This is a genomic window from Micromonospora sp. NPDC051006 (assembly GCF_044456245.1).
Classification (GTDB): domain Bacteria; phylum Actinomycetota; class Actinomycetes; order Mycobacteriales; family Micromonosporaceae; genus Micromonospora.
On sequence record NZ_JBITFP010000002.1, the window covers coordinates 169056 to 224932 of the forward strand.

Below are 55877 nucleotides of genomic sequence, written 5' to 3' on the forward strand. Positions count from 1 at the left end.
TGGCGGGACCTGACCGACAACGTGAACTCGATGGCGTCGAACCTGACCAGCCAGGTGCGCAACATCGCCTCGGTGACCACCGCGGTGGCCAAGGGTGACCTCGGCCAGAAGATCACCGTCGACGCGCAGGGCGAGATCCTGGAGCTGAAGAACACCGTCAACACGATGGTCGACCAGCTCTCGTCGTTCGCCGACGAGGTGACCCGGGTCGGCCGGGAGGTCGGTATCGAGGGCAAGCTGGGCGGTCAGGCGCAGGTCAAGGGGGTCTCCGGCACCTGGCGGGACCTCACCGAGAACGTGAACCAGCTCGCCTCCACGCTGACCACCCAGCTCCGGGCGATCGCCCAGGTCTCCACCTCGGTCACCCGGGGCGACCTGACCCAGCGGATCAACGTCAAGGCGCAGGGCGAGATCGCCGAGCTGAAGGACAACATCAACCAGATGATCGTCACCCTCCGGGAGACGACCAAGAAGAACGCCGAGCAGGGCTGGCTCGACTCCAACCTGGCCCGGATCGGCGGGCTGTTGCAGGGCCAGCGCGACCTCGGCGAGGTCTGCCGCATGATCATGGTGGAGGTGACCCCGCTGGTCGACGCGCAGCTCGGCGCGTTCTTCCTGTCGGACACCTCCGACGGGAGCATGCGGCTGCGGCTGACCGCCTCCTACGGGTACGTGGCCCGCGGGCACGACGTCACCTTCGGGCCGGGTGAGGGGCTGGTCGGCCAGGCCGCCCTCTCCCGCCGCACCATCCGGGTGAGCGCCGCACCGGACCGCGCGCTGACCCTGCGCTCCGGCCTGGCCGACACGCCCCCGACCGACCTCGTCGTGCTCCCCATGCTCTTCGAGGGCGAGCTGCTCGGCGTGATCGAGTTCGCCAGCGTGGCCGCCTTCTCCGAGCTGCACCTGTCGTTCCTGGAGCGGCTGGTGGTCACCATCGGCATCGCGGTCAACACCATCCAGGCCAACCGGCGTACGGAGGAGCTGCTGGCCCAGTCGCAGCGGCTGGCGCACGAGTTGCAGGAGCAGTCGGCGGAGCTCCAGCGGACCAACGCCGAGCTGGAGGAGAAGGCCACCCTGCTGTCGGAGCAGAAGGGCAACATCGAGACCAAGAACCGGGAGATCGAGCTGGCCCGGATCGGTCTGGAGGAGAAGGCGCAGCAGCTCACCCGGGCCTCGGCGTACAAGTCGGAGTTCCTGGCCAACATGAGCCACGAGCTGCGGACCCCACTGAACTCGCTGCTCCTGCTGGCCCGGCTGCTCGCCGAGAACTCGGAGCAGAACCTCTCCCCGAAGCAGATCGAGTTCGCCCGGACGATCCACAGCGCCGGCTCCGACCTGCTGTCGCTGATCGACGACATCCTGGACCTGTCGAAGATCGAGGCGGGCCGGATGGACGTCGAGCCGACCGAGGTGCGGTTCAACGAGATCCGTGGCTACGTCGAGCAGGCGTTCGCGCCGCAGGCCGAGGAGAAGGGCCTGGACTTCCAGGTGCGGGTCAGCAAGGACCTGCCCTCGGCGCTGGTCACCGACGCGCTGCGGCTCCAGCAGATCCTGCGCAACCTGCTCTCCAACGCGGTGAAGTTCACCGACAACGGCGCGGTGACGCTGCGGATCGCGCCGGCGGCGGAGAACGCGGTCTTCGACGTGCCGGCGTTGACCAACGCCCGGCGGGTGATCGCGTTCACCGTGATCGACACCGGCATCGGCATCTCGGACGACAAGTTGTCGATCATCTTCGAGGCGTTCCAGCAGGCGGACGGGACCACCAGTCGCCGCTACGGCGGCACCGGCCTCGGCCTGTCGATCAGCCGGGACCTGGCCCGACTGCTGGGTGGCACCATCACCGTCACGTCGGCGCCGGGGCAGGGCTCCACCTTCACCCTCTTCGTTCCGGAGGTGCTGGCGCCGGACGCGGTGGTCGCGCCGCTGCCGCCGTCGCCGACCCGGGCCGGCCTGCCGTCGTCGCTGCTGATGCCGCCGCTGGAGCTGCCGCAGCCGGCGGCCGGGCCGACCAGCCGGCAACTCGACGGGGCGACCGTGTTGATCGTGGACGACGACGTCCGGAACGTCTTCGCCCTCACCAGCGCATTGGAACTGCACGGGATGACCGTGTTGTACTCGGACAACGGGGCGGACGGCGTCCGCCTGCTCGCCGAGCACCCGGAGGTGGACATTGTCCTGATGGACGCCATGATGCCGGACCAGGACGGGTACGAGACCACCCGCCAGATCCGTCGTAACCACCGCTTCGCGGACCTGCCCATCGTCTTCCTGACCGCGAAGGCGATGCCGGGGGACCGGGAGTCGGCGCTCGCGGCCGGGGGCAGCGACTACATCACCAAGCCGGTGGACCTGGACGAGCTGATCGAGCTCATGTCGTCCTGGATCAGTGGCAGCCGGACCGAGGAGAACTCGTGACCCAGATGGCCAAGGCGCTGCTCGTGGACGACCGTCGGGAGAACCTGATGGCCCTGGAGGCGATCCTCCAGGGCCTGCCGGTCCAGTCGGTGGCCGTGGAGAGCGGCGAGGCCGCGCTCAAGCAGCTGCTGGTGGACGACTTCGCGGTGATCCTGCTCGACGCCCAGATGCCGGACATGGACGGCTTCGAGACGGCGAGCCACATCAAGCGCCGGGAGCGGACCCGGCACGTGCCGATCATCTTCCTCACCGCCGCCGACCGGGACGCCCAGCTGGCCCTGCGGGGCTACGCGGTCGGCGCGGTCGACTACCTCACCAAGCCGTTCGACCCGTGGGTGCTCCGGGCCAAGGTGTCGGTCTTCGTGGAGCTCTGGGTGAAGACCCGGCAGTTGGCCGCGCAGTCGGACCTGGTCCGGGAGCGGGACGCGCAGTGGCGGGTGCTGACCGACGCGGTCGACGAGGCCACCACGCTGCTCCGTGGCGACGAGCCGGACGCCGGTGAGCGCGCCGCCGACCTGCTCGAGCAGGCCCGCTGGGGCAACCCGGGCTGATCCCCGCGTCGCGGGTCAGCCGGTGGTCTGGTCGTTGCGGATCATCAGGGCCGAGCGCAGGCCGGTGATGTCCAGCACCCGGATCAGGAAGTCGCCCACGTGGGTGAGGATCAGCAGGCTCTGCGCGTGGCTCGCCTTGCGGCTGAGCACGACCAGGGTGCCCAGCCCCTGCGAGTCGCAGAAGGTGACCCCGCCGAGGTCCAGCACGATCCGCGGAGGCGGGTCGGCGAGCACCTCGTTCACGACGGTCGAGAGCTGGGCGGCCGTGAGCATGTCGATCTCACCGGCAAGGCGCAGCACAGCTTCGTCGCCCGTCCGGTGTAGCGTGATGGACAGTTCGGCACGATCCACCCGGTCAGCCTAACCCGATCCGGTCGGCGTGGCCCGTCGAGGCGATGCAGCCCGCCGGCGCCCGGCCCGGGTGAGCCGGGTAACCCCAGCCCGGGGTGGCTGCCGCCGCATCCGCCGGCGCTGACACAATGGCGGAATCGTGACCGACACCTTTTCCGCCGGATCTGGCCGCTACCCGGCCGACGCGCCGGCCTCCGAGGCCCTGTTCGACCGCGCCCGCGCCATCGTGCCGGGCGGGGTCAACTCCCCCGTGCGCGCCTTCCAGGCGGTGGGCGGCACCCCGCGCTTCATGGTCCGGGGGGAGGGGCCCTGGCTCTACGACGCCGACGACCGGCGCTACGTCGACCTGGTCTGCTCGTGGGGCCCGCTGATCCTCGGTCACGCGCATCCGGAGGTGGTCGCCGCCGTGCAGGCCGCGGCCTCCCGGGGCACCAGCTTCGGCACCCCCACGCCGGCCGAGGTGGAGCTGGCCGCCGAGATCGTCGACCGCACCCCGGTCGAGCAGGTCCGGCTGGTCAACTCCGGCACCGAGGCCACCATGTCGGCGATCCGGCTGGCCCGGGGCTTCACCGGCCGATCCAAGATCATCAAGTTCGCCGGGTGCTACCACGGGCACGTGGACGCGCTGCTCGCCGCCGCCGGCTCCGGGGTGGCCACCCTCGGCCTGCCCGACTCGCCCGGGGTCACCGGCGCTGCCGCCAGCGAGACCATCGTGCTGCCCTACAACGACATCCGGGCGGTCGAGGAGGCCTTCGCGGCCGAGGGGCCGCACATCGCCGCCGTGATCACCGAGGCCGCGGCCGGCAACATGGGTGTGGTCGCCCCGCGCGACGGGTTCAACCAGGAGCTGGCCCGGATCGCGCACGCGCACGGCACCCTGCTCATCGTCGACGAGGTGATGACCGGGTTCCGGGTGTCCCGCTCCGGTTGGCACGGCCTCGACGCGTCCGACGCCGACCTGTGGACGTACGGCAAGGTCATGGGTGGTGGCCTGCCCGCCGCGGCGTTCGGCGGGCGCGCGGAGATCATGGCCCGACTCGCCCCCGCTGGCCCGGTCTACCAGGCCGGCACGCTCTCCGGTAACCCGCTCGCCTGCGCCGCCGGCCTGGCCACCCTGCGACTGGCCGACGAGGCGCTCTACCAACGCCTCGACCAGACGGCCGCCGTCGTGGGCAAGCTCGCCGCCGACGCGCTGGCCGCCGCCGGGGTCCCGCACCGGCTGTCGTACGCGGGCAGCATGTTCTCGATCTTCTTCACCGACGCCGACGTGGTCGACTACGACAGCGCCCGGACCCAGCAGGTCCCGGCGTTCAAGGCGTTCTTCCACGCGATGCTCGCCGCCGGCGTCTACCTGCCGCCGAGCGCGTTCGAGTCGTGGTTCGTCTCGGCGGCGCTGGACGACGCCGCCCTGGATCAGATCGCCGCGGCGTTGCCGTCGGCGGCGCGGGCAGCGGCAGCGGCGGGTCACGGGGGGTAGGCGCGGTGAGCAAGACGGTGGTCCACGTGCTCCGGCACGGCGAGGTGCACAACCCGGGCAGGATTCTCTACGGGCGACTGCCCGGTTTCCGCCTCTCCGAGCTGGGCGTGCAGATGGCCAAGGCCGCCGCGCAGGGGCTCGCCGAGCGCGAGGTGGTGCACGTGGTGGCCAGCCCGCTGGAACGCGCCCAGCAGACCGCCGAGCCGATCGCGGGGCAGTTCGGCCTCCCGGTCGGGGTGGACGAGCGGTTGATCGAGAGCGCGAACTGGTTCGAGGGCAAGAAGGTCTCGCCGGGTGACGGCTCCTTCCGCGACCCGCGCAACTGGTGGGTGCTGCGCGATCCGGTGACCCCGTCCTGGGGTGAGGCCTACCGGGCGATCGCCGAGCGGATGTTCGCTGCGCTGCACGCCGCCCGGGTCGCCGCCGAGGGGCGCGAGGCGGTGCTGGTCTCGCACCAGCTGCCGATCTGGACGCTGCGGCGGTACGTCGAGCGCAAGCGGCTCTGGCACGACCCGCGCCGGCGGCAGTGCGGCCTGGCCAGCCTCACCTCGTTCCACTTCGACGGTGCCAAGGTGGTCGGTATCGGCTACACCGAGCCGGCCGCCCACCTGATCGCGATGTCGCCGACCGCCCGGACGGCCAAGGGGGCCTGATGCGTGCCCGGAGGTGGACCGCGGGTCTGCTCGCCACCGTCGCCGCGGTGGCGCTGGTCGGCTGCACCTCGCAGAGCCAGGAGAAGGCCTGCGCCACCAACGCCGACGGCGTGATCGAGTGTGCGCCGGACCAGCGCTCCGCGCCGCCGAAGATCTCCGGTGAGCTGCTCACCGGCGGCAGCTACGACGTCTCCCAGGCCCGCGGCCAGGTCGTCGTGGTCAACTTCTGGGGTTCCTGGTGCGCGCCCTGCCGCGCCGAGGCCGACGACCTGGAAGCCACCTACCAGGCCACCAAGGCCTCCGGAGTGAGCTTCCTCGGCATCAACGTGCAGGACAGCAAGGACAAGGCCCTGGCGTTCGAGGAGGGCCGGGTGAGCTACCCGAGCCTCTTCGACCCGCCCAGCCGTTTGGCCCTCGCCATGGACATTCCGCCGAACACCATCCCGGCCACCGTCGTGCTCGACCGCGACGGCCGGATCGCCGCGGTGATCCGGGCCGCGGTCAAGCAGGAGGGCCTGCAACCCATCGTCGAGCGGGTCGCCGCCGAGCAGCCGGGCTCCGGTTCCCGCTGATGGGTGAGACGTTCCGGCAGGTCGCCCTCTCCGGGCCGCTGCTGCTCGCCATCGGCGCGGCCGCCCTCGCCGGCCTGGTCAGCTTCCTCTCCCCGTGCGTGCTGCCGTTGGTGCCCGGCTACCTGTCGTACGTCACCGGGTTGGCCGGCGCCGACCTGGAGGGGCGCCGCGTGCGCGCTGGCGACGCGCCGGCCGCGGACGCTCCGGGTGGCGGCGTCGCGGTGGCCACCCGGCCGGCCGCCGCGGTCAAGGGCCGGGTGCTCGCCGGGACGCTGCTCTTCATCGCCGGTTTCACCGTCGTCTTCACCGCCACCGCGGTCCTCTTCGCCAGCGTGGGGAAGGTCTTCTTCACCTACGAGCGGACGCTGGAGATCGTGATCGGCGCGCTCATCATCGTGCTGGGGCTGGCCTTCGTCGGCCTGGTCCCCGGCATGGAGCGGGAGTTCCGGATCCACCGGCTGCCGGCCGCCGGGCTGCTCGGCGCGCCGGTGTTCGGGGCGGTCTTCGCGCTCAGTTGGGTGCCGTGCGTCGGCCCCACGCTGGCCGCCGTGACCGGCATGGCCACCGTCAGCGGCCAGGTCGACCGGGCGGTGGTGCTCGCCGTGGCGTACTGCCTGGGGCTGGGGATCCCGTTCGTCGTCTTCGGGCTGGGCTTCCAGCGTCTGCTCGGGGTCTTCCGCGCCATCCGCCGCAACAGCCGCTGGGTCACCCGGATCGGTGGCGCCCTGCTGATCCTGATCGGCCTCGCGCTGGTCACCGGGGGATGGACGAACGTCGTGATCTGGCTGCAGACCACCTTCGGGGTGGGCGAGGTGAGCATCTGATGACCGCCGTGGACGAGCGACCGGCCACTCCCGCCTCGGCGCCCCGGCGTCGGCCGAACCGGGTGCTGGCCCTGCTGCGCAACTCCTGGCGGCAGCTGACCAGCATGCGTACCGCGCTGGTGCTGCTCTTCCTGCTCGCGATCGCGGCCATTCCCGGCTCGGTGCTGCCACAGCGCGGGATCAGCCCGGAGAAGGTCAACGAGTACTTCGTCGAGCACCCCGACCTCGCGCCCCGGCTCGACCAGATCGGCGCGTTCGAGGTCTTCAGTTCGATCTGGTTCTCGGCCATCTACCTGCTGCTCTTCACCTCGCTGATCGGTTGCATCACGCCGCGGCTGCGCGACCACGTCCGGGCGCTGCGGGCGAAGCCGCCGGCCGCGCCGAAGCGACTGGACCGGCTGCCCCAGCACACGGTGCTCGCCGCGCCGGCCGGCGGCACGGCCGCGATCGTCGAGGTGCTGCGCCGGCGTCGCTGGCGGGTGACGGTCCGCGGCGACGAGGTCTCCGCCGAGAAGGGCTACCTCAAGGAGAGCGGCAACCTGCTCTTCCACAGCTCGCTGATCGTCGTGCTCGTCGGCGTCGCGCTCGGCTCCTGGTACGGCTGGCACGGCAACCGGCTGCTGGTTGCCGGCGCGGAGAACGCCTTCTGCAACACCCGCCAGCAGTACGCCGAGGCGCAGCTCGGCCCGCAGGTGGAGAGTGGGGACCTGCCCGCCTTCTGCCTGACCCTGGACGCGTTCCAGGCCCGGTTCCTCGAGACCGGCCAGCCGGAGTTCTTCAACGCCACGGTGAGCGTGGAGGAGCCGGGCCAGGCCACCCGGACCGCGGACTTCTCGGTGAACTCGCCGCTGCGGCTGGACGGCGCCAACGTCTACCTGCTCGGGCACGGGTACGCCCCGATCATCCGCTACACCGACCGCTACGGCCGCAGCCAGACCAGCACCACGCCGTTCCTGACCACCGGCGACATGGGTCTGACCAGCGAGGGGCTTGCGGCGTTCCCGGACGCCAACCGCGACCCGAAGACCGGCAAGCGGGACCCGAACCTGCAGATGGCCTTCACCGGCCTCTACCTGCCCACCGCGCCGGACTCCGCGCCGTACGTGCGGTCGCAGTATCCGACCGAGCGCAACCCGGTGCTGAACCTGGTCGCCTACCGGGGCAACCTCGGTCTGGACGCCGGCATCCCCGGCTCGGTCTACCAGCTCGACCAGCGGCAGGTCCAGACCGGCCGGGTCAAGCAGGTCGGCGACAAGCTGCTCAAGCAGGGCGAGACCTGGAAGCTCGACGACGGCAGCACGCTCGAGTTCCTCGGTACGAAGCGGTACGTCACCCTCTCGGTGCGGCACGATCCCGGCTCGGGGCTGCTGCTGGTGGCCTGCGGGGTGCTGCTCGTCGGGCTGATGGGTTCGCTCTTCGGCCGGCGTCGCCGCGTCTTCTTCCGGGTGCGGCCGGCCGGATCCGCCGACCCCGCCAGCGCAACAACGACGGCCGGTAGTAGTTTGGTGGAGGCCGGTGGGTTGCCGCGCACCGACTATCCAGGGTTCGCCGACGAGTTCGCGCAGCTCGTCGCCGCGATCAGCGGTGACGAACGATCGGGCGAGCGGGCCGGCACGGAGCGCGAAGGCAGCGACCGGGCCGGGACGCGAGAAGGGACCGAGTGATGTCCGCACTCTCCGACCAGCTGGTGACGTTCGCGATCCTGGTGTACCTGGTCGCGATGATCAGCCACGCCGTCGAGTACGCGCTCGGCAACGCGCGGGCCCGGATCGTCAAGGCCGCACCCGCGCGGGAGCTGGTCGGCGCGGGCGCCGGTGGGCCGGGCGGGACGGTCGCGTCCCCGGTGGACCCGGCGTCGCCGGCCCGCACCGCGGCCGACCGTGGCGCGGGCCGGGCCCGGCTGGCCGGCCTGATCGCCGTCGGGGCCACCGCGGTCGCCGTCCTGCTGCACCTCGCGGCGCTGGTCACCCGCGGCATCGCCGCCGACCGGATGCCCTGGGGCAACATGTACGAGTTCGTGCTCACGGTCTCGTTCATCGGCGCCGCCGCCTGGCTGGCGGTGCTCGCCAAGCGGCCGTCACTGCGCCGGCTCGGGCTCTTCCTCACCCTGGTCATGGTGCTGCTGCTGGCCATCGCCGAACTGGTGCTCTACGTGCCGATCGTGCCGCTGGTGCCGGCGCTCAACTCGTACTGGTTCGTCATCCACGTCTCCACCATCGTCTTCTCCTCCGGCATCTTCCTGCTCGGCGTGGTGCCGGCGGTGGCGTTCCTGATGCGCAACGGCTACGAGCAGGGCAAGCGGAGCTTCCCGTACACCCTGGCCAAGCGGCTCCCGGCGGCCGCCGGCCTGGAGCGGCTGACCTTCACGCTGCACGCCTTCTCGTTCCCGATCTTCACCTTCGCGGTGATCGCCGGCGCGATCTGGGCCGAGGCGGCCTGGGGTCGGCCCTGGGGCTGGGACCCGAAGGAGACCTGGGCGTTCATCTCCTGGGTGGTCTACGCCGGCTACCTGCACTCCCGGGCCACCCCGAGCGTCAAGCGCAACGTGGCCACCTGGATCGCGGTGCTCGGCTTCCTCACCATGCTGATGAACCTGTTCGGCGTGAACATCTTCTTCACCGGCCTGCACTCCTACGGCGGCCTGTGAGCTGACCGGCGGCCGCTAGCCCCGCTGGCGGCGGCGGAGTGTCTCGTCGACCCGCAGGGTGACCTGGTAGGCGACCTCGGGCACATCGGCGAGTTCGATCCGTTCGGCGCGCAGCGCGAGCTGGGCGTGCAGTTCGCGGGCGACGGCGTCGCGCAGCTCGACCAGCAGCGGCGACAGGCCGTCCGGGTCACCGACCACGTAGGCGTCCGACATGTCACCAGGCTCCGCCCCGACCGGGCCGGCCGGCCAGTGCCGGTGAGATTTCTCGCCGGCGCGCTCGGCTTGATCGACCGGTCGGCGCGCTCGGCTTGATCGACTCCAGGTCGCCGATATCGCGGTGTCCGGCGCCCCGCGACACCGCCGTATCGGCGACATCGTGTCGATCAACCTGGCCCGCGACCCTGCCCGCGCCCGTGACCCTGCCCGCCCGTGACCCTGCCGGCCCGTGACCCTGTCGGTCGGTCAGCCGCCGAACCAGCCGGGGACGTCGAGGCGGAACCAGTTCGCCGGGGTGACGGTGCGCAGGTCGTCCTCCATCGCTGCGACCCGCTCCGGGCCGAGGGTGTCGGCCCACCGCTGCCGGAGCTGGTCGAAGACGATCGTGGAGCGGTGCAGCCCGTCCCGGCCCCGTGCGGTCGTCCGGACCAGCTTGCGCCGGGCGTCCCGGGGGTCGTCGACCCGCTCCAGGTAGCCGAGGGCGACCAGCCGGTCCACCGTCTTGCCGGCCGCCTGCTTGGAGATGCCCAGCCGCTGGCCCAGCTCGGTGGCGGTGGTGCCCTCGACGCCGACGGCCTGGAGCACGAAGCCGTGCAGCGGCCGTAGCTCCGTGTGTCCCTGCCGGGCCAGCTCGGCGTGCAGGTCGTCGATGAGGGTGCGGAAACCGGCCAGCAGCAGCAGGGGCAGCAGGAAACCGGGCCGCTCGGGATCAGCCGTTGCCACGTTCGACAACCACGTTTACTATTTGGTCAACCACGTTGACGATCGTACGCCACCCGAGAGCAGGTACCCGTGCACCGAACCGTCTTCCCCGTCCACACCGTCGACACCGCGCCCGATGCCGCCCGGCCGGTCATCGAGGGCGTACGCCGCGGCTTCGGCTGGCTGCCGGCGGCGGTCGCGCTGATGGCCGACTCGCCCGAGCTGCTCAACGGATTCCTCACCGCCAACCGGATCTTCGAACAGACCGATTTGACCCCGCTCGAACGCGAGGTGGTGGTCTTCACCGTCGCCACCGGCAACGAGTGCCACGTCTGCGTGGCGCTGCACACCGCCACGCTGGCCAAGCTGGCGGCCAGCGCCGAGCTGACCGCCGCGTTGCGGGCCGGCGGCACCCTGCCCGAGCCGAAGCTGGAGGCGCTGCGCCGGTTCACCCGTGCGGTGCTGGCGCACTCCGGCGCGGTACCCGACCCGGAGCTGGACGCTTTCCTGGCCGCCGGCTACCAGCCCCGGCACGCGCTGGACGTGGTGCTCGGCGTCGGCACGTACACCATCTCCACCTTCGCCAACCGGCTGACCGGCGCGCCCCTCGACCCACCGCTGGCCCGGTACGCCTGGCAGCCCGCCGCGACCGGCGCTGCCGGGCCGGGGCCGGCGCACCTTCCCGCCCAGGGCCGGTGACCGCGCTCGACCTCACCTCCGCCCACCCGGCTTGGGCACCGACCGGGCCGGTGCGGGAGACTGGCGGGCATGGCGGCTCGTGGCTTCCCGTACACCGACCTCAAGGACTTCCTCGCGGCGCTGGAGCGCGCGGGCGAGTTGCGGCGGGTGAGCGTCCCGGTCGACCCGACCCTGGAGATCAGCGAGGTGGTCACCCGGACGGTCCGCGCGGGCGGCCCGGCGCTGCTCTTCGAGCGGCCCACCCGGGGCGAGATGCCCGTCGCGATCAACCTCTTCGGCACCGAGAAGCGGATGGCGATGGCGCTCGGCGTCGAGTCGCTCGACGAGATCGGCGCGCGGATCGGCGCCCTGGTCAAGCCGGAGCTGCCGGTGGGCTGGTCCGGCATCCGCGAGGGCCTCGGCAAGGTCATGCAGCTCAAGTCGGTGCCGCCGCGCAAGGTCAAGACCGCCCCCTGCCAGCAGGTGGTCTACTCCGGTGACGACGTCGACCTGAACCGGCTGCCCGGCCTGCAGGTGTGGCCCGGTGACGGCGGCATCTTCCACAACTACGGGCTGACCCACACCAAGCACCCGGAGACCGGCAAGCGCAACCTCGGTCTCTACCGGCTCCAGCAGCACTCGCAGAACACGCTCGGCATGCACTGGCAGATCCACAAGGACTCCACCGCCCACCACGCGGTGGCCGAGCGCCTCGGCCAGCGACTCCCGGTCGCCATCGCCATCGGCTGCGACCCGGTGGTGTCGTACGCCGCGTCCGCGCCGCTGCCCGGCGACATCGACGAGTACCTGTTCGCCGGCTTCCTGCGCGGCGAGCGGGTGGAGATGGTCGACTGCCTCACCGTGCCGCTCCAGGTGCCCGCGCACGCGCAGGTCGTGCTGGAGGGCTACCTGGAGCCCGGTGAGCGGCTGCCCGAGGGCCCGTTCGGCGACCACACCGGCTACTACACCCCGGTCGAGCCGTTCCCGGTGCTGCACGTCGAGACGATGACCATGCAGCGCGACCCGGTCTACCACTCGATCGTCACCTCGCAGCCGCCGCAGGAGGACCACGGCCTCGGCAAGGCCACCGAGCGGATCTTCCAGCCGCTGCTCAAGCTGCTGATCCCGGACATCGTCGACTACGACCTGCCGGCCGCGGGCGTCTTCCACAACTGCGCGATCGTGTCGATCCGCAAGCGCTACCCGAAGCACGCGCAGAAGGTGATGAACGCGATCTGGGGCGCCCACCTGATGTCGTTGACCAAGCTGATCGTGATCGTCGACGAGGACTGCGACGTGCACGACTACAACGAGGTCGCCTTCCGCGCCTTCGGCAACGTCGACTACGCGCGCGACCTGCTGCTCACCGAGGGCCCGGTCGACCACCTCGACCACTCGTCGTACCAGCAGTTCTGGGGCGGCAAGGCGGGCGTCGACGCGACCCGCAAGCTGCCGGCCGAGGGCTACACCCGGGGCTGGCCGGAGGAGATGCGGATGTCGCCCGAGGTGGCGTCGCTGGTCGACAAGCGTTGGAAGGAGTACGGGATCTGATGACGGCCGTGCTGGAGCCCGTGGAACGCCCGGGTCGGGTCAAGTCCTTCCTCAAACTGGTCACCATCGAGCACTCGGTCTTCGCGCTGCCCTTCGCGTACCTGTCGGCGCTGACCGCGATGCAGGTCGACGGCGGGCACGTCCGCTGGCTCGACCTGCTGCTGATCACCGTGGCGATGGTCGGGGCGCGGACGTTCGCGATGGCCGCCAACCGGATCCTCGACCGGCGGATCGACGCCCGGAACCCGCGTACCGCCGGGCGGGAACTGGTCACCGGGGCGGTCAGCGTGCGGACGGCCTGGACCGGCGCGATCGTCGCGCTGGTCGTCTTCCTGATCGCCGCCGCGCTGCTCAACCCGCTCTGCCTGGCGCTCGCCCCGCTCGCCGTGGTGCCGCTGGTGGTCTACCCGTACGGCAAGCGGTTCACCAACTGGCCGCACGCCATCCTGGCGATCGCGCAGGCGGTCGGGCCGGTCGGCGCCTGGCTGGCGGTCACCGGCACCCTCAGCGGCTCCGGGCCGGCCTGGCTGCTGGGCGCGGCGGTCGGCCTCTGGATCGGCGGCTTCGACCTGATCTACGCCTGCCAGGACGACGAGGTCGACCGGAAGATCGGCGTGCACAGCGTCCCGGCCCGGTACGGTCGGCGCTTCGCGCTGCACGCCTCCACCGTCGCGCACGTGGTCACCTTCGCGCTCTTCGTCTGGTTCGGCGCGCTGGTCGGCTTCGGCTGGCTCTGGTGGATCGGGTTGGCGCTGACCGCGGTCGCCTTCGGTTACCAGCACCTGGTGGTCAGCCCGACCGACCTCAGCAAGGTCAACCGGGCGTTCTTCACCGCCAACGGCTTCGTCGGCATCGCGCTGTTCGCCTTCGCCCTGCTCGACCTGGTGATCCGGCTCGGCCTGCGGGCATGACCCCCGGCGGGTCGGCGGCCGGTCCGGCCCGGCGACTACGGCCGGGTCAGCCGGTGGCGGCCGGTTCGAGGTGGGCCTCCGGATAGCGGGCGCTCTCCATCGTCCAGTCGATGGTGCCCCGGACCGCGTTGGCCACCCCGTCGAGCAGGTCGGTGACCGGCTCGTCCAGCGCCGGACCGAACGACGGCACCGCCGCGCGCAACTCGACGAAGCGCCGCATCGAGGAACGCCACCGCTCGGCCACCAGCTCCACCGCCGTGTCGGTCGGCACGCCCCGCTCGCCGGCGAGCGCCAGCACCAGGTTGTGCCCGCCCGCGGTGGCCCGGTCCCGCTCCAGCGATGCCAGGTCGTTGTACCAGGAGAGCAGGTCGTTACCGGTGTCGGCGAACCGCCGCAACAGCGGGTGGTGGTAGACCGGGTCCGGCAGCGGACGCCCGGCGACGAACTCCGTCAGCGGGAACGACACGTACGCCGCCGAGGTGGCCCGGCGCAGCTCGACGTACTCGGCGACGGCGGGGCGGCGGCCGAGGGTCTTGTTGACCGCCTCCCGCACCGTGCCGTCCAGGTGGTGCCCGACCGCGTCGGCGAACCGGTGCCGCCAACGGGCCGGCATCCGGCGGTGAGGCTCCCGCCACGCCCGGACCAGCAGCCGCCGCAGCGGCCCGGTCAGCCCGGAGTGCTGGTGGCGGTGCCCGCTGCGGAGCACCGTCAGCGCGCCGTCGCGCAGTGCGCGGATCTGCGCCGGCGTCAGCCGACCCGGCCCGTCGCAGGCGTCGTCGACCAGGAAGAACCAGGTGAAGAGCGCGGTCAGCACCCGCAGATCGGCCTCGGTGGCATCCGGGTAGAGGCGTCCCGCGTACCGGGCGAAGCCGGCGCGGGCCAGCCGCCGGCCGGCGGCGTCGTCCAGCGGTACGCCGAGGTCGGGCAGGGACTCGACCAGCCACTCCTGCACCCCGTCGGCGTAGGGCGAGAGCCGGGGGGCGATCGGGCACTCGGACCGGAGCGACCGGAGGAGCGCGGCGGTCATCAGCCGACTCCTCCCCGGCAGCCCTGCCATCGTGCGGACGACTGCCGGCAGCATGCCAGGTCGCCGAGGTCGCCGCCTCCCCCGGACGGGCAGCCGGGCACGCGGGGCAACCGCCGCAGACCGCCGGAGGTCGGGGCGGTCCGGAAGCGGGGGCCGGCCGCCGGGCCACGGCGGTGACCAGGCAGGCTGGACGGCATGCGCGAACCATGGGTGGTCGGCGTCTCCGGTGCGTCCGGCACGCCGTACGCGGCGGCCGTCGTACGCGGGCTGCTCGACGCCGGGGAGTCGGTGGACCTGATCGTCTCCCGGGCGGCCCGGCTCACCCTGCTGGACGAGACCGGCCGTCCGTTCCGGGACGCGCACTGGGCCGACGACCTCGCCGCCTGGCTGGGGCGGGAACTGGGCGACGCCGACGTGCGGCACTGGCCGGCTGGCGACCTGGCGGCCGGGCCGAGCAGCGGTTCGTACCGGGTGCGCGGGATGGCGGTGGTGCCGGCGAGTACCGCGGCCTGTGCCGGCATCGCGATCGGGCTCTCCAAGGACCTGCTGCAACGGGCCGCCGAGGTCAACCTCAAGGAGCGGCGGCCGGTCGTGGTGGTGCCCCGGGAGACCCCGGTGACCCGCAGCCACCTCGAGCACCTGATCGCGTTGCACGATGCCGGCGCGGTGGTGCTGCCCGCCAGCCCCGGCTTCTACGGCGCCGGCGCGTCCGCGTCGGCCCAGCAGTTGGTCGACTTCGTCGCCGGCAAGGCGCTGGACGCCTTGGGCGTGCCGCACACGCTGTTCCGCCGGTGGTCAGGAGAGCTCGGCGCGGGTCGGGACTGACGCCGGCCCCCGTCACCCGGATGCCGGGACGCGGACCGGACCTCGCGCCCGGCCCGCGTGGCGGTGTCCGTAACGCTCAATACATGCCGGCGTTGGCTGGCCCGGGACCGGTCGAGGCGGCCGGACCGGTGTTGCGCGGCCTGCCCACCTCGTCGCTCTCGTCCAGCATGCCCTCCCCCTCAAGCAGGGCCCGCACCTCGGATTCCCGAAACCGGCGATGCCCGCCTGGAGTCCGGATGCTGCCGATCCGACCGGCCGCCGCCCATCTCGTCACAGTCTTCGGGTCAACCCGAAACAGCGCGGCGACCTCACCCGGTGTCAGCAGGCGATCTCCAGTGTCCACAGCCCCCTCCTCGCGTCGACGAAGCCCCCGGCTGAACACACTGCCCCCGGCCGGTGCGAGCCCAGAGCCGTCATGAGGGACGTATGGCAATTACAGCACCAGCGACCTGGCCTGTCCGCCAAACGCGAAAAACGCACTGAGTGGGGAGTTAGTCAATGATACCGGCGCTGCGCTCCTTATACCGTCCGTACGCGAGGCGTTACCTTCCGTATGGGGCAACGGATGCCGGAGTCAGGGCGTTACGCCCTACCGGCTAGGGTCTACCTTCCGTGGACACCATCGACCTGAGCCTCGTGGAGCTGCTACGCGGCAACGCCCGCCTCTCCTACGCCGAACTTGCCCGCCAGGTCGGGCTCTCCGCACCGGCGGTGCACGAGCGGGTCGGCAAGTTGGAGGCCAGCGGCGTGCTCCGGGGCTACCGGGCCGACGTGGCGCCGGAGGCGATCGGGCTCGGCGTCACCGCACTGATCGGCATCGTCGAGGATTCCGGCGCGGACACCGACGACGTGCTGGCGGCGTTCCGGGTGATGCCCGAGATCGAATCCTGCTATTTCATGGCCGGCGTCGAGTCGTTCCTGCTCAAGGCGCGGGTCGGCACGATCGCCGAGCTGGAACAGCTGATCGTGCGGCTGAACCGGACTCCCGGCGTGGCCTCCACCCGGACCAGCATCGCGCTCTCCACCAAGTGGGAGAACCGCCCGCAGCCGGTCACCCCGCCCCCCGCCTGACCGCCCGGGCGGCCCTGGCGTCGGCCGGCCGGCGGCGATAGGTTGCGCCGGTGACCTCGCCAGCCCGCGGTGCGGCCGTGGTGACCGGCGCCGCCGGTGGCCTCGGCCGCTCCATCGCCGCCGCGCTGCACGCCGACGGCTGGCCGGTGCTGCTCACCGACGTCGACCCGGGCGCGGTGGCCGCCGTGGCGGCACCGCTCGGCGGCTGGTCCCGCTCCCTGGACGTACGCGACGAGGCCGGCTGCGCCGAGGTGGCCGCCGAGGCGGCGGCGCGCGACGGCGGCCTGGGGCTCTGGGTCAACAACGCCGGCATCCTGGTCACCGGGCCGGCGTGGGAGCAGGACGCGTCGACCCGGCGCCGGGTGCTCGACGTCAACGCGCTCGGCGCGATGAACGGGACGCTCGCCGCGCTGGCCGTCATGCGTGCCCAGGGACGCGGCCACGTGCTCAACGTCGTCTCGCTGGCCGGGCTGGTCGCCGCGCCCGGTGAGACGGTCTACGCGGCCAGCAAACACGCCCTGCTCGCGTTCAGCCTCGGCACCCTCGCCGACCTGAGGATGGCCGGCCACCGTGGGGTGCACGTCTCCTGCCTGTGCCCCGACGGGATCTGGACCCCGATGCTGCACGACCGGCTGGACGACCCGGGAGCGTTGGCGTCCTTCACCGGCTCGATGCTCAGCCCCGAACGGGTCGCCGCCCGGGTGGTCCGGCTGGCCCGGCGACCCCGCCCGGTGGTGACCCTGCCGCGCTGGCGTGGCGCCCAGGTCCGGCTGCTGGACGCCGTACCCCGGCTCGCCCTCGGGCTGACCCCGGTGGTCCGCGCCGTCGGCCGGGCCGGGCAGCGGCGGCAACGCCGTCGGGCCGGCGTTCAGCCCGACTGAGCCGCGTCCCTGCTACGTTTCCGGCGTGACTCACCTGGATCGATGCGACGAGGTCAGCCGGAGGTGGGTGACCGAGGCGATCGCCGCGGTCGAGGCGGACGCCAACCGCTCGGCCGACACCCACCTGCTGCCCTTCCCGCTGCCCCGGGAGTGGGGGATCGACCTCTACCTGAAGGACGAGTCGGTGCACCCGACCGGGTCGCTGAAGCATCGGCTGGCCCGCTCGCTCTTCCTCTACGGGCTCTGCAACGGCTGGATCGGCCCGCGGACCACCATCGTGGAGGCGTCCTCCGGCTCGACGGCGGTCTCCGAGGCGTACTTCGCCCGGATGCTGGGGCTGCCGTTCATCGCGGTGATGCCCGCCGCCACCTCACCGGAGAAGATCGCCCAGATCGAGTTCCAGGGCGGTCGCTGTCACCTGGTCGACGACCCGGCCCGGGTGGTGGTCGAGGCCCGCGGGCTGGCCGAGGAGACCGGCGGGCACTTCATGGACCAGTTCACCTACGCCGAACGGGCCACCGACTGGCGCGGCAACAACAACATCGCCGAGTCGATCTACGCGCAGCTCGCCCTGGAGCGGCACCCGGTACCCGACTGGATCGTGGTGGGCGCCGGCACCGGCGGCACCAGCGCCACCATCGGCCGGTACATCCGCTACCGCCGGCTGCACACCAAGCTCTGCGTGGTCGACACGGAGTACTCGGCCTTCTACCCCGCCTGGCTCGCCGCCGACTGGACGCTGCGCATCGAGAAGGGGTCCAGGATCGAGGGGATCGGCCGGCCGAGCGTGGAGCCCTCCTTCGTACCCCCGGTGGTGGACCGGATGGCGCAGGTGCCGGACGCCGCTTCGCTCGCCGCGATGCGCACCGGCTCGGCCGTGCTCGGGCGGCGGGTGGGCGGCTCGACCGGCACCAACCTGTGGGGGGCGTTCGGGCTGATCGCCGGGATGCTCGCCGAGGGACGGAGCGGCTCCCTGGTCACCCTGATCTGCGACGCGGGCGAACGGTACGCCGACACCTACTACTCGGACGACTGGGTGGCCGGCCAGGGTCTCGACCTGGCCCCGCACCTGGCCACGGTCGAGCGCTTCCTGGCCGACGGCGTCTGGCCGGCCTGAGCCCGTCCACGCCCGACCGGCCGCGAGCTGGGACGACCGGGATCGTGGTCAGCGCGGGTCGATCCGCTCGGCCAGCCCCGGGTAGCGCAGCACGTAACCCGCCACGTCCAGGTCGATGTCGGCGGTGTAGGTGTCGCTGACGAAGCGGACCCGGCCCGGCCCCAACGACGTGTAGACCTGCTCGGCCGGGATCACCACGAGACTCGGCACCAGCACCCAGGCGACGCTGATCCGGTGCCCGGTGTCGGCCGGGGCGTTGGTCAGCCCGAGCCGGTGCACCGGCAACGCGTTCAACAGCGGAGAGCCGCCGAGGTCGACGTCGAGCGCGTCGGCCAGCCGGTCCGGATCGTCGGTGCCGGGCAGCCCGACCGGAGCATGCCCCGCGGCGCTCAGTGCCGCGTCCAGGTCACCCTGCTCGGCGGTGGTCACCCGCCACCGGTCGGCCGCCCGCTCCAGACGTACGCTGCGCAGCCAGCCGGTGCCCTCCACCTCGACCTCGAAGCGGGTGGTCGTCCAGTCGGGCGCGGTGCTCAGCTGGTAGCGGGCGGTCCACGGGATCGGATCGACAGCGATCATGGTGCCCCGGGCCGCCAGCCCCCGACTGTCGTCGAAGAGGGCGTGCTCGCTGCCGGCGGTGTCGGTCCGGGTCCAGAAGAGCGACTTCGGCATGGTCGGCATGAGCCGGACCTTACGCGACCGGACCGTCACCGGCAGCGATGCGGAGACGGTTCGGGTGGAAACACGGAAGATCTCGGTAGGAGACGGCCCGGGGAGGGGCCGAAACCTACCGAGATCTCCCGTCGACGTACCTAGTGGGTGCGGGCCGGGCCGCGGGCGGCGAAGCCGCGCTGGTCGTCGCGCGGGCGGTCGTCGCGACCGCGCCCCTCGGACCGGAAGCCGCCGCGCTGGTCGCCCCGGTCGCCGCCGGCACGCCCGTCACGGTCGGCGAACCGCCGCTCGCCCTGCGGCCGGTCGTCGTAGCGGCGCTCACCCTGCGGGCGGTCGCTGTAACGACGCTCGCCCTGGGGGCGGTCGCCGTACTGCCGTTCGCCCTGCGGGCGGTCGCCGTAGCGGCGCTCACCCTGCGGGCGGTCGCTGTAACGACGCTCGCCCTGGGGGCGGTCGCCGTACTGCCGTTCGCCCTGCGGACGGTCGCCGAAGCGGCGCTCACCCTGCGGGCGGTCGCCGAACCGGCGGTCGGAGAAGCTCCGGTCACCGAAACGCCGCTCGCCGTGGCCGGTCCGGTCGCCGTAGCGGCGCGGGCCGCCGGGGCGGTCGCCGTGCCGCCGGGGCTCCTCCGGCTCCTCGCGGACCGCGACACCGCTCGGCTCCCGGGCTCCGGTCAACTCGGTGAGCACCGGGTCGCCGGCCCGGACCCGGGCCTCCGCGGGTGCCACGCCGGCCTTCTCCAGCATGGCCAGCGTGGTCCGGCGCTGCTTCGGCAGCACCAGGGTGGCCACCGCCCCGGACTCGCCGGCGCGGGCGGTCCGGCCGGCCCGGTGCAGGTAGTCCTTCGGGTCCTTCGGCGGGTCGACGTGCAGGACCAGGGTGACCCCGTCCACGTGGATGCCGCGGGCGGCCACGTCGGTGGCGACCAGCACGTTCATCCGACCCTCGCGGAACTCGGCCAGGGTGCGGGTACGCATCCGCTGGGTCTTGCCGCCGTGCAGGCCGCCGGCCCGTACGCCGACCGCGGCGAGCTGTGTGACCAGCCGGTCCACGCCGAGCTGGGTCCGGGCGAACACCATGGTCCGGCCGTCCCGCGCCGCGATGGACGCCGTCACCGAGAACTTGTCGTGCGGCGGGATCAGCAGCATGTGGTGGTCCATCGTGGAGACGGCGGCGGTCGCCGGCGCGGTCGAGTGCGTGACCGGGTCGGTCATGAACCGCTTGACCAGCGCGTCGACGTCACCGTCCAGGGTGGCCGAGAAGAGCAGCCGCTGCGTGCCGGCCGGGGTCTTCGCCAGCAGCTCGGTGACCTCCGGCAGGAAGCCCATGTCGGCCATCTGGTCGGCCTCGTCGAGCACGGTCACCTCGACGTCGTCGAGGCGGCAGACACCCCGCGCGATGAGGTCGCCGAGCCGCCCGGGGGTGGCCACGATGATCTCCACGCCACGGCGCAGCGCGTCGATCTGCCGGTCGTACGGAACCCCGCCGACGGCCGTCTTGAGGAAGACGCCCACCGACTTGCCGAGCGGCAACAGGGCGTCGTTGACCTGCATGGCCAGTTCCCGGGTGGGGACCAGCACCAGCGCGCGCGGGTGCAGCGGCCGGGCCCGTTCGCCGGCGGCGACCCGGGCGAGCAGCGGCAGCCCGAAGGCGAGGGTCTTGCCGGAGCCGGTCTGGCCCCGGCCGAGCACATCGCGGCCGGCGAGCGCATCCGGGACGGTCGCCCGCTGGATCTCGAACGGACTGGTGATGCCCTCCCGGGCGAGAGCGCGGACCAGCTGCTGGGGCAGGCCGAGCGCGGCGAAGTCCCGGGTGTCGCTCACGGTCTGCTCGGCAGCCGGAGCGGTCTGCTCCGGGGTCGGGTTGGTCTGCTCGTCGGCCGGGCTGGTCTGCTCCTGGGCCGCGGCGGCGTCGAAGGCGGACGGAAACGTGCTGGGGTCAGCAAAGGTGGTCAAGAAGTGCCTTTCAAGCGGGGCGCATCTTCGCGATGGCCTGCCGCAGCTGAACGCCGCCGGATCGCCCGCAAGACCGCCCATGGGCGCACGGGACGCGCGCCAGGTCAGTGATCTACACAAGTGTACGGCGACCGTCGCCAGCCGCCACCTGGCCGTAACCGTAGTGGGCGGGCTCACCCGCCCGGAGGGGCCGGTGAGCGCGCCCCGGCGCGGCGCGGCGGGGCCGGATCAGCCGCTCAGCACGCTGCCGATCAGCCCGTCCACCGCGTCACCGGCCAGCAGCACGATGAGCACGCTGATCACCACCAGCAGCCCGAGGGAGGCGGCCAGCACGACCACCACCCGGGTGTTGCTCGACCGCTCGGCCGGCGTGTCCGACCAGCCCTGCGCCAGGATGTGCCCGGTCAACGAACCGGAGGTCTCCGCCGGGCTCGGCAGCGCGATCGTGGTGAAGCCGGGGCCGTCGGTGCTGGCGCTGTAGACCGTGCCGAGGTCCGGGCCGCCGTCGTAGCGGCCCGAATGGGCGCTGCCCGACCCGCTCACCTGGGTGCTGCCGCCGGCCGGGGTGCGGGCGGCCGGGACGCCACCCAGCGCGGACGCGGACGGCGCGCCGGACGGCTGGGCCCCGCTCGGCCAGGAACCGCCGCGCGCCCCCGCCGTCGAGGAGTTCCCGGCCGCACCCAGTTCGGCGGGGCTGGCTGCCGGCGGCCAGCCCGGCAGTGCCGGCTCGGGCACGACCGGCGGCGCCGGGACGGGTGCGCCGGCCCGTCCGCCGGGTGGTGCCGAGATCGGCGCGGCGGCGCGAGCAGCCGGGGCGGACACCGGGAACGCGGACGTCGCCGGGGGCGGGGGGAACGGCGGCGCCGGCATCGGGCCGGGCGGCGACGGTGGCGGTGGCACCGGTGGCCCGGGCGGTGGCGCCGGCGGGCCCGGCATGGGCGGCACCGGGCCGGGCGGCGGCGTGGGACGCGGCCCCGGAGGCGGCGTCGGGCGCGGCCCCGGCGGGGTCGGCCCGGGCATCGGCGGGGCCGGGGAGGGCGGGGTCGGCCCGGGCACCGGCGGGGTGGGCGCGGGGGCCGGCTCCGGTTCCGGGGTGGGCGGCTTCGGCGGCTGCGCCGGCTCCGGCGGCTGTGCGGGCTCCGGTGGTTCCGGGTTCACCGGGCCGGACCGGTAGACCCCGGGCGTCCCTGCCCGCGCCCCCGCTTCCGCCTCGTCGGCGGTGGCCCGGCTCGAACCGGGGACCGCGACGCTGGCCCGGGCGGCGCCCGCGTCGGCGGTGGCCTGGCTGGTGCTGGGCGCCGCGACGCTGGCCCGGCCTGCCGGCGTACCCGTCGTCCCGGCCGCGACCCGGTCCGTACCCGGAACGGACGCGCGGGCCCGGGCGGGCGCGGTCGAGCCGTGCCGCTGGCCCGGCAGGGCGGAGCCACCGGAACTGTCCGAGCCCGCGCCCCGGTAGGTGGTGCCGGCGTTCGCACCGACCGGCGGAGCCCCCTCGGCGGGTGCGGCGGCGGTGGTCACGCTGGCGCGTGCCCGTACCGGTTTCGCCGGCTCCGACTCGCTCCTGCCCACCGCCGACTCGGCAGGTGCCGGCTCGGCGTCGGCCCGGCTCGCGTCGGCCGAGCGCTCGGCGTCCCCGCCCGCGGGTGCGGCCGTCGGGCCGTCGGAGGTGGCGTCGGGCCCCATGCGGGGCGGGGTGTCGGCCCCGCCGTCGGGCGTGGGAGCCGGGCCGGACGTCTCCGCCGGGACCTTCTGATCGGCCATGCTCGCCCTCCGCGCAACGCTCGCACCCAGAACCCGGCCGGGACCGGGCGTGCCTGGGTGCCACGGTGCCACATTCCACCCCGGCGGGACAGCCGGAGTCCAGCCTTCCGGCCTAGTTGCCGGCGCTCTGGGTCTCGGAGGACGACGCCGACGGGCTGCCGGTCGAGGTGTCCTCGCTGGCACTGTTGGACGGCGCGACGCTTGACGGCGCCACACTCGGCGTCGGGCTGGTCGACGTGCTCGGCGTGGGTGTGGGCGTGGGGGTGGTCGGCTTCGGCGGGAGCGGAGGCTTGGTCGCGCCGGTCGTCTTCGTCGGCGTGGGCCGCGGCGTGCTCGAGCCGGTGGGCGTGGGTGTGGGCGTCGGGGTCGGGGTCGACGTGGGGGGCGGCGTGGGCGTCGGAGTGCCGGTGGGCGGCGCGGGCACCGCCCCGATCACCCGGGTGGCGGCGTAGAGCCGGGACCAGGTCACCGTGGAGATCTTGACGACGTCGCCGGTGGTCGGAGCGTGCACCATCTTGCCGTTCCCGATGTACATCCCGACGTGGTGGATCGTCGACCAGTTGCTGCCCGAGGCGAAGAAGAGCAGGTCGCCGGGGAGCAGCGCACTGCGGTCCACGGTGCGGCCGCGGGTGGCGTAGTACTGGTCGCGGGAGACCCGGGGCAGGTCGAAGTAGTCGGCCCCCTTGGAGCGGTAGGCCGCCCACATGAGGCCGGAGCAGTCGAACCGGTTCGGCCCCTCGGCGGCCCAGAGGTAAGGGTCGCCGAGCTGGGCGAGGGCGTAGCGCACCGCGGCCATGGCCCGGGGGTGGGCGGCCAGGCCGTTGACGTCCTGACCCTGGAGGTAACCGGCCCCGAGCTGCTGTTCGGCGGCCTCCTGCTGGCGCTCGAGCTGGATGAGCTGCGCGGAGTTGTCGCGGCGCAGCTTGAGCAGCTTCGCCTCTTCGGTGTGCAGCGCCTTCTCGCCGGCGGTGAACTCGGCCCGGGCGGCGTTGAGTGCCGCCTCCGCCGCCGAGTAGGCCTGGTAGGCGGTCTGCTCGGCGGCCCGGGCCCGGGCCAGCTCACCGGCCGCGGCCGTGGTCGACCCCTCGACCTTCTCGCCCCGGTTGATCCGCTGGAGCTCGCTGAGCCCCTGGATGTCGTTGGCGAACTCGCCAGGGGGCAGTGCCGCGGCGGCCTTGAGCGCCTCGGCGGCGACCGTGTCGGCCTGCTCCTGGGCCCGGGTCAGGCCGTCGCGGGCGAGCTTCATCTCCTGGTCGGCGGCGGCGAGCCGGGTTTCCGCGTCAGTGCGCTTCTGGCGTAGTTGAAGCAGCGTCTCGCCGAGCAGCCCGACCTGGGTCTGTGCGGTGTAGACCTGGGTGGCCAACGGCCCGCTACCGAGGGTGCCGCCGACCGGGGTGCCCGGGGTCACCGGGGTGCCGACCACGGGTGCGCCGCCGGGCAGCTGGAACGAGCCGGTGACCGAGGGCCGGACGCCGGAGTCGGGCACGGTGGTGGGTACGCCGGGGTCGGCGTAGGCCGGTGCGGCCAGCACCGCGGCGGCGATCGCGCCGAGCAGGGCGGACCAGAGCCTCGGACGCAGCACCGGCGAGACCACCGGGCTCCGCCGTCGTCGCCGTCGCCGCCCGAGCCCGCTGTCAACCATTCCGCTCCCCGTCCGACAGGCAGACGCCGCGCCGGTGGCGCGGCCGTGGGGACGCTACCAGTGTGTCGCTCCCCACCCGTTCTTACCTCAATCAGGGCAATGTTGTCGATGCGTGGCCGGGTAACGGGAGGCTGAGAATCTGCTGAACCGGGTCGCTTCCGCGGACCGTGCCGGCGGGGTGGTCGGTGCTCCGACGTACCCTCGACCGGGACCGCAGGTGGAAGGGACGTGCCATGGACGCCGGACTCAAGCGAGAGCTCGAAGCGAAGGTGTACGCCGGGGAGCGGCTGACCCGGGAGGACGGGATCGCCCTCTACGACAGCGACGACCTGGTCTGGCTGGGTCGGCTGGCCCACCACCGGCGTACCGAGCTCAACGGCGACCGGGTGATGTTCAACGTCAACCGGCACCTTAACCTCACCAACGTCTGCTCCGCGTCGTGCGCCTACTGCTCCTTCCAGCGCAAGCCCGGTGAGAAGGACGCCTACACGATGCGCATCGACGAGGCGGTCCGTAAGGCCAAGGAGATGGAGGACGAGCAGCTCACCGAGCTGCACATCGTCAACGGCCTGCACCCGACGCTGCCCTGGCGCTACTACCCGAAGGTGCTGCGCGAGCTGAAGGCGGCGCTGCCGAACGTCAAGCTCAAGTGCTTCACCGCCACCGAGGTGCAGTGGTTCGAGAAGATCAGCGGCCTCTCCGCCGACGAGATCCTCGACGAGCTGATGGACGCCGGCCTGGAGTCGCTCACCGGCGGCGGCGCGGAGATCTTCGACTGGGAGGTCCGCCAGCACATCGTCGACCACGCCTGCCACTGGGAGGACTGGTCGCGGATCCACGCCCTGGCGCACAGCAAGGGCATGAAGACCCCGGCCACGATGCTCTACGGGCACATCGAGGAGCCCCGGCACCGCGTCGACCACGTACTGCGGCTGCGCGAGCTGCAGGACGAGACCGGCGGCTTCGCGGTCTTCATCCCGCTGCGCTACCAGCACGACTTCGTCGACTCGGCGGACGGCAAGATCCGTAACCGGATCCAGGCCCAGACCACGATGGCCTCGCCGGCCGAGTCGCTGAAGACCTTCGCGGTCTCCCGGCTGCTCTTCGACAACGTCCCGCACGTGAAGTGCTTCTGGGTGATGCACGGCCTCTCGGTCGCCCAGCTCTCGCTGAACTTCGGCGTCGACGACCTGGACGGCTCGGTCGTCGAATACAAGATCACGCACGACGCCGACTCGTACGGCACGCCGAACACGATGCACCGCGACGACCTGCTCCACCTGATCTGGGACGCCGGCTTCCAGCCGGTCGAGCGGGACACCCGCTACAACGTGGTCCGGGAGTACGACAGGGCGCCGTCGCTGGCCGAGCGGCGCGCCGAACCGCAGCAGGTCTGGGCCTGAGCCGGCACGTACCCTCGTTGTCGATGACGGAACAGCAGAGCGGTTTTCCCCGGCGCGACGCCGAGGGGCGCATCCGTACCCTCGGTGACCTGCTCGGGGTGAGCCTGGCCGGCTGGGTGATCGGGGTGCTCGCCCTGGTCCTGTTCGACTGGGCCTTCGCCTCGTTCGGGGCGGGCGAGTTTGGGCGGGCGAACGGGTGGCTCGCGGTGATCCTCCCGGCCTGGCTCTTCTGGGAGGACTTTCGGGCCTGGGCGTTCGGCGCGGCCCGGGTGGTGGCGGGGTTGCTCGCCGCCGCGGTCGCGGTGGTCGCCGGGCTGCTGGTCGCCGGGGTGGCGGCCGGGTTGCCGTCGCTGCTGACCGGCGCGCTGGCGGCGGCCGCCTTCACGGTGGTCTACGCGGTGCTGTGGTTTCCCGGCGTCCGGTGGCTGGCCCGCCGAACGGGCTGAAACCGCTCGCCGGACGGGCCGGCGGCGGAGAACGGAGTGGTGCAGGTGAGCGCGTCGGTCAAGTACACGCTGGGCCGGATCGGGCTGTTCGTGCTCGTGCTGGCGGCCCTCTGGCTGGTCGACATGAACCTCTTCCTGAGGCTGATGCTGGCCCTGGTCTTCTCCGCCGCGCTCTCGTTCTTCCTGCTCAAGGGCTGGCGGGACGAGATGGCCGGGGAGATGGCCGGCGCGGCCGAGCGGCGCCGGAGCGAGAAGGAGCGCCTCCGCTCGGCGCTGGCCGGCGACGACCAGCCGAGCGACGGCCAGTCGGGCGAGGGTCAGCCGGGCGAGGGCCAGCGGCGGGTCGACTAGGGCCGGCAGCGGGGGGCGGGTCGGAAAACGGGGCGGTACGACCGGGTCCGGCTCGCTAAGGTCTGCCGCCGTGGGAACTCTCAGCAAGATCAGCGACTGGCGGGCCAAGGTGCTCGTCTGGGTCGGCCTTCCGGTCATCGCCGTCATCGGACTGGTCATGGGCGCCGGTGACCTCGGGCCGGCCTGGCAGGCCAAGGGCGGCGGCGGAACGGCGGGCACCTTCACCGCCGTGCAGGAGGAGTGCGGACGGCGTAGCTGCACCTGGCACGGGGACTTCGTGGCCGAGAGCGGTGAGAAGCGGGCGGACGTCATCCTCTACGACGCGCCCGACGGGCTCACGCAGGGCGCAACGGCACCGGCCCGGGACTCGGGCGCCCGCAAGGGGGTCTTCTCCACCACCGGCGGTTCCACCTGGCTGATCGTCACCGGGCTCTCCCTCGCCGGCGTGGTGGCCGCGGTGATCTGGGTGGTCGTCATCCTGCGGGCGGTTCGGCGGCGTCGCGAGCAGCGGGCGGCGGACGGGGCCTTCTCGACCGCTACCGGCCAGGACTGATTTCACCGGCGAGCCCGGCACGGTCGACCGCGACCGTGCCGGGCTCGTCCGTTCTCACCAGTTGGTGGAGCCGGGGACGTGCGGCCAGGGCTTGTGCGTCGGCTTGATCAGGTAGGCGATGCCACCGGAGCCGCCGGAGACCCCGCCACTGGCGTTGATCCGCTTGGTCCGCAGCCAGATCTGCTCGAACTGCTCCCGCTGGTAGACGTTGCGCACCACGTCGTTGCTGGACGACGCGGGGTCGTTGACGATCACGTCGCCCTCGGCGGTGAAGCCGACCACCACGAACAGGTGGCCCGAGGTGCCGTAGTTCGCCCCGTCCAGCTCGCTGGCGAGGAACGACTGGCTGGTCACCACCGGAATGCCGGCGGCGATGAAGCGCTCCAGCTCGTCCAGGGAGTGCAGCCGGGTCACCCGTCCCTCTAGGCCGGGGAAGCTGGCGGCGTACGCGGTGTTGAACGGCCAGTTGCCGGCGCCGTCGTAGGCGTAGTCGTAGGTCATCCGGGCGGCGTGGTTGACCGTCGGGTCCGGGTAGGTCGGGTCCACCCAGGCGGTGTCGGCCGCGGACGGCTTGCGTCCCCAGTACTCGACCACCATTTCGGTGGAGGTGGGGGAGCACCAGGCCTCGCCGCCGCCGTCGTACTCGGGGTAGTGGCCGGAGTGGACGTTCTGCGAGTAGCGCGGCACCGGCAGCTCGACGCCCCAGGCGATGTGCCCGGCGCTGGGAGTGACGGTGAACCGGTCCGGCACGTTCGAGCTCATCGCGCCGAGCATGTGCACCACCGGCGCCGCGGTCTGCCCGGGCGCCCGGTAGAGGGTCAGCCGCAGCTGGTAGGCCCGCAGCAGCACCCCGGCCGTGGCGTCGTCGATGCTGAAGGTGTCGGTCCAGATCGTCGACCAGGGGTCACCCTGCCGGTTGACGGTGGTCCGCTTGATGTCGGCGTCCCCGGCGGCCCAGCGACCCATCACGTACCACGGGGTCTGCTCACCGGTGTTGTAGCTGCCCTGGAGCTCGACCTGGACCCACGTTCCGGCGGGCGTCTTCGCGTTCCAGGAGGCCACCAGTTCGGTGGCGTCGAAGCCGACCTGGGTGACCGGCGAGGTCCAGGTCGCGTACTCCCAGCTGCGGGTGGTCCCGGTGTGCGGGTCGGTGTAGTCGGTGGTGCCGGCGGGACGAGCCAGGGTCAGGCCCGGGTTGGCGCCGGGCACCGCCCGGGTGCCGGCGTGGCTGCCCCGGCGCCAGTCCGGGTAGCGGGACCACTCCTGGAAGGTGATCTGCTCGTCGTGGCTGATCGACCGGGACGCGGCGGTCCGGTCGTCGGTGACCGGGGCGGCCGCGCCGGCGGGAACGGCGGTGCCGAGGAGGGTGAGCGCGGTGACGCCGGCGAGGGCGGCCACGCGTAGGCGTGATCTGGCCATGGGTGCTCCGCGGGTCTGGAGGTCGGGCATCGTCGCTGGTCAGTCTCCCGCCCGGAAGGAAGTTTCGCCAGATGTAGACAGATGGAAAATCATTGCCAGAGTGATGATCCGCTTGGCATGGATTAGGCAGCGATCAATATTGATATGACCATGTGACCGATGGTGAAGTGTGCAGCACCGAACGGGATCTCCCCGTACCCCGAGGAGGTTGTCCATGGCCCTCCGCACGCCCCTTCGTCTCCGCCGTGCCCTGGCGCTCGCCGTCGTCACCGGCCTGGCGCTCGCCACCGTCGTCACCGGACCGGTCTCCGCCCGGCCCGCCCCGGAAACCGACGCCGCCCCCGCCGCCGCCAGCTACCGGGTGCTCGGCCCCCGCACCCTCGCCGACCGCAACGCGGTGGCCCGCACCGGAGCGGCCATCGACTACAGCGAACACGGCGTGCTGCACATCTCGGCCACCTCGGCCGAGGCCGCCGCGATCGCCCGGCTCGGCTTCCGCCTGGAGCCGATCGCCGAGCCACCGACCCATGAGCACGCGGACGGCGACGTGGGCGTTCAGGCCTTCCCGCCGGCCGACTCGAACTACCACGACTACGCGGAGCTGACCGCGGTGGTGAACCAGGTCGTCGCCGACCACCCGGGGATCGCCCGCAAGCTCAGCATCGGCAGCTCGTACGAGGGCCGGGACCTGATGGCCGTGAAGATCTCCGACAACGTCGGCACCGACGAGAACGAGCCGGAGCTTCTCTTCAACGCCCAGCAGCACGCCCGCGAGCACCTCACCGTGGAGATGGCGATCTACCTGCTCAACCTCTTCACGGACAGCTACGGCAGCGACTCGCGGATCACCAACCTGGTCAACGGGCGGGAGATCTGGATCGTGCCGACGGTCAACCCGGACGGCAGCGAGTACGACATCGCCACCGGTTCGTACCGCTCCTGGCGGAAGAACCGCCAGCCGAACAGCGGTTCGTCGTACGTCGGCACCGACCTCAACCGCAACTGGAGCTACAACTGGGGCTGCTGCGGGGGCTCGTCCGGCTCCACCTCGTCGGAGACGTACCGGGGGCCCTCGGCGTTCTCCGCGCCGGAGACCCAGGCGCTGCGCAACTTCGTCAACAGCCGGGTGGTCGGCGGCGTCCAGCAGATCAAGGCCAACATCGACTTCCACACCTACTCGCAGCTGGTGCTCTGGCCCTACGGCTACACCACCGCGAACACCGCGCCCGGGATGAACGCCGACCAGTACAACACCTTCGCCACCATCGGCCAGCAGATGGCGGCCACCAACGGCTACACCCCGGAGCAGTCCAGCGACCTCTACATCACCGACGGGGACAGCATCGACTGGATGTGGGCCACCCACGGCATCTGGGCCTACACCTTCGAGATGTACCCGGGCTCCGCCTCCGGCGGCGGCTTCTACCCGCCCGACGAGGTGATCCCCGCGCAGACCTCCCGCAATCGGGAGGCGGTGCTGATCCTCAGCGAGTACGCCGACTGCCCGTACCGGGCGATCGGCAAGCAGGCGCAGTACTGCGGCGGTGGTGGCGGCACCACGGTCTGGTCGGACACCTTCGAGACCGCCACCGGCTGGACCATCAACCCGGCCGGCACGGACACCGCGACCCTCGGGGCGTGGGAGCGGGGCGCCGCCCAGGCGACCACGTCCAGCGGCGCGAAGCAGCTCACCCCGTACGCCGGCAGCAACGACCTGGTCACCGGCCGGCTCGCCGGCACCGGGGCCGGCGACTACGACCTGGACGGCGGGGCGACCAGCGCCCGGTCCCCAGCGGTGACCCTGCCGGCGAGCGGCACGCTCACCCTCTCGCTGGCCTGGTACCTGGCGCACGGCTCGAACGCCTCGTCGGCCGACTACTTCCGGGTCAGCGTGGTGCACAACGGCGGCACCACCACCCTGCTCACCCAGGCCGGCGCGGCCAGCAACCGCAACGGCGCCTGGACCGTGTCGAACCTGAACCTCACCCCGTACGCCGGGCAGTCCGTCCGGATCCTGGTGGAGGCGGCTGACGCTTCCGGGGCCAGCCTGGTCGAGGCGGCTGTGGACAACGTCACCATCACCTCCTCCTGATCGGGTGGGGCCCCGTCCCGCCCCCGACGGGGCCCCACCACCCCGGCCGGCTCGCCGGATCCCGGACATACCGCCAGTGAACGACCGTTCCGGCCCGCCAGGCTGATCGACTCTCTCCGATCGAGTCGTCATCGATCGGGCACGTCCCGGCGGTGCGCTACCGTCTTACCGACCGATCCACAGCGAAGCCGGTGCGAAACCGGCGCTGTCCCGCAACTGTGATGCCCCACCGCGGCGCCCGGCCCGTCCGGCCGGATGCCGCCGGCGCCGGCCCTGCCGGCGCCGAGCCGCGTACGGCCCTCCGGCCGACGCCGCGCGGCGGGGACGAGCCAGGTCGCCTGCGGAGCGGTCGCGACCCGCGCTCTCGAGGAAGGGCGCCTCGCGGACGGGCGCACTCCCTGTCGGCGAAGCACCACGCTCCTCGGCCGACAGGAGGACCATGTCCAGACGTACCCCCCGGCTTCTCGCCGCGACCCTCGCGGTCGCCGCGCTCGCCCTCGGCGCCTGCGCGCAGAAGACCGACGACCAGCCCGCGGCCGGCACCGGCCCGTCGAGCGTCGCCTACCCGGTGACGGTCGGCAAGCTCACGCTCGACAAGCGCCCCGAGAAGATCATCTCGCTCTCGCCGTCGGTGACCGAGATGCTCTTCGCCATCGGCGCCGGCCCGCAGGTGGTCGCGGTCGACGACAACTCGAACTACCCGCCGGAGGCGCCGAAGAGCGACCTCTCCGGCTTCCAGCCGAACGCCGAGGCGATCGCCGCCAAGAACCCCGACCTGGTGGTGCTCTCCAACGACACCAACAAGGTCGTCGACCAGCTCACCGCGCTGAAGATCCCGGTGCTGCTCACTCCGGCGGCGACCACGCTGGACGACTCGTACCGGCAGATCACCGACCTGGGCACGCTCACCGGGCACGCCGACGCGGCGGCCGACGTCACCGGGCGGATGAAGGACGACATCGGCAAGCTGGTCAAGGACCTGCCGCAGCGCCCGGAGAAGCTGACCTACTACCACGAGCTGGGCACGGAGCTGTACAGCGCGACCAGCAAGACCTTCATCGGCTCGCTCTACGCGATGGCCGGCCTGGAGAACATCGCCGACCCGGCCGACGCCGACGGCAAGAACGGCGGGTACCCGCAGCTCTCCCAGGAGGTCATCGTCAAGGCCGACCCGGACTTCATCTTCCTCGCCGACACCAAGTGCTGCCAGCAGAGCGCCGAGACGGTCAAGGCGCGCAGCGGCTGGTCCGGGCTCACCGCGGTGAAGAACAACCAGGTGATCGCGCTGGACGACGACGTCGCCTCGCGCTGGGGCCCGCGCGTCGTCGACCTGCTTCGCTCCATCGTGGACGCGGTCGCCAAGGTGCCCGCGTGAACGACCTCCCCCGGTGACCAGGGCGCTTCCGGTGGCCCAGACCGCACCGCCGGCCCGTCCGGCCGGGACGCCGCCCGCGTCCCGGCCGGCCGGCCTGCGCCCGATCTGGCTGGTGACCGGCGTGATCGCGGTGCTCGTCGCGCTGGTGGCCGGGGTGTCCCTCGGCCCGGTCACCCTGCCGCCCGGGAGCGTCGCCGCCGAACTGCTCAACCTGCTGCCCGGTGTGCACCTGGAGAGCGGACTCAACGAGCGCGAGATCGCCATCGTGACCGAGCTGCGGCTGCCCCGGGTGGTGCTCGGCCTGCTCGTCGGTGGGATGCTCGCCCTGGCCGGCGGCTGCTACCAGGGCGTCTTCCGCAACCCGCTGGCCGATCCGTACCTGCTCGGGGTGGCCGCCGGGTCGGGCCTCGCGGTCACCGCGGTGATCGCGCTCGGCGGCGCCGGCACGGCGGGCGCGCTCACCGGGCTGCCGGTGACCATCCCGCTCGCCGCGTTCGTCGGCTCACTCGGCGCGGTCGCGATGACCTACCTGCTCGGCGCGGCGGGCGGCCGGAGCCGCTCCCCGGCAATGCTGATCCTGGCCGGGGTGGCGGTCTCCGCGTTCCTCTCCGCCGGGCAGACCTACCTGCTGCAACGGCACTCCGACAGCATCCAGGCGGTCTACTCCTGGCTGCTCGGCCGGCTGGCCACGGCCGGCTGGCACGACGTGCTGCTGGTGCTGCCGTACGCCGTGCTGACCGCCGTGGTGGTGCTGCTGCACGGGCGGGAGCTGGACGTGCTCTCGGTCGGTGACGACGAGGCGACCAGCCTCGGGCTGCACCCGCAGCGCTCCCGCTACCTGCTGGTCGCGGCGGCCTCGTTGGGCACCGCGGCGGCGGTCTCCGCGACCGGTCTGATCGGCTTCGTCGGCATCATCGTGCCGCACACCGTGCGACTGCTCGCCGGGTCGAGCTACCGGGTGATCCTGCCGCTCTCCCTGCTCTTCGGCGCCGCCTTCCTGGCGCTCACCGACGTGGTGGCGCGCACCGCCGCCGCGCCGGCCGAGATCCCGATCGGGGTGGTGACCGCACTGCTCGGCGGCCCGTTCTTCGTGTTGGTCCTGCGTACCGCCCGCCGGGTGCTGACGTGAGCACCGCCGCCTCCGCCGCCATCGAGGTGCGGGATCTGCACGTCACCCTGGACGGGGCCCGGATCCTGGCCGGGGTCGACCTGACCGTCGCCGCCGGCGAGTGGGTCACCGTGATCGGCCCGAACGGGGCGGGCAAGTCGACCCTGCTGCGCGCCGTCGGCGGCCTGCTGCCCACGAAGGGCGAGGTCACCCTCTTCGGCAAGCCGATCGGGTCGCTGCGCCGCCGCGACCGGGCCCGGGTGGTGGCCACGGTGGCCCAGTCCCCGGTCGTGCCGCCGGGCATGTCGGTGCTGGACTACGTGCTGCTCGGCCGGACCCCGTACATCCCGGCGCTCGGTCGGGAGTCGGCCGCCGATCTGGCCGCCGTGCACGAGGTGCTGGAGCGGCTGGACCTGACCGGCTTCCACCGGCGCGAGCTGGCCACCCTCTCCGGAGGTGAACGGCAGCGGGTCTTCCTGGCCCGCGCGCTGGCCCAGGGCGCCACCCTGCTGCTGCTCGACGAGCCGACCAGCGCGCTGGACATCGGTCACCAGCAGGAGGTGCTGGAGCTGGTCGACCAGTTGCGCCGCGAGCACGGGCTGACCGTCTGCGCGACCATGCACGACCTCTCCATCGCCGGCGAGTACGCCGACCGGATGGTGCTGCTCGACGGGGGCCGGGTGGCCGCCGCCGGCGCCCCGCGCGAGGTGCTCACCGAGCGGCTGCTCGCCGCGCACTACGGGGCCAGCGTCCGGGTGGTCGACGGTGAGCACGGCCCGCTGGTCGTGCCGGTCCGCCGCCGCTGACCCCGATCACTCGCTGCCGACGTCGATGACCGAGAAGAGCGCGCCCTGCGGGTCGCGCAGCGCGGCGAACCGCCCCACCGGGATGTCGCGCGGCGGCACCAGGATGGTCCCGCCCAGCTCGGCGGCGCGGGCCGCGGCGGCGTCCGCGTCGGCGACCGCGAAGTAGACCGTCCAGTACGCCGGGAGGTCCGTCGGAAAGTCGTCGGCCAGCGGCGGCATCATCCCGGCCACGATCCGCGCCCCCAGCCGCCAGCCGGTGTAGGTCATCGAGCCGACCGGCTGGTCGTCCGGCTGCCAGCCGAAGACCAGCTCGTAGAAGACCTTGGCCCCCTCCGGGTCGGGGGTGACCAGCTCGTTCCAGCTCATCGCGCCCGGCACGTTGAACACCTCGCCGCCGGGCATCGCCATCGGCTGCCAGACGCTGAACGAGGCGCCGGCCGGGTCGGCGAAGACGGCCATCCGCCCCCGGTCGAAGACCTCGAACGGCGGCACGACCACCTGCCCGCCGGCCCGCTCGACCCGGCCCGCGACCAGGTCGGCGTCGTCGGTGGCGACGTACGTCGACCAGATCGGGATCTGGTCGGGAATGGCCGGCGGACCCGCCCCGGCCACGGCCCGGCCGGAGAGTTTGAACACCGTGTAGCCGCCCGCCTCCGGCTCCGGGGCCACCTGGCCGGTCCAGCCGAACAGCTCCGGGTAGAAGCGTCGCGCGTCGGCGAGATCGGGGGTGGCCAGGTCGGCCCAGCAGGGCGTGCCCGGCGGGACGGTGCTCACGGCGACCCCTCTCGGCTCCGGTGGCCGAGACCGGCCCCCTGCCGGAATCCTGGCACCGTCCCGCCGACGTACGGGGCGAAATCGGACGAAAGTTCAGCTGAACCGGCGACCCTCGTCCCGTCGGTACGCCCAGCCGGCGAGCGCTGCCAGCAGCACCACCCAGACGCCCAGCATGGTCAGGGACAACGGCCGCACCGGGTGGTCGCCCACCGCCGCCCACATCAACTCGACCGCTCCTCGGGTGGGCAGGTAGGGCGCGAGCGCCTCGATGAACCCGGGCGCCTCGCCGGGGGCGGAGAGCAGGCCACCGCCGAAGGCGAGCGGGAAGAAGACGATCTGGGCGATCACGATCGCCGCCTTGCTCGGCAGCGAGTAGCCGATGGCGAGCCCCATCAGGGTGAACGGCACCGAGACCACCGCGACCGTGCCGATCGCCAGCAGGAACGCCGCCGGGGTGATCTGCGCGGCGGTCAGCGTCGCGCCGATCACCACCACCGGGATCAGCGAGAGGTAGGTGAGCGCCAGACCGGCCAGCACCCGGCCGGCGAACCGGGGCGCCGGCCCGGCCGGCAGGGTCCGGGTGTACGGGTTCCACGGCTGGTCGCGGTCCTCGGCCACGCCGATGCCGTACTGGAAGATGTTGGCGCTCATCACCGAGAAGGTGACCATCGAGGCGGTGGCGAAGGTGGCGCCGGTCGGGTCGTCGCCGGCGAACGGGACCACGAAGAAGAGCATCGCGGCAGCCGGGAAGAACGCGCTGCCGAAGACGGCGACCGGGATCCGGACGATCTCCAGCAGCTGGTAGCGGGCGTGGACCAGGGCAAGCTGCACGGTCGCCTCCTCAGGCGGTGGTGCCGGCCGGAGCGGCGCGGACGTCGGGCTCGTTCTCGGCGTCGGCCGGTGGCACGTCGGAGGTGATCGCGAGGAACGCCTCCTCCAGCGAGGTGGGGCGTACCTCCAGGTCGGTGAAGGCCACCCCGGCGGTGACCAGGTCCCGCACGAGCTGGTCGGCGTCGGTGGTGAGCAGGTGCGTGCGGCCGTCGATCCGCTCGGCGCGTACCACGCCGGGCAGGGTGGGCAGCCGGTCGGCGACGAGGCTGACCCGCCGTACGCCGACCACGGCCCGGACCGCCGCCATGGTGTCGTCGGCCAGCACCCGTCCCTGCCCGATCACCACGACCCGGCGGGCCAGCGCCTCCACCTCCTCCAGGTAGTGACTGGAGAGCAGCACCGCTCCGCCGTCCGCGTGGAACCCGCGGATCGCCTCCCAGAGGCTGTGTCGGGCCTCCACGTCCAGGCCGGTCGTCGGCTCGTCGAGCAGCACCAGCCGGGGCCGGCCGACGAAGGCCAGGGCCACCGCGAGCCGGCGGCGCTGGCCGCCGGAGAGCCCCCCGGTCTGTCGCCGCGCCTGCTCGGTCAGGCCGAACCGGTCGAGCAGTTCGTCGCGGGGTACCGGGTCGGGGTAGTGCGCGGAGACGAAGTCGACCACCTCGCCGACCCGCAGGGTGCCCGGGAGCCCGGTCTCCTGCGGGGTCACCCCGATCTGCCGTCGGGACGCCGGGTCGCGCGGGTCGCCGCCGAAGAGTTCGACCCGGCCCGAGGTCGGGCGGCGCAACCCGACGAGCAGGTTCATCAGCGTGCTCTTGCCGGCCCCGTTCGGGCCGAGTAGACCGACCAGCTCACCGGCGCGTACCTCGAGGTCGACCCGGTCGAGGGCGAGGACGTCACCGTACCGGCGGCTAGCCTGATCGGCGCGGGCGAGGATCATGAGCGTTCTCCTTTGCCGGTGAACTGCCGGTTCTCTGTGTACCGGGTTGGCGCCAACTTTGTTGTCCCCTGGCGGGGGTGCGGTCGGGGACGAGTGTCGAAGCGCGGCGCACGAGAGCACCCGACGGTCGCGGGGCACCGGGGCCGACCGCCACGCCCGATACTGACCCGGTGCAGGAGACCAGTTACCGCGACCGGATCGGACAGCTCACCGAGCCGGGTGAGCGGGTGTTGGCGTACGCGAAGGCTGAGGCCGCCAACGGGGCGACGCCCGCGCCCCCGCCCGACCCGGCCGCGCCGGCGGCGCCCGGCCGGGTGACCGTCGGGTCGGCCCTGCTCAACGTGCTCGTTCCGCTGGTCACCTCGGCGCCCGGCGACCGACTGGTGGATCGGATCGCCTGGGGCGTCGCCGGCCGCGGGGTCCCGGGCTCCGCCGCCTCCCGGCTGCACCACGCGCTGCGATCGCCCCGGCCGGTCGGGACGGTGCGGGACGTCCTGCTCGCCGCCACCGACCGGCGGCTGCTGGTCTGCCTCACCGGGCCGGTGAAGCTGCTGTCCAGCCGCGCGGACGACGAGCGGTCGCTGGCCGAGACCCGGATCGCCTGGTCCGCGCCGCGCGCGGAGGTGGCGTCGGCCCGGGTGGGCTGGCACCGGCTCAACCCGAAGCGGTTGCGCCTCGACTTCGCCGACGGCTCGTGGTTCGCCTTCACCGTGCCGATCGCCGAGACGGGCCGGCCGCTGCGCGCGGTCGCCGCCGCCCTCTCCGGCTGAGCGACCCCGGCGCAGCGCCGCTTCGCCGGGCCTCGGAAAGGCGCGCGGTCAGTCGGCCAGCAGCGCCGGCAGCGGCTCGGCGTGCAGCACCGTGAGCCGGGAGACCGCCCGGGTGAGCACCACGTAGAGCCGGTGCAGGCCGCGCGGCTCGGCCGCCACGATCGCGGCCGGCTCGACCACCACCACGTGGTCGTACTCCAGGCCCTTGACCAGGGTCGCGGGGACCACGGTGACCCGCGCCGCGGTGGCCACGTCGTCGGCGGTCGCGGTGGGCACGCCCGCGTCGGCGAGCGCTGTGCGCAGCCCGTCCACCGTGTCGTCGGCGGCGATCACGCCGACCGAGCCGTCGTGCGCGAGCGCCGCCCGCACCTCGGCCACCGTCGCCGCGGCCAGGTCGGTCACGGTACGGATGTCCAGGCCGCCGTCCCGGCGCAGCGACTCGGCCGGGGGTACGTCCACGGCGAGCGCCGGCAGCAGCCGGTTGGCGAACTCGACCACCGCGGCCGGCACCCGGAAGCCGACGGTCAGTGGGACCACGGCGGCGTCCGGCTTGCCCAGGTGGGTCAGGGACTGCCGCCAGTCCGTGGCGGCCCACGGCGCGGTGCCCTGAGCCAGGTCGCCGAGGAGGGTGATCGACCCGTGCTCGCTGCGTCGGGCGATGGCCCGGCACTGCATCGGGGAGAGGTCCTGAGCCTCGTCGAGCACCACGTGGCCGAAGCCGCCCGGCCGCTCGATCAGCCCGGACGCCTCGTCGATGAGGACCGCGTCCGCGGCCGTCCAGCGGGTCGCCTTGGCGGTACGTGCCGGCTTGGACCAGGTCAGCAGGGCCTGCTCGGCCTCGGTGAGGAGCCCGTCCGCCGCTGCGGCGAGCGCCGCCGGGTCGGCGAGCAGGGCGTAGACCAGGCCTTCCGCGGTGAGCGCCGGCCAGACCGCGTCGAGGAACCCGGTCACCGGCCGGGACTTCCCCATCCGGCGCAGCCAGGGATCGCCGGGCGACTCCGCCCGGCGCGCCTCGGCCTGTCGTTGCAGCAGGCTGACGACCCGGGCCCGCACCCGCTCCCGGCCCACGCCGTACGGCAGCCCCTCCCGGCGGGTCTCCTCGATCACCCGGTGCAGCGGGTCCAGGCCGATCCGCCAGCGGAACGAGCCGTCCGAGACCATGATCGGCTCGGTCGGCTCCCCGATGTGCGCCTCGACCGCGCGACGCAGCACCTCGGCCATCCGGGCGTCGTGCTTCAGCGTGGCCGTGGCGGGCTCCTCCACGGCCCGTATCGGCACGCGGGCGAGCAGGTCCTCCACCGTGGACTGCTCGACCTCCACCTCGCCGAGCGCCGGCAGCACCGCCGCGATGTACGACAGGAACGCCCGGTTCGGCCCGACGATCAACACGCCGGCCCGCCGCAACCGCTCCCGGTGCAGGTAGAGCAGGTACGCGGCGCGGTGCAGCCCGACCGCGGTCTTACCGGTGCCCGGCGCTCCCTGCACGCAGATCGAGTCGGCGAGGTCGGCCCGGACCAGCTCGTCCTGCTCGGGCTGGATGGTGGCGACGATGTCCCGCATCGGCCCGACGCGCGGCCGCTCGATCTCGGAGGTCAGGATCCGGCTGGCCGTGCCCAGCTCCTCGCCCCGGTCCAGGTGCTCGTCCTCGAAGCTGGTGAGCACCCCGGTGCTGAAGCCGAACCGGCGCCGGGTCGCGATCCCCTGCGGGTCCCGGGCGCTGGCCCGGTAGAACGACCGGGAGATCGGGGCACGCCAGTCGAGCACCAGCGGCTCGCCGCGCTCGTCGGTGACGTGGCGCCGGCCGATGTGGTAGCGCCGGCCGGCGTGATCGGCGTACGTCGCGTCGCCGTCGACGGTGTCCGGGATCTCGCCGTCCAGACCGTCGGCGCCGGCGCCGAAGTCGAGCCGGCCGAAGAAGAGCGGGGTGGTCGGGTCGTCGGCGAGCTCGGCGACCCGGCGGGCCAGCGTCCGGCCGAGCGTCTCGGCGGCGTACGCGTCGCCGGCCACCTGGTCACCGGTGGAGAAGAGGGCCTTGGCCCGCTCGCGCATCCGGCTCAGCGCGGCTCGGGAGGTGTCCAGGTGGGCCCGCTCGGCGGCCAGCTCCACATCCAGGGACTGATCTTGGGCGTGCAGGGTCATCCACGTACTCCTCGACACGGGGAAAAACGCTGCCGCTCGCGTTTCCGGCTCGTGGGCCGGCGCGGGGACGTCCGCTGCGGTGCATACTCACCGCGGCCGTCAGGCGGAAACGAAAAGCCTACTCCCGTGCGTTCGCCGGGCAACCGAATTTCGGTGCCGGCCGGCGCGGGTCACGCCGTGGGCCGGGCAACCGACGATCCGTCGGCCGGCCGTCGGGCCGCCGGGTGGTACCGCAGGTCGAGGACGTCGCGGCGTTGCTGGTCGAGGTTCCAGTCGGTGACCTCGGCCAGGTCGACGGTGACCCGGAGCGTGCCGGTCTCGCCGGACGGTAGCTCGGCGAGCACCTCGCCGCGGGGTGAGACAACCATGCTCGGGCAGTGCTGCCGCGGGTCGGCGAGGTTCACCGCGAAGACGAACCGCTGGTTCTCGGCGGCCCGGCTGATCAGATGGCTGCGCCAGAGACCCGGGACGGCCTCGGGGCTCGCGGCGTTGGTCAGGAAGACGAAGGCGGCGGCGCCCGAGCGGGCCAGGTGCTGCCACTGCTCGGGGTAGCGGATCTCCCGGCACAGCTGCACGCCCACCACGAGGTCGCCCCAGGGCTGAGGCACGCGGCGGGTGGGCAGTTCGGCACCGGCCCGCAGCACGGGCCGCTCGTTCACCGCCAGGTTGATCTTCCGGTAGCTCCACCGGTCGCCGGACGGGGTGAAGTGCAGGGCCGCGTTCCACCAGGCGCCGTCCTCGAGCACCAGTGATCCGCAGAAGAGGTGGACACCCCGGAGCCGGGCCAGCTCGGCGACCGTCTCGATCGCCTCGGCGAGTTGCCGGGGATCGAGCGTGTCGAGCGGGGAGAGGTCCGGCGCGTACCCGGAGAGGGCGCCCTCGGGCAGCAGCACGACGTCGTCGGGCTGGCTGTGGCTCACCACCGTCTCGATCGAGGCGAGGTTGGTGTCGATGTCCCAGCCGGTGGGGACCTGGCCGATCGTCACGGATGTCTTCATGCCCGCCTCCCCCTCGCCGTTGAGCCCGGCCAGCCTAGTGCCGCGCCACCCTTCACGGCCGGGGGTGATGGCGGGTGCCCGGGTGGCCCGGGATCATGGGGGAATGACCGAGCCGAGCCCTGAGCAGCGTCGGGTGACGATCAGCGATCCGCAGGTGATGCGCGCGCTGGCCCATCCGGCCCGACTCGCGATCATGGACCATCTGAGCTCGCTGCCGGGCGGCGCGACGGCCACCGAGTGCGCCGAGATCGTCGGCCAGTCACCGAGTGCCACCAGCTACCACCTTCGCGAGCTGGCGAAGGCCGGCCTCGTCGAGCCGGCGCCGAGCCGGGGCGACGCGCGCGAGCGGATCTGGCGCACGGTCAGCGCCGGCTGGACGGTCGACGCCGGGAGAGGCGCCGAGCCGGAGACCCGGGCGGCCGAGCGCGCGTTGATCGAGGCGTGGTTCGCCCGGGACCTGGAGCGCAGCCGGGACTGGTTGCGGCGGGCGCCGGACGAGCCGGCCGAGTGGTACGACGTCGCCCGGCTCTCCGACAGTCAACTGCTGCTCACGGCGGCCGAGTTGAAGGAGGTGAACGAGGCGGTGTTCCGGCTGTTGGAGCCGTACCGCAAGCGGACCCGGGTGGATCCGCCGGCCGACGCGCGGACCGTCTCGATCCAGTACAAGGCGCTGCCGATGGAGTGAGCGGGCTTGCCACCACAGGTGTGAAGGATTATTTTCGAAATATGTCCTTCACACCTGTCTCGTCGCGCTGGTCGGACGTCTGGCTGGTCACCGCCGCCCGGGGCCTCTCCAGCTGCGGGGACTTCCTCGCGGCCGCCGCGCTGACCCTGGCGTTGCAGACCGCGGGCGCCGGCGGTCTCGCGGTCTCGGGGCTGCTGCTCGCCGCGACCCTGCCGCTGGTCGCGCTGGCCCCGCTGACCGGGCGGCTCGCCGACCGGGTGGACAGCCGCACCCTGCTGGTCGTCGCCGGCGTGGCCCAGGCCGGCATCTGCCTCGCGCTGGCGTACACCGACAGCCCGCCGCTGGTCATCGTCCTGGTCGGCCTGCTCGCCGTCGGCCTGGCCGTGACCCAGCCGGTGCTCGCCGCCCTGGTCCCGGCGATGGTCAGGCCGGCGGACCTGCCTAGGGCCAGCGCCCTGCACCAGTCGGCCGGCACCCTCGGTGCGCTGGCCGGCCCGGCGCTGGCCGGGCTGCTGGTGGGCGGCTTCGGCACGCGCGTCCCGCTGCTCGTCGACGCGGTCAGCTACCTCGCCCTGGTGGCGGCGGGGCTGCTCATCCGCACCCGACGGGGCGGCCGGCGGCGGGCGCAGCCGGCGGCGACCGGGACCACCGCCGACGGTCGCACTCCGGCCGGCTGGCGACTGCGCAGCGACCCGCTGCTGCTGGCGATGGTGGTGAGCGTGGCCGGAGTGGTCGGCGCGGTCGGGGCGATCAACGTGGTGGAGGTCTTCTTCATCCGGGAGACGCTGCACAGCACCACCACCATGTACGGGCTGGTCACCGGCGCCTGGACGCTGGGCATGCTGGCCGGAGCATGGATCTTCGCCCGGGTGGTCAGGCGGTTCCCGCAGGACGCCGCGCTGACCCGGGCGACCCTTGCCCTGCTCGGCGGATGCTGCCTGATGGTGCTGGTCTCGGCGGCCGTGCCGTCGGCCCTGCTGCTGGTGCCGATCTGGCTGATCGGCGGCGTCTGGAACGGCGGTAACAACGTCTTCGGCAACGTGTTGATGGCCCGGCGGGTCCCCGAGGCGGCTCGCGGTCGCGCCTTCGCGATCTACGGTGGCGCGGTCCAGGGCGCGGCCATGGTCGGCTACCTCGCCGGTGGTCTGCTGCTGGAGTTCTTCGCGCCGCGGCCGCTGGTCGCCGTCGCCGGAGTCGCCGGGCTGGTCGCGGTCGCCCTGCTGGTGATACCCGTCAACCGCGCGGCCCGCGCCGAGCGGTCCGGCCCGGCCGAGCACGCCGAGCGGTCCGGCCCGGCCGAGCACGCCGAGCGGTCCGGCCCGGCCGATCGCGCCGAGGGTGTGGTGCGGCCCGAGCTTGCGGGGCCGGACCGGTCCGAGCAGGGGGAGCGGTCGGGGCTGTCGGCGCCGGATGCGGGGTTGGCCACTCCGGCACCGGGCCGCTGAGCGGGTGCCGGTGGGCGGGGCTACGGTCAGGGCATGGCTGAGCGCATCGCCCGTCCCCGGGTCGGACACATCCAGTTCCTGAACTGCCTGCCGATCTACTGGGGGCTGATGCGCTCCGGCGCCCTGCTCGACGTCGACCTCCACAAGGACACCCCGGACCAGCTGAACTCGGCGCTGGTCGGCGGTGACCTGGACATCGGCCCGATCACGCAGCTGGAGTACCTGCGGCACGCCGACGAGTTGCTGCTGCTGCCCGACCTCGCGGTGGGCAGCGACGGCCCGGTGCTCTCGGTCAACATCGTCTCCACCCGGCCGCTGAGCGAGCTGGACGGGTCGCGGGTAGCGCTCGGCTCGACCTCCCGCACCGGCGTGCTGCTGGCGCAGATGTACCTCGCCGAGCGGTACGGGGTCCGGCCGGACTACTTCCGGTGCCCGCCGGACCTGACCCAGATGTTGCTGGAGGCGGACGCCGCGGTGCTCATCGGTGACGTGGCGCTTCGCGCCCTCCACGAGGCGCCGCGCCAGGGCCTCGAGGTCACCGACCTGGGGCAGGCCTGGCGGGACTGGACCGGGCTGCCGATGGTCTTCGCCGTGTGGGCGGTTCGTCGCGACTTCGCCGCTGCCCACCCGGGCGTGGTCAAGGAGGTGCACGAGGCGTTCCTGCGCTCGCGCGACCTCAGCCTGGCCGAGCTCGACCAGGTGGCCGAGGCGGGCGCCCGTTGGGAGCCGTTCGACGCGGAGACTCTGGCCACGTACTTCCGTACGCTGGACTTCTCGTTGGGCGAGCGCCAGGTGGCCGGGCTGCGGGAGTTCGCCCGACGGGCCGCCGCCCTCGGCGAGGCCCCCGCCCTGCCGGCCGACGGGCCCGAGTTCTTCGCCGGCTGACCGGCCGGATTTTTCGCCGGCTGAACGGCCCGGCGAGTCGCCCCGGCCGGCGGGTCAGACGCCGGGGCGCAGCAGGGCTTCGGTGATCTTCTCGCAGTTCTTCATGCCGTAGTCGTAGCCCATGTTGATCGGGTACTGGACCATCACGCCCATCGTCCAGGTGTCGCCGATGGCCAGGCAGTTGATGTGCATCTCCTGCTCCCTGGTCCGGTCGATCCACCCGTTCTTGATGGCGATCTTCTTCTGCTGCGCCGCCGGAAACGCCTTGCGAATGCCGAAGTCACCGGCGCCGCGGACCAGCCGCATCTCGTTGAGCAGCCACTTCGTCCACTCCGGGCCGGCTGCGGTGCCGTCGGCGATGCAGTTGCCCATTCGGGCGGTGTCCCGGGGCGACAGAGCGGTACGGCTCCAGCCGCCGTCGGGCGCGACGCTGCTGTCCGTGAGCTTGCACATCGAGATCAGCCGCTTGATCGACGGGGCCCGGCCAACGCTGTTGTAGAACTGCTCGGCCCGGGTGTTGTCGCTGTCGCGGATGATCCGGGTGGCGTCGGCGAGCTTGGCGTCGCTCGGGGTCTGGCCGTTCTCGTCGGCCCGGCGCAGGTAGTCCGCGACGATCCAGGCCTTGATCAGCGAGGCGGTGGTGCTGGTCTCGTCCATGTTCTTCGAACCGATGATCTTCCCGGTGCGCCGGTCCAGCACGCTCCAGGAGTACCAGCCCTCGATGTCCAGGTCGAGATCCTTGGCCACGAACGGCAGCGGTGCCAGCGACGGGCTGGGGCTCGGCGACGGCCGGGTGCGGCGGTCGCCGGGCGTTCCGGTGGAGCGCTCGGCCGGTGCGCCGGCCTCGCCCCATCGCGAGGCGGCCTGGGACTCGAACGGCGAGCCGGGCAGCAGGCGCAGCGACACGAGCACGAGTCCGATCAGGATCACCGCGATCGCGATCAACCGCAGCGGGGAGGCCTCGCCACCCCGCCCCTCGGCGCCCTGCCGGTCGCGGCTGCGCCGCTCGCCGGCCATCAGAGCTTCCCGAGCGGCTGCTGCGGCACCTTGAGCGCCGCGCCGGGCTGCGGGGTCACCAGTTGGGTGGCCACGCTCGCGCAGGCCTTCGCCCCGTAGGCGAGGCCGTTCTTCTGCGGGTAGCGCAGCATCACCGCGAGGCTCCACTTTCCGGTGACGGCGAGGCAGTTGACGTGCCAGTTGCCGTCGTACATGAGCGGGGTCCAGCCGTTCTTGATGCTGACCGGCCCCTGCGCCTTGATCGACGCCGGCAGGCCGTCGATGATCCCCCACTTGCCGCCGCCGGACTTCGCCTTCTGGTCCTTGGCCGCCGCGCTGCCCCGCACCTTGGACATCTCGTCGAGCAGGAACTTGGTCCACTTCTGCCCGGCGGCGGTGCCATCGGCGATGCAGTCGCCGAGGCGTACCGCGTCGCGCGGGGACATCTCGGTGAAGCTCCACCAGCCGATGTAACCGGGCACCTTGCCCGGCTTGGTGTCGGTCAGCTTGCAGGTGCTGGTCATCCGCTTGATGGTCGCGGCGCCGCCGTTCGCCTTGTAGAGCTGGTTGGCGGCGTCGTCGTTGCTGTCCCGGATCGCCGTGGTGATGGCTTTCTTCCAGCTGGCCGACAGCTCCTTGTCGCCGAGTCGCTTCAGGTAGTCGGCGGCGAACCAGGACTTGATCATCGACTCGGTCGAGCTGGTCGAGGCCATGTTCTTCGAACCGGAGATCTTCCCGGTCGCCCGGTCCATCAGGGCCCAGGAGAAGAACTCGCCCTTGAAGTTCACCGAGACCGGACCGGCGGCCAGCGTCGGGGGCGGCGGCGGGGTCGGCGCGGGCGCGGCGACGCTGCCGCCGCCACCGCCACCACCGCTGGCGGTGGCGTCGTCACCGGCGAGCCGGGCGTACGCGGCGGGAACGATCAGGACGCCACCGAGCAGCACCGCCACGACGGCAAGCACCATGGTCACGCGGGAACGCATGAGTGGGGGAGCTCCAGATGTCAGGGCCGGGGGGCCGGCTGTTGCCAGGACGACCGGCCGATCGCCGGGGCCGGGGGTTGCGGCCCGTGTGGTGATGGCGATCGTCAGGAGCCGATCGGTGTGACCGGGAAAGTCTACGTCCCGATCCGGTGTGCGCCAGGATCCGCCACCTGGCAACTTGCCATGAAGGCGGGAGATCGGCCCGCAATGCGGCCTCTGTGGGGATTCATCTTTACCTCGTGAGCCAAGTCATAGGACCGATCGGGAGATTCCGGCCACTGGAAGCGGTGGTTCCGTGACGGAAGGTAGCTTCGGATTCCTGTTACACCCTCTGGTTTATTGAGTCGCGAGCTGTAACACTTGTCCCCATGTATGGCAACGACTTCGGCGCCCCGGAGGACGCACCCGGCGGCGGCCTGCTCGGCGAGGTCGAGGCGGCGGAAGTTGCGCTGCGCGAGGCGGCGGCGCGGCAGCGACGCGGCGGACCCGCGCCGGACGAGGACCTGGCGACGTACTTCGCCGAGGTCGTGTCGGCGGATCAGAAGATCGAGCCACGCGACTGGATGCCGGAGGCGTACCGCAGGACGCTGATCCGGCAGATCGCCCAGCACGCCCACTCCGAGATCATCGGCATGCAGCCGGAAGGCAACTGGATCAGCCGGGCGCCGTCGCTCAAGCGCAAGGCGATCCTGCTCGCCAAGGTCCAGGACGAGGCAGGGCACGGCCTCTACCTCTACGCCGCCGCCGAGACCCTCGGCATCAGTCGGGACGAGCTCGTCCAGCTGCTGCTCGACGGCCGCCAGAAGTACAGCTCGATCTTCAACTACCCGACCCTCACCTGGGCCGACGTCGGCGCGATCGGTTGGCTGGTGGACGGTGCCGCGATCGTCAACCAGGTGCCCCTCTGCCGCTGCTCATACGGCCCCTACGCCCGGGCGATGATCCGGGTCTGCAAGGAAGAGTCGTTCCACCAGCGGCAGGGCTACGAGATCCTGCACACGCTGGCGCACGGCACCCCGGCGCAGAAGGCGATGGCCCAGGACGCGGTGGACCGCTGGTGGTATCCGTCGCTGGCGATGTTCGGCCCGCCCGACGGCGACTCGACGCACTCCGAGCAGTCGATGGCCTGGAAGATCAAGCGCTTCTCCAACGACGAGCTGCGTCAGCGCTTCGTCGACATGTGCGTGCAGCAGGCCGAGATCCTCGGGCTGCGCATCCCCGACGAGGCGCTGCGCTGGAACGAGGAGCGGCAGTCGCACGACTACACCCAGCCGGACTACGACGAGCTGATGCGGGTGATCAAGGGCGACGGGCCCTGCAACCGGCAGCGGATCGCGCACCGGCGGCAGGCCCACGCCGACGGCGCCTGGGTGCGCGAGGCGGCCGCGGCGTACGCGGCCAAGCGGGCCGAGGAGAAGGAGACGGTGGCCGCGTGAGCGAGCGCAGCGAGCGAACCGACCAGCCCAGCGTGACCGGTCATTCGCCTCTTTGGGAGGTCTTCGTCCGGGCCCGGCGCGGGCTGTCGCACACCCACGTGGGCAGCCTGCACGCGCCGGACGCCGAGCTGGCCCTGCGCAACGCGCGGGACCTCTACACCCGGCGGCAGGAGGGCGTGTCGATCTGGGTGGTGCCGGCGGGCGCGATCACCGCGTCCAGCCCGGACGAGAAGGACGCCTTCTTCGATCCGGCGGCGGACAAGGTCTACCGCCACCCCACCTTCTACGACGTGCCGGACGGGGTGGCCCACCTGTGAACGGCCCCTTCCACTTCACGCTCGCGCTCGGCGACGACGCGTTGATCGCCGCGCAGCAGCTGGCCGAGTGGACCACCCGTGCGCCGGAGATGGAGGAGGACGTCGCGCTGGCCAACATCGCCCTCGACCAGCTCGGCGCGGCCCGCTTGCTGCTGACGTACGCGGGCGAGCTGGAGGGCGCCGGCCGGGACGAGGACGCGCTGGCGTACCTGCGCGACGACCGGGAGTTCCTCAACTGCCTCCTGGTCGAGCTGCCCAACGGCGACTTCGCGGTGACCATGGCGAAGCTGCTCTTCCTCGCGGCCTACCAGCTGCCGCTCTACACCGCGCTGGCCGGCTGCGCCGACGAGCGGCTGGCCGCGATCGGGGCCAAGGCGCGCAAGGAGTCGGCGTACCACCTGGACCACGCCTCGCTCTGGGTGCGGCGTCTCGGTGACGGCACCGAGGAGTCGCACCGCCGGATGCAGGCGGCGGTCGACCAGGTCTGGCCGTACGTCGGGGAGCTCTTCGCACCCGACCCGGCGGCACCGGTCGACCCGGCCACGCTCCGGGCGGACTTCGACGCCACCGTGGCCGCCGTGCTGGCCGAGGCCACGCTCACCCGACCGGAGACCCGCTGGGCGCCGGCCGGCGGGCGGCAGGGCGTGCACACCGAGGAGCTGTCGTACCTGCTCGCCGAGATGCAGGTGCTGCACCGCGCCCACCCGGGGGCGAAATGGTGACCGCGAGGAGCGCGGCGAAGCGGAGCCCCACAGTCGCGGACGGAAGGCGGCACCGGTGAACCCGAGGGAGGCCGCGGCGTCGGTGGTGGATCCGGAGATCCGGGTGCTCACCATCGACGAGCTGGGCATCCTGCGGGCGGTCGACGCGGATCCGGCGACCGGCCGGGTGGTCGTCACCATCACCCCCACCTACACCGGCTGCCCGGCGATGGACGTGATCCGCGCCGACATCCGCCGGGCGCTGGCCGCGGCCGGTCACCCCGACGCCGAGGTCCGGACGGTCCACCGCCCGGCCTGGAGCACCGACTGGATCACCGAATCCGGCCGGGCCAAGCTGGCCGCCGCCGGGATCGCCCCGCCCGGGCCGGTCCGTGCCGGCGGCGTCGTGCCGCTGACCCTCGCCGTGCGCTGCCCGCGCTGCGGATCGCCGGAGACCGAGCAGCTCAGCCGGTTCGGCTCCACCGCGTGCAAGGCGCTCTGGCGGTGCCGCTCCTGCTCCGAACCCTTCGACCACCTGAAGGCGCTGTGACAGTCACCATCACCCGGCCGGTCCGCCGCCGGCCGGTCTTCCACCCGCTGCCGGTCTCCGCCGTCGACCGGCTCACCGACGACGCCGTGGCGGTCACCTTCGCGGTGCCCGCGGAGCTGCGGGAGACGTTCGCGTTCCGCGCCGGCCAGCACCTCACCGTCCGGCGCCCCGCCCTCGACGACGGCGCGGACGTGCGCCGCTCGTACTCCATCTGCTCCACTCCGGACGAGCTGGCCCGGCACGGCCGGCTGCGGATCGGGGTGCGCGAGGTGCCGGGTGGCGCCTTCTCGACGTTCGCCTGCGGCGCGCTGCGCGGCGGGGACACCGTCGAGGTGCTGCCCCCGCTCGGCAACTTCAGCACGGCGTTCGACCCGGCCCGGGTCCGCCACTACGGCGCGGTGGTCGCCGGCTCCGGCATCACGCCGGTGCTCGCGCTGGTCGCGACCGCGCTCGCCGTCGAGCCGGCCAGCACCTTCACCCTGGTGTACGGCAACCGGACGGCGAACACGGTGATGTTCGCCGAGGAGCTGGCCGACCTGAAGGACCGCTACCCGACCCGGCTGCAGCTGGTGCACGTGCTCTCCCGGGAGCAGGGCGAGTCGCCACTGCTCTCGGGGCGGATCGACGCCGACCGGCTGGGCCGGTTGCTGGAGACCATCGTGCCCGGGGAGCGGATCGAGGAGTGGTTCCTCTGTGGCCCGTACGGCATGGTGCTCGACGTCCGGGAGGTGCTGGCCGGGCGCGGGGTGCCCGACTCGGCGGTGCACACCGAGCTGTTCCACGTCGATGCCCCGCCGGAGCCGCCGCGCCGCCCCGGTGACGAGCCCGGCGCCGGCGCCGAGGTGACCATCACCCTGGACGGTCGGTCGTCGAGTTTCACCATGCGCCGCGACGAGCGGGTGCTGGACGCGGCGCTCAAGGTCCGCGGTGAGCTGCCGTACGCCTGCAAGGGCGGCGTCTGCTCGACCTGCCGCGCGAAGGTCGTCGACGGCGAGGTCACCATGGCCCGCAACTACGCCCTGGAGCCCGACGAGGTGGCCGCCGGCTACGTCCTGACCTGTCAGTCCAGCCCGCTCACCGACCGCCTGACCGTCGACTACGACGCCTGACCCCCCGCCTCCCCTGGCGATCATGCAGTCGTGGTGCCCGATCGCGCCCGCTTCGCGGCTTACGTGAGGCACCACAACTGCATGATCGACGGGGGAGGGGCTTTGGGGTGTGGGTCACCGGGGGATGGAGTGGCGTGTGGCGGGGTCGGCGGGGCGACGTAGGCTCGGGGGCGTGACGGTGAGCCGGGAGATCGACGACATCCTGCAGCGCGGCGCGGACGGCGGGCGGATCACGCCCGAGGAGGCCCTGCTGCTCTACACCGAGGCGCCCTTCCACGCCCTGGGCGAGGCGGCCGACGCGGTACGCCGGCGGCGCTACCCGGACAACATCGTCACCTACCTGATCGACCGCAACATCAACTACACCAACGTGTGCGTGACGGCGTGCAAGTTCTGCGCCTTCTACCGGGCGCCGAAGCACAAGGAGGGCTGGACCCACCCGACCGAGGAGATCCTGCGCCGCTGCGGCGAGGCGGTCGAGCTGGGGGCCACCCAGGTGATGCTCCAGGGCGGGCACCACCCGGACTACGGCGTGGAGTACTACGAGGAGCTCTTCTCCGCGGTCAAGCAGGCCTACCCCCAGCTGGTCATCCACTCGATCGGGCCGAGCGAGATCCTGCACATGGCCAAGGTCTCCGGCGTCAGCCTCGACGAGGCGATCGCCCGGATCAAGGCGGCCGGGCTGGACTCGATCGCCGGTGCCGGCGCCGAGATGCTGCCCGAGCGGCCGCGGAAGGCGATCGCCCCGCTGAAGGAGTCCGGCGAACGCTGGCTCGAGGTGATGGAGTTGGCGCACCGGCAGGGCCTCGAGTCGACCGCGACGATGATGATGGGCACCGGCGAGACCAACGCCGAGCGGATCGAGCACCTGCGGATGATCCGCGACGTGCAGGACCGCACCGGCGGCTTCCGGTCCTTCATCCCCTGGACCTACCAGCCGGAGAACAACCACCTCAAAGGACGCACCCAGGCGACCACGCTGGAATATCTGCGGCTGGTCGCGGTGGCCCGGCTCTTCTTCGAGACCGTGCCGCACCTGCAGGCGTCCTGGCTCACCACCGGCAAGGACGTCGGCCAGCTCGCGCTGCACATGGGCGTGGACGACCTCGGCTCGATCATGCTGGAGGAGAACGTCATCTCCTCCGCCGGCGCCCGGCACCGGTCCAACCTGCACGAGCTGATCGGGATGATCCGCTCGGCCGGCCGGATCCCGGCCCAGCGCGACACCCTCTACCGCCGGCTCGCCGTGCACCACACGCCGGCCGACGACCCGACCGACGAGCGCGTCGTCTCGCACTTCTCCTCGATCGCCATGCCCGGCGGTGGCGCCGGGAAGTCGCTGCCGCTGGTCGACGCCCGCTGAGCGTTCCCGACCCGCTGCCGGCTTGGCTCGGCACCGCCGCGCTGCCCGTCTCGTTTCCTCACAACAACCATCAATCCGGACTGCTCCAGGTCACGGTTCTGTATGGGGTGGCGAGACAGTCGCCGCGGGGGTGGCAGAGGTGATCGGCGACCGCTAACGTGCGCCGGCATACCGAGTCGAATCGGCGCGGCCGTGCCGGTCACGATGGTGTGATGGGCCTGGTCGCGCGGCGGCAGCGGTTGTGATCTGCGACGAGCAGAGCATCGCCCCGAGTCGGTCCTCCATCGGCCTGTGAGGGCCGTTCACATAACGCAGGGCAGTACGGGCGGGATGGGCGACCATCCCGCCCGTACTGTCTATCCGCTCTGGACCGGACGGATAAAACCCGCCACCCACGCTGGTGTCGGAGATCGACCTCGGATAGCGTCCGCTCGGTTCCGCAACCACTCTTCTTCCCTACCCCGAGGGATGACCCATGACAGCGTTCCACCGTTCGGCGCTGGCGCGTGCCGGCGTCGTGGCCCTGCTCGCGGCCGGTGGCCTGGCCACCGTTGCCGCCCCGGCACTCGCCGCCGATCAGGCGGACGTCGCCCTGGTCCCGGTCAGCTCCGAACTGGCCAAGGGCGTCAAGCAGGCCAAGGCCAAGCCGTTCAAGTTCAACGTCCGAAACCTGGCGACGGTCGATGCCACGGCCGTCACGGTCACCGTCAACACCGCCGACCTCGACCCGACGAAGGTCGGGGTCGTGGTGCCGGACGGCTGCGAGGTGAAGCGCAGGATGTTCACCTGCCTCCTCGGCGACCTGCGCGGTGGCACCAGTGAGGACTTCGGCATCCCGCTGTTCAGCACCGGCGGCCGGGGCAAGGCGGGCACGCTGACCGTCAAGCTCACCGCGGCGAACGCGAAGGCCGACCGCGTCGACCACCCCATCACCGTGACCAAGCCCGGCTACGACCTGACCGCCTGGGTGCAGGACGTCCAGGCCAACGTCGTGGTCAACGGCGCGGTCAGCGACGAGCCGGACCTGAAGCCGGTGCCGCGCGGCGAGACGGTGCCGCTCGACTGGGCGCTCTACAACGACGGCAGCCGCAAGGCGACCGGGATCGCGTACGGCATCACGCTGCCGCCCGGCGTCTCCTTCGCGAAGCTGCCGGAGGGCTGCGTCGAGCAGCCTCTCGACGTCGTCAACGCGTACTGCGAGGACTCCGGCGCGGTCGTCAAGCCGGGGGAGTACTACACCGCCGACGTGCAGGTGAAGGTCGGCGCGGACGTCACCGAGCCGGTGCTCCCACCGGGCTTCGTCTGGGGCGCCGGGCTGGACGCCGCCGAGGGACCGGCGGAGGAGGCGCCGCGGATCGCGAGCGGCGCGCAGCGCAAGACGTTCACCGAGGCTGACGAGCGGGACAACACCGCGGAGTTCGACGTCTTCGTGGATCTGTCGGCGCAGCCGACGCCGACTCCCACCCCCACGCCGACCGGCGCGCCCACGGCCACGCCGACCCCGGGCACCGGTGGCGGCAGCGGTGGGGGCGGCGGCCTGCCGGTGACCGGCGTGCAGGCCGGCCTGATCGGTGGCATCGGCGTGGCCGTCCTGCTGGCCGGTGGCGTGCTGCTGCTGGCCTCCCGCCGACGCAAGGTCGTCCTGGTGGCACCGGGCGACGAGAAGTCCGAGAACTGATCCGAACGGAATGCGAGGGCGGGGTGGGCGACCACCCCGCCCTTCGTACGTGGTGGGGGCCTCCGGCCGGGCGTGCGGGTCGGGCTGGCAGAGTGGAGGGGTGAGTCGTACCCCCCACGGCCAGCGCGCCAGCCTGGACAAGCAGCCGCACGAGGTCGCCGCGATGTTCGACGGCGTGGCGGCGCGCTACGACCTGACGAACACCGTCCTCTCCTTCGGGCAGGACCGGTCCTGGCGGCGGGCGACCCGGGCCGCGCTCGGGCTGCGCCCGGGCGAGCGGGTGCTCGACGTGGGCGCGGGCACCGGGGTCTCGACCGAGGAGTTGGCCCAGTCCGGGGCGTACGCGGTCGGCGCCGACCTGTCGCTCGGCATGTTGTACGCCGGCAAGCAGAGCCGCCCCAGCGTGCCGCTGCTGGCCGGGGACGCGCTGCGGCTGCCGTTCGCCGACGCCAGCTTCGACGCGGTGACCATCTCGTTCGCGCTGCGCAACGTGACCGACACGGATTCCGCGCTGCGTGAGCTGGCCCGGGTCACCCGGCCCGGCGGCCGGCTGGTGGTGTGCGAGTTCAGCACCCCGGTCAACCCGGCCTTCCGCACGGTCTACCTGTCGTACCTGATGCGTTCGCTGCCGGCGCTGGCCCGCGCGGTCTCCAGCAACCCGGAGGCGTACGTCTACCTGGCCGAGTCGATCCGGGCCTGGCCGGATCAGGCGGCGCTGGCCGGGCGGATCGGCGCGACGGGTTGGCAGCGGGTGGGTTGGCGCAACCTGACCGGCGGTGTCGTCGCTCTGCACCGGGCGATCCGCAGCTAGGGTCTGGCACCCTCTTTCGTGAATATCCGATTTTAGTCCACTTTGCGCCGTAAGCTCGCCCCCATGACGGGACCAGAGCGGGCGGAGCGCGCGGCCGCCACCGACGACGACGCGGCCGAACTCATCACGCAGCTGCGGGAGCTGGCCGGCGCCGATCCGGCCGACGTCCGTCAGGTGGTGGCCGAGGTGCTCGCGGCGCTCGACCGCGCGGCCGGGGGCGCGCTGCGCGAGCACCTGCCCGAGACGATCCGGGTCGACGCGGGTCTGGACGCCCCCAGCCGGGCCTGACATCGAGAGCGCGAGGCCTGACATCGAGGGCGCGAAAACGCCCCTCAGCTGTCACATCAGCAACTTAGGTACCCCTGGTCGGGCAGGGGTGAGACGCCGGTCATAGACTCCCACCGTCTGGCTTGTGAACCATTTCACGAGCAGTCGGGAGGAGGCGCGGATGACCGCGGTGGAGCACGACGCCGACGTGATCGTCGTGGGCGCCGGTCCCGGTGGGTCGGCGACCGCGTACCACCTGGCCCGGCACGGGGTCCGGGTGCTGCTGCTGGAGAAGACCGAGTTCCCGCGGGAGAAGGTCTGCGGCGACGGGTTGACCCCGCGTGCGGTGCGCCAGCTGATCCGGATGGGCGTGGACACCTCGCCGGAGGCGGGCTGGCTGCACAACCGGGGCCTGCGGGTCATCGGTGGCGGCGTCCGGCTGGAGCTGGACTGGCCCGACCTGGCGAGCTTCCCCAACTACGGCCTGGTCCGCACCCGGCTGGACTTCGACGACCTGCTCGCGCAGCGGGCCGTCGCCGCCGGCGCCGAGCTGCGTACCGGCGTGAACGTCATGGGGCCGGTGCTCGACGCGGACGGCCGGGTGATCGGCGTGCAGGCCGAGGTCGGGCCGGACAAGGCGCCCGGCACCTTCCACGCCCCGCTGGTGGTCGCGGCCGACGGCGTCTCCGGCCGCTTCCCGCTCGCGCTGGGGCTCGCCAAGCGGGAGGACCGGCCGATCGGGGTGGCCGTCCGGCGCTACTACCACTCGCCGGCCAAGGCCGACGACAACTACCTCGAGTCCTGGCTGGAGCTGCGCAGCAAGGAGGGCGGCGACAACCTGCTGCCCGGGTACGGCTGGATCTTCGGGCTCGGTGACGGCCGGGTCAACGTGGGCCTCGGCGTGCTCAACTCCTCCTCCGCGTTCGGCAAGACCAACTACCGCCGGTTGCTCACCGACTGGCTGGCCAACACCCCGGCCGACTGGGGCATGACCGACGAGACGAACGCCGACGGCCCGATCCTCGGCGCCGCGCTCCCGATGGGCTTCAACCGGGTTCCGCACTACACCCGCGGCGTGCTGCTGGTCGGCGACTCCGGTGGCATGGTGAACCCGTTCAACGGCGAGGGCATCGCCTACGCGATGGAGTCCGGCGAACTGGCCGCGGAGGTGGCGGTGCAGGCCCTCGCGCGGCCCGCCGGCGCCGAGCGGGAGCGGGCGCTGATGGCGTACCCGCAGGAGCTGAAGGCCCGGTTCGGCGGCTACTACCGGCTCGGCGGGGTCTTCGTGAAGCTGATCGGCCGTCCGGAGGTGATGCGGATGGCGACCAAGCACGGCATGCCGCACCCCATGCTGATGCGCTTCGTGCTCAAGCTGCTGGCCAACCTGACCGATCCGCGCGGCGGAGACGCGATGGACCGGGTCATCAACGCGATGACGAAGGTGGCGCCGGCCGTGTAACACGAGGACTCGGCTTGCGCGCCTCGCGGTCGCGGACGAAGCAGGCACGGTGTAGGACCGCCCCCCGGCGGTGCCCGTCGTCGGGGACGTGAATAGTGTGATTTTCGTCAACCACGAGGGCAGGGAAGGACGAGCAGGAGAAGAAGATGTCGCTCTCGCCTTACGCACCCATCATCGGGCTGTTCGCCGTCGCCGCGGCGTTCGCGCTGTTCTCCGTGGCCGCCGCCCGCTTCGCCGGTCCCCGGCGCTACAACAAGGCCAAACTCGAGGCGTACGAGTGCGGCATCGAGCCCAGCCCGCAGCCGGTCGGCGGCGGGCGGTTCCCGATCAAGTTCTACCTGACGGCGATGCTCTTCATCGTCTTCGACATCGAGATCATCTTCCTCTACCCCTGGGCGGTCTCGTTCGACGCCCTGCCGATCTTCGGCTTCGTGGAGATGGTCCTGTTCATCGTCGCGGTCTTCGTCGCATACGCCTACGTCTGGCGGCGCGGCGGCCTGGACTGGGACTGAGGAAGGAACGTCAGATGGGCATCGAGGAGAAGCTCCCCGCCGGCGTCCTGCTCACCTCGGTGGAGAAGCTGGTCAACTGGTCCCGGAAGTCGTCCGTCTGGGGCGCCACCTTCGGCCTGGCCTGCTGCGCCATCGAGATGATGGCGGCCGGCGGCCCGCACTACGACATGGGCCGCTGG

At 72.6% G+C, this 55877-nt stretch carries 56 protein-coding genes (2 of these 56 cut by a window edge); 39 read left to right on the plus strand and 17 right to left on the minus strand.

Annotated features, from left to right (window positions below; all coding sequences use genetic code 11):
* Window positions 1-2418 carry the 3' portion of a HAMP domain-containing protein gene (locus ACIBBA_RS04500; protein ID WP_396693711.1) on the plus strand. The gene continues 1947 nt to the left of window position 1, outside the view, so the window shows 2418 of its 4365 coding nt (coding positions 1948-4365); the start codon falls outside the window, past its left edge; the stop codon is at window positions 2416-2418.
* Window positions 2415-2969 (plus strand): response regulator, encoded by a 555-nt coding sequence (locus ACIBBA_RS04505; protein WP_350868172.1) that lies wholly within the window; start codon window positions 2415-2417, stop codon window positions 2967-2969. Before ACIBBA_RS04500 ends, ACIBBA_RS04505 begins: the two co-directional genes overlap by 4 nt.
* A 15-nt stretch (window positions 2970-2984) precedes the next feature.
* On the opposite strand, the gene ACIBBA_RS04510 is transcribed toward ACIBBA_RS04505, so the two are convergent.
* Window positions 2985-3320: an STAS domain-containing protein gene (locus ACIBBA_RS04510; RefSeq protein ID WP_396693713.1), complete on the minus strand. Its 336-nt coding sequence runs from the start codon at window positions 3318-3320 to the stop codon at window positions 2985-2987.
* 139 nt (window positions 3321-3459) lie between these two features.
* Here ACIBBA_RS04510 and hemL point away from each other — a divergent pair, with 139 nt between their 5' ends.
* From hemL to ccsB, 6 genes are read left to right on the plus strand one after another with little or no spacing between them, the layout of a single operon-like run.
* Complete coding sequence (hemL, locus tag ACIBBA_RS04515) at window positions 3460-4797, plus strand: glutamate-1-semialdehyde 2,1-aminomutase (RefSeq protein ID WP_396693715.1); 1338 nt, start codon at window positions 3460-3462, stop codon at window positions 4795-4797.
* A 5-nt stretch (window positions 4798-4802) separates the two neighbouring features.
* Window positions 4803-5450: a histidine phosphatase family protein gene (locus ACIBBA_RS04520; protein WP_396693717.1), complete on the plus strand. Its 648-nt coding sequence runs from the start codon at window positions 4803-4805 to the stop codon at window positions 5448-5450.
* Window positions 5450-6022, plus strand: a complete 573-nt coding sequence (locus ACIBBA_RS04525; RefSeq protein ID WP_396693719.1) for a TlpA family protein disulfide reductase — start codon at window positions 5450-5452, stop codon at window positions 6020-6022. Before ACIBBA_RS04520 ends, ACIBBA_RS04525 begins: the two co-directional genes overlap by 1 nt.
* Entirely contained in the window at window positions 6022-6846 is an 825-nt protein-coding gene (locus ACIBBA_RS04530) for a cytochrome c biogenesis protein CcdA (RefSeq protein ID WP_350868164.1), read from the plus strand. The genes ACIBBA_RS04525 and ACIBBA_RS04530 overlap by 1 nt, the downstream gene beginning before the upstream one ends.
* On the plus strand, window positions 6846-8510 hold the full coding sequence (locus ACIBBA_RS04535) for a cytochrome c biogenesis protein ResB (protein WP_396693721.1): 1665 nt from the start codon (window positions 6846-6848) through the stop codon (window positions 8508-8510). The genes ACIBBA_RS04530 and ACIBBA_RS04535 overlap by 1 nt, the downstream gene beginning before the upstream one ends.
* Window positions 8510-9493, plus strand: a complete 984-nt coding sequence (ccsB, locus tag ACIBBA_RS04540; protein WP_396693723.1) for a c-type cytochrome biogenesis protein CcsB — start codon at window positions 8510-8512, stop codon at window positions 9491-9493. The genes ACIBBA_RS04535 and ccsB overlap by 1 nt, the downstream gene beginning before the upstream one ends.
* Before the next feature lie 15 nt (window positions 9494-9508).
* Here the strand turns inward: ccsB and ACIBBA_RS04545 are convergent, their stop codons facing one another.
* Both ACIBBA_RS04545 and ACIBBA_RS04550 read right to left on the minus strand, forming a co-directional pair.
* On the minus strand, window positions 9509-9706 hold the full coding sequence (locus tag ACIBBA_RS04545) for a hypothetical protein (protein WP_357047175.1): 198 nt from the start codon (window positions 9704-9706) through the stop codon (window positions 9509-9511).
* A gap of 249 nt (window positions 9707-9955) precedes the next feature.
* Window positions 9956-10432 carry a MarR family winged helix-turn-helix transcriptional regulator gene (locus ACIBBA_RS04550; protein ID WP_396693725.1) on the minus strand — a complete coding sequence of 159 codons (477 nt, stop codon included), beginning with the start codon at window positions 10430-10432 and terminating at the stop codon, window positions 9956-9958.
* A 69-nt stretch (window positions 10433-10501) separates the two neighbouring features.
* Between ACIBBA_RS04550 and ACIBBA_RS04555 the strand changes: the two genes are divergently transcribed.
* From ACIBBA_RS04555 to mqnP, 3 genes are all read left to right on the plus strand, one after another.
* Window positions 10502-11110, plus strand: coding sequence for a carboxymuconolactone decarboxylase family protein (locus ACIBBA_RS04555; RefSeq protein WP_396693727.1), 609 nt, complete (start codon window positions 10502-10504; stop codon window positions 11108-11110).
* Window positions 11111-11179: 69 nt separating this feature from the next.
* Window positions 11180-12640, plus strand: coding sequence for a menaquinone biosynthesis decarboxylase (locus tag ACIBBA_RS04560; protein ID WP_357047181.1), 1461 nt, complete (start codon window positions 11180-11182; stop codon window positions 12638-12640).
* Entirely contained in the window at window positions 12640-13551 is a 912-nt protein-coding gene (gene mqnP, locus ACIBBA_RS04565) for a menaquinone biosynthesis prenyltransferase MqnP (protein ID WP_396693729.1), read from the plus strand. Before ACIBBA_RS04560 ends, mqnP begins: the two co-directional genes overlap by 1 nt.
* A gap of 46 nt (window positions 13552-13597) precedes the next feature.
* On the opposite strand, the gene ACIBBA_RS04570 is transcribed toward mqnP, so the two are convergent.
* Window positions 13598-14578, minus strand: a complete 981-nt coding sequence (locus ACIBBA_RS04570; protein ID WP_396693731.1) for a terpene synthase — start codon at window positions 14576-14578, stop codon at window positions 13598-13600.
* A 195-nt stretch (window positions 14579-14773) separates the two neighbouring features.
* Between ACIBBA_RS04570 and ACIBBA_RS04575 the strand changes: the two genes are divergently transcribed.
* Window positions 14774-15403, plus strand: a complete 630-nt coding sequence (locus ACIBBA_RS04575; RefSeq protein ID WP_396693733.1) for a UbiX family flavin prenyltransferase — start codon at window positions 14774-14776, stop codon at window positions 15401-15403.
* 76 nt (window positions 15404-15479) lie between these two features.
* On the opposite strand, the gene ACIBBA_RS04580 is transcribed toward ACIBBA_RS04575, so the two are convergent.
* Complete coding sequence (locus tag ACIBBA_RS04580) at window positions 15480-15746, minus strand: BldC family transcriptional regulator (protein ID WP_357047189.1); 267 nt, start codon at window positions 15744-15746, stop codon at window positions 15480-15482.
* 269 nt (window positions 15747-16015) lie between these two features.
* On the opposite strand from ACIBBA_RS04580, the gene ACIBBA_RS04585 reads away from it, so the two are divergent.
* The 3 genes from ACIBBA_RS04585 to ACIBBA_RS04595 are packed head-to-tail and all read left to right on the plus strand — an operon-like array spanning window position 16016 to window position 18472.
* Window positions 16016-16474 carry an Lrp/AsnC family transcriptional regulator gene (locus ACIBBA_RS04585; RefSeq protein ID WP_396693736.1) on the plus strand — a complete coding sequence of 153 codons (459 nt, stop codon included), beginning with the start codon at window positions 16016-16018 and terminating at the stop codon, window positions 16472-16474.
* 50 nt (window positions 16475-16524) lie between these two features.
* On the plus strand, window positions 16525-17355 hold the full coding sequence (locus ACIBBA_RS04590) for an SDR family NAD(P)-dependent oxidoreductase (protein WP_396693738.1): 831 nt from the start codon (window positions 16525-16527) through the stop codon (window positions 17353-17355).
* 25 nt (window positions 17356-17380) lie between these two features.
* The gene (locus tag ACIBBA_RS04595) at window positions 17381-18472 is read left to right on the plus strand and encodes a PLP-dependent cysteine synthase family protein (RefSeq protein ID WP_396693740.1); all 1092 of its coding nucleotides are present in this window, start codon (window positions 17381-17383) and stop codon (window positions 18470-18472) included.
* Between the two features lie 48 nt (window positions 18473-18520).
* Here ACIBBA_RS04595 and ACIBBA_RS04600 read toward each other — a convergent pair whose 3' ends face one another.
* The 4 genes from ACIBBA_RS04600 to ACIBBA_RS04615 all read right to left on the minus strand — a co-directional run bounded on the left by ACIBBA_RS04600 (window position 18521) and on the right by ACIBBA_RS04615 (window position 24499).
* The gene (locus ACIBBA_RS04600) at window positions 18521-19141 is read right to left on the minus strand and encodes a putative glycolipid-binding domain-containing protein (RefSeq protein WP_396694310.1); all 621 of its coding nucleotides are present in this window, start codon (window positions 19139-19141) and stop codon (window positions 18521-18523) included.
* A gap of 140 nt (window positions 19142-19281) precedes the next feature.
* Complete coding sequence (locus ACIBBA_RS04605) at window positions 19282-21096, minus strand: DEAD/DEAH box helicase (protein WP_396693742.1); 1815 nt, start codon at window positions 21094-21096, stop codon at window positions 19282-19284.
* Between the two features lie 228 nt (window positions 21097-21324).
* Window positions 21325-22857 carry a hypothetical protein gene (locus ACIBBA_RS04610; RefSeq protein WP_396693744.1) on the minus strand — a complete coding sequence of 511 codons (1533 nt, stop codon included), beginning with the start codon at window positions 22855-22857 and terminating at the stop codon, window positions 21325-21327.
* A gap of 112 nt (window positions 22858-22969) precedes the next feature.
* Window positions 22970-24499 carry a C40 family peptidase gene (locus tag ACIBBA_RS04615; protein WP_396693746.1) on the minus strand — a complete coding sequence of 510 codons (1530 nt, stop codon included), beginning with the start codon at window positions 24497-24499 and terminating at the stop codon, window positions 22970-22972.
* 233 nt (window positions 24500-24732) lie between these two features.
* On the opposite strand from ACIBBA_RS04615, the gene mqnE reads away from it, so the two are divergent.
* The 4 genes from mqnE (at window position 24733) to ACIBBA_RS04635 (ending at window position 27252) form a co-directional block, all read left to right on the plus strand.
* Window positions 24733-25902 carry an aminofutalosine synthase MqnE gene (gene mqnE / locus ACIBBA_RS04620; RefSeq protein WP_396693748.1) on the plus strand — a complete coding sequence of 390 codons (1170 nt, stop codon included), beginning with the start codon at window positions 24733-24735 and terminating at the stop codon, window positions 25900-25902.
* Window positions 25903-25925: 23 nt separating this feature from the next.
* Entirely contained in the window at window positions 25926-26348 is a 423-nt protein-coding gene (locus ACIBBA_RS04625; protein WP_396693750.1) for a hypothetical protein, read from the plus strand.
* A 45-nt stretch (window positions 26349-26393) separates the two neighbouring features.
* Complete coding sequence (locus ACIBBA_RS04630; protein ID WP_396693752.1) at window positions 26394-26699, plus strand: DUF4229 domain-containing protein; 306 nt, start codon at window positions 26394-26396, stop codon at window positions 26697-26699.
* A gap of 70 nt (window positions 26700-26769) precedes the next feature.
* Window positions 26770-27252 carry a hypothetical protein gene (locus ACIBBA_RS04635; protein WP_396693754.1) on the plus strand — a complete coding sequence of 161 codons (483 nt, stop codon included), beginning with the start codon at window positions 26770-26772 and terminating at the stop codon, window positions 27250-27252.
* 54 nt (window positions 27253-27306) lie between these two features.
* Here the strand turns inward: ACIBBA_RS04635 and ACIBBA_RS04640 are convergent, their stop codons facing one another.
* Window positions 27307-28671, minus strand: coding sequence for a C39 family peptidase (locus tag ACIBBA_RS04640; RefSeq protein WP_396693756.1), 1365 nt, complete (start codon window positions 28669-28671; stop codon window positions 27307-27309).
* Between the two features lie 214 nt (window positions 28672-28885).
* On the opposite strand from ACIBBA_RS04640, the gene ACIBBA_RS04645 reads away from it, so the two are divergent.
* The 4 genes from ACIBBA_RS04645 to ACIBBA_RS04660 all read left to right on the plus strand — a co-directional run bounded on the left by ACIBBA_RS04645 (window position 28886) and on the right by ACIBBA_RS04660 (window position 34052).
* Window positions 28886-30763, plus strand: coding sequence for a M14 family zinc carboxypeptidase (locus tag ACIBBA_RS04645; RefSeq protein ID WP_396693758.1), 1878 nt, complete (start codon window positions 28886-28888; stop codon window positions 30761-30763).
* A gap of 439 nt (window positions 30764-31202) precedes the next feature.
* On the plus strand, window positions 31203-32138 hold the full coding sequence (locus ACIBBA_RS04650) for an ABC transporter substrate-binding protein (RefSeq protein WP_396693760.1): 936 nt from the start codon (window positions 31203-31205) through the stop codon (window positions 32136-32138).
* Window positions 32139-32169: 31 nt separating this feature from the next.
* Window positions 32170-33267 (plus strand): FecCD family ABC transporter permease, encoded by a 1098-nt coding sequence (locus ACIBBA_RS04655; protein ID WP_396694312.1) that lies wholly within the window; start codon window positions 32170-32172, stop codon window positions 33265-33267.
* A gap of 20 nt (window positions 33268-33287) precedes the next feature.
* A complete protein-coding gene (locus ACIBBA_RS04660) occupies window positions 33288-34052 on the plus strand; it encodes an ABC transporter ATP-binding protein (protein WP_396694314.1) in 765 nt (254 codons plus the stop codon).
* Between the two features lie 6 nt (window positions 34053-34058).
* Here ACIBBA_RS04660 and ACIBBA_RS04665 read toward each other — a convergent pair whose 3' ends face one another.
* The 3 genes from ACIBBA_RS04665 to ACIBBA_RS04675 form a co-directional block, all read right to left on the minus strand.
* Window positions 34059-34826 carry a VOC family protein gene (locus tag ACIBBA_RS04665; protein ID WP_396693762.1) on the minus strand — a complete coding sequence of 256 codons (768 nt, stop codon included), beginning with the start codon at window positions 34824-34826 and terminating at the stop codon, window positions 34059-34061.
* Between the two features lie 93 nt (window positions 34827-34919).
* Window positions 34920-35657 (minus strand): ABC transporter permease, encoded by a 738-nt coding sequence (locus ACIBBA_RS04670; RefSeq protein ID WP_396693765.1) that lies wholly within the window; start codon window positions 35655-35657, stop codon window positions 34920-34922.
* 10 nt (window positions 35658-35667) lie between these two features.
* Window positions 35668-36594, minus strand: a complete 927-nt coding sequence (locus ACIBBA_RS04675) for an ABC transporter ATP-binding protein (RefSeq protein ID WP_396693767.1) — start codon at window positions 36592-36594, stop codon at window positions 35668-35670.
* A gap of 170 nt (window positions 36595-36764) precedes the next feature.
* Between ACIBBA_RS04675 and ACIBBA_RS04680 the strand changes: the two genes are divergently transcribed.
* The gene (locus tag ACIBBA_RS04680) at window positions 36765-37364 is read left to right on the plus strand and encodes a hypothetical protein (protein ID WP_396693769.1); all 600 of its coding nucleotides are present in this window, start codon (window positions 36765-36767) and stop codon (window positions 37362-37364) included.
* A gap of 48 nt (window positions 37365-37412) precedes the next feature.
* Here ACIBBA_RS04680 and ACIBBA_RS04685 read toward each other — a convergent pair whose 3' ends face one another.
* A complete protein-coding gene (locus tag ACIBBA_RS04685) occupies window positions 37413-39503 on the minus strand; it encodes a HelD family protein (protein WP_396693771.1) in 2091 nt (696 codons plus the stop codon).
* A gap of 170 nt (window positions 39504-39673) precedes the next feature.
* Window positions 39674-40501 carry a carbon-nitrogen hydrolase family protein gene (locus tag ACIBBA_RS04690; RefSeq protein WP_396693773.1) on the minus strand — a complete coding sequence of 276 codons (828 nt, stop codon included), beginning with the start codon at window positions 40499-40501 and terminating at the stop codon, window positions 39674-39676.
* A 103-nt stretch (window positions 40502-40604) separates the two neighbouring features.
* Between ACIBBA_RS04690 and ACIBBA_RS04695 the strand changes: the two genes are divergently transcribed.
* From ACIBBA_RS04695 to ACIBBA_RS04705, 3 genes are read left to right on the plus strand one after another with little or no spacing between them, the layout of a single operon-like run.
* Complete coding sequence (locus tag ACIBBA_RS04695; RefSeq protein ID WP_357047233.1) at window positions 40605-41186, plus strand: metalloregulator ArsR/SmtB family transcription factor; 582 nt, start codon at window positions 40605-40607, stop codon at window positions 41184-41186.
* A gap of 41 nt (window positions 41187-41227) precedes the next feature.
* Window positions 41228-42631, plus strand: a complete 1404-nt coding sequence (locus ACIBBA_RS04700; protein WP_396693776.1) for an MFS transporter — start codon at window positions 41228-41230, stop codon at window positions 42629-42631.
* A gap of 33 nt (window positions 42632-42664) precedes the next feature.
* A complete protein-coding gene (locus ACIBBA_RS04705) occupies window positions 42665-43516 on the plus strand; it encodes a menaquinone biosynthetic enzyme MqnA/MqnD family protein (RefSeq protein WP_396693778.1) in 852 nt (283 codons plus the stop codon).
* Window positions 43517-43570: 54 nt separating this feature from the next.
* On the opposite strand, the gene ACIBBA_RS04710 is transcribed toward ACIBBA_RS04705, so the two are convergent.
* Together ACIBBA_RS04710 and ACIBBA_RS04715 are read right to left on the minus strand one after the other, a co-directional pair.
* Window positions 43571-44533 (minus strand): hypothetical protein, encoded by a 963-nt coding sequence (locus ACIBBA_RS04710; protein WP_396693780.1) that lies wholly within the window; start codon window positions 44531-44533, stop codon window positions 43571-43573.
* Window positions 44533-45495, minus strand: a complete 963-nt coding sequence (locus ACIBBA_RS04715; protein ID WP_396693782.1) for a hypothetical protein — start codon at window positions 45493-45495, stop codon at window positions 44533-44535. The genes ACIBBA_RS04710 and ACIBBA_RS04715 overlap by 1 nt, the downstream gene beginning before the upstream one ends.
* Window positions 45496-45863: 368 nt before the next feature.
* Between ACIBBA_RS04715 and paaA the strand changes: the two genes are divergently transcribed.
* From paaA to ACIBBA_RS04775, 12 genes are all read left to right on the plus strand, one after another.
* The gene (gene paaA / locus ACIBBA_RS04720; protein ID WP_396693784.1) at window positions 45864-46931 is read left to right on the plus strand and encodes a 1,2-phenylacetyl-CoA epoxidase subunit PaaA; all 1068 of its coding nucleotides are present in this window, start codon (window positions 45864-45866) and stop codon (window positions 46929-46931) included.
* On the plus strand, window positions 46928-47248 hold the full coding sequence (paaB, locus tag ACIBBA_RS04725; RefSeq protein ID WP_350868107.1) for a 1,2-phenylacetyl-CoA epoxidase subunit PaaB: 321 nt from the start codon (window positions 46928-46930) through the stop codon (window positions 47246-47248). The genes paaA and paaB overlap by 4 nt, the downstream gene beginning before the upstream one ends.
* The gene (gene paaC, locus ACIBBA_RS04730) at window positions 47245-47970 is read left to right on the plus strand and encodes a 1,2-phenylacetyl-CoA epoxidase subunit PaaC (protein ID WP_396693787.1); all 726 of its coding nucleotides are present in this window, start codon (window positions 47245-47247) and stop codon (window positions 47968-47970) included. The genes paaB and paaC overlap by 4 nt, the downstream gene beginning before the upstream one ends.
* 55 nt (window positions 47971-48025) lie before the next feature.
* On the plus strand, window positions 48026-48499 hold the full coding sequence (paaD, locus tag ACIBBA_RS04735) for a 1,2-phenylacetyl-CoA epoxidase subunit PaaD (protein WP_396693789.1): 474 nt from the start codon (window positions 48026-48028) through the stop codon (window positions 48497-48499).
* Window positions 48496-49608 carry a 1,2-phenylacetyl-CoA epoxidase subunit PaaE gene (gene paaE, locus ACIBBA_RS04740; RefSeq protein ID WP_396693791.1) on the plus strand — a complete coding sequence of 371 codons (1113 nt, stop codon included), beginning with the start codon at window positions 48496-48498 and terminating at the stop codon, window positions 49606-49608. Before paaD ends, paaE begins: the two co-directional genes overlap by 4 nt.
* A gap of 172 nt (window positions 49609-49780) precedes the next feature.
* Window positions 49781-50971: a cyclic dehypoxanthinyl futalosine synthase gene (gene mqnC / locus ACIBBA_RS04745; protein ID WP_396693793.1), complete on the plus strand. Its 1191-nt coding sequence runs from the start codon at window positions 49781-49783 to the stop codon at window positions 50969-50971.
* Window positions 50972-51446: 475 nt separating this feature from the next.
* Entirely contained in the window at window positions 51447-52649 is a 1203-nt protein-coding gene (locus tag ACIBBA_RS04750) for a cell wall anchor protein (protein ID WP_396693795.1), read from the plus strand.
* Window positions 52650-52749: 100 nt separating this feature from the next.
* Window positions 52750-53460, plus strand: coding sequence for a demethylmenaquinone methyltransferase (locus ACIBBA_RS04755; RefSeq protein ID WP_396693797.1), 711 nt, complete (start codon window positions 52750-52752; stop codon window positions 53458-53460).
* 63 nt (window positions 53461-53523) lie between these two features.
* Window positions 53524-53748: a hypothetical protein gene (locus tag ACIBBA_RS04760; protein ID WP_357047257.1), complete on the plus strand. Its 225-nt coding sequence runs from the start codon at window positions 53524-53526 to the stop codon at window positions 53746-53748.
* A gap of 160 nt (window positions 53749-53908) precedes the next feature.
* Entirely contained in the window at window positions 53909-55186 is a 1278-nt protein-coding gene (locus ACIBBA_RS04765) for a geranylgeranyl reductase family protein (RefSeq protein WP_396693799.1), read from the plus strand.
* 146 nt (window positions 55187-55332) lie between these two features.
* On the plus strand, window positions 55333-55698 hold the full coding sequence (locus ACIBBA_RS04770) for an NADH-quinone oxidoreductase subunit A (RefSeq protein WP_350868092.1): 366 nt from the start codon (window positions 55333-55335) through the stop codon (window positions 55696-55698).
* 14 nt (window positions 55699-55712) lie between these two features.
* On the plus strand, window positions 55713-55877 hold the 5' end (the start) of the coding sequence (locus ACIBBA_RS04775; protein WP_350868090.1) for an NADH-quinone oxidoreductase subunit B family protein. 513 nt of this gene lie beyond the right edge of the window; only the first 165 of its 678 coding nucleotides appear in the window; its start codon is at window positions 55713-55715; its stop codon lies off the right edge, out of view.

Excerpts from the sequence above, each read along its gene's own strand:
- ACIBBA_RS04715 (WP_396693782.1), bottom strand. The coding sequence starts at position 45,495 with ATGCGTTCCCGCGTGACCATGGTGCTTGCCGTCGTGGCGGTGCTGCTC.
- ACIBBA_RS04535 (WP_396693721.1), top strand. The coding sequence starts at position 6,846 with ATGACCGCCGTGGACGAGCGACCGGCCACTCCCGCCTCGGCGCCCCGG.
- ACIBBA_RS04560 (WP_357047181.1), top strand. The coding sequence starts at position 11,180 with ATGGCGGCTCGTGGCTTCCCGTACACCGACCTCAAGGACTTCCTCGCG.
- ACIBBA_RS04770 (WP_350868092.1), top strand. The coding sequence starts at position 55,333 with ATGTCGCTCTCGCCTTACGCACCCATCATCGGGCTGTTCGCCGTCGCC.
- ACIBBA_RS04570 (WP_396693731.1), bottom strand. The coding sequence starts at position 14,578 with ATGACCGCCGCGCTCCTCCGGTCGCTCCGGTCCGAGTGCCCGATCGCC.
- paaA (WP_396693784.1), top strand. The coding sequence starts at position 45,864 with ATGTATGGCAACGACTTCGGCGCCCCGGAGGACGCACCCGGCGGCGGC.
- ccsB (WP_396693723.1), top strand. The coding sequence starts at position 8,510 with ATGTCCGCACTCTCCGACCAGCTGGTGACGTTCGCGATCCTGGTGTAC.
- ACIBBA_RS04575 (WP_396693733.1), top strand. The coding sequence starts at position 14,774 with ATGCGCGAACCATGGGTGGTCGGCGTCTCCGGTGCGTCCGGCACGCCG.
- ACIBBA_RS04705 (WP_396693778.1), top strand. The coding sequence starts at position 42,665 with ATGGCTGAGCGCATCGCCCGTCCCCGGGTCGGACACATCCAGTTCCTG.
- ACIBBA_RS04675 (WP_396693767.1), bottom strand. The coding sequence starts at position 36,594 with ATGATCCTCGCCCGCGCCGATCAGGCTAGCCGCCGGTACGGTGACGTC.
- ACIBBA_RS04545 (WP_357047175.1), bottom strand. The coding sequence starts at position 9,706 with ATGTCGGACGCCTACGTGGTCGGTGACCCGGACGGCCTGTCGCCGCTG.
- ACIBBA_RS04530 (WP_350868164.1), top strand. The coding sequence starts at position 6,022 with ATGGGTGAGACGTTCCGGCAGGTCGCCCTCTCCGGGCCGCTGCTGCTC.
- ACIBBA_RS04760 (WP_357047257.1), top strand. The coding sequence starts at position 53,524 with ATGACGGGACCAGAGCGGGCGGAGCGCGCGGCCGCCACCGACGACGAC.
- ACIBBA_RS04710 (WP_396693780.1), bottom strand. The coding sequence starts at position 44,533 with ATGGCCGGCGAGCGGCGCAGCCGCGACCGGCAGGGCGCCGAGGGGCGG.
- ACIBBA_RS04645 (WP_396693758.1), top strand. The coding sequence starts at position 28,886 with ATGGCCCTCCGCACGCCCCTTCGTCTCCGCCGTGCCCTGGCGCTCGCC.
- ACIBBA_RS04685 (WP_396693771.1), bottom strand. The coding sequence starts at position 39,503 with ATGACCCTGCACGCCCAAGATCAGTCCCTGGATGTGGAGCTGGCCGCC.
- ACIBBA_RS04525 (WP_396693719.1), top strand. The coding sequence starts at position 5,450 with ATGCGTGCCCGGAGGTGGACCGCGGGTCTGCTCGCCACCGTCGCCGCG.
- ACIBBA_RS04615 (WP_396693746.1), bottom strand. The coding sequence starts at position 24,499 with ATGGTTGACAGCGGGCTCGGGCGGCGACGGCGACGACGGCGGAGCCCG.
- ACIBBA_RS04690 (WP_396693773.1), bottom strand. The coding sequence starts at position 40,501 with ATGAAGACATCCGTGACGATCGGCCAGGTCCCCACCGGCTGGGACATC.
- ACIBBA_RS04625 (WP_396693750.1), top strand. The coding sequence starts at position 25,926 with ATGACGGAACAGCAGAGCGGTTTTCCCCGGCGCGACGCCGAGGGGCGC.
- ACIBBA_RS04765 (WP_396693799.1), top strand. The coding sequence starts at position 53,909 with ATGACCGCGGTGGAGCACGACGCCGACGTGATCGTCGTGGGCGCCGGT.
- ACIBBA_RS04750 (WP_396693795.1), top strand. The coding sequence starts at position 51,447 with ATGACAGCGTTCCACCGTTCGGCGCTGGCGCGTGCCGGCGTCGTGGCC.
- ACIBBA_RS04700 (WP_396693776.1), top strand. The coding sequence starts at position 41,228 with ATGTCCTTCACACCTGTCTCGTCGCGCTGGTCGGACGTCTGGCTGGTC.
- ACIBBA_RS04640 (WP_396693756.1), bottom strand. The coding sequence starts at position 28,671 with ATGGCCAGATCACGCCTACGCGTGGCCGCCCTCGCCGGCGTCACCGCG.
- ACIBBA_RS04695 (WP_357047233.1), top strand. The coding sequence starts at position 40,605 with ATGACCGAGCCGAGCCCTGAGCAGCGTCGGGTGACGATCAGCGATCCG.
- ACIBBA_RS04610 (WP_396693744.1), bottom strand. The coding sequence starts at position 22,857 with ATGGCCGATCAGAAGGTCCCGGCGGAGACGTCCGGCCCGGCTCCCACG.
- ACIBBA_RS04650 (WP_396693760.1), top strand. The coding sequence starts at position 31,203 with ATGTCCAGACGTACCCCCCGGCTTCTCGCCGCGACCCTCGCGGTCGCC.
- ACIBBA_RS04600 (WP_396694310.1), bottom strand. The coding sequence starts at position 19,141 with ATGCCGAAGTCGCTCTTCTGGACCCGGACCGACACCGCCGGCAGCGAG.
- mqnP (WP_396693729.1), top strand. The coding sequence starts at position 12,640 with ATGACGGCCGTGCTGGAGCCCGTGGAACGCCCGGGTCGGGTCAAGTCC.
- mqnE (WP_396693748.1), top strand. The coding sequence starts at position 24,733 with ATGGACGCCGGACTCAAGCGAGAGCTCGAAGCGAAGGTGTACGCCGGG.